51 protein-coding genes (1 of these 51 only partly in view) are annotated in these 57,671 nt (G+C 59.7%); 29 read left to right on the top strand and 22 right to left on the bottom strand.

The genetic code is table 11. From position 1 onward, the window contains the following. From serS to ftsK, 5 genes are all read right to left on the bottom strand, one after another. Nucleotides 1-355 carry the start of a serine--tRNA ligase gene (serS, locus tag B3I26_RS20390; protein WP_296260299.1) on the bottom strand. It extends 926 nt beyond the left edge of the window, so 355 of the gene's 1,281 nt are visible here — the first part of the coding sequence; the start codon lies at nucleotides 353-355; its stop codon lies off the left edge, out of view. A gap of 29 nt (nucleotides 356-384) precedes the next feature. After that, entirely contained in the window at nucleotides 385-759 is a 375-nt protein-coding gene (gene crcB, locus B3I26_RS20385) for a fluoride efflux transporter CrcB (RefSeq protein WP_296260298.1), read from the bottom strand. Further along, the gene (locus B3I26_RS20380) at nucleotides 759-2,081 is read right to left on the bottom strand and encodes a replication-associated recombination protein A (protein WP_296260297.1); all 1,323 of its coding nucleotides are present in this window, start codon (nucleotides 2,079-2,081) and stop codon (nucleotides 759-761) included. The genes crcB and B3I26_RS20380 overlap by 1 nt, the downstream gene beginning before the upstream one ends. 18 nt (nucleotides 2,082-2,099) lie before the next feature. Next, on the bottom strand, nucleotides 2,100-2,723 hold the full coding sequence (gene lolA, locus B3I26_RS20375) for an outer membrane lipoprotein chaperone LolA (protein ID WP_296260296.1): 624 nt from the start codon (nucleotides 2,721-2,723) through the stop codon (nucleotides 2,100-2,102). 76 nt (nucleotides 2,724-2,799) lie between these two features. Continuing rightward, nucleotides 2,800-5,202: a DNA translocase FtsK gene (gene ftsK / locus B3I26_RS20370; protein ID WP_296260295.1), complete on the bottom strand. Its 2,403-nt coding sequence runs from the start codon at nucleotides 5,200-5,202 to the stop codon at nucleotides 2,800-2,802. Nucleotides 5,203-5,655: 453 nt separating this feature from the next. Here ftsK and aat point away from each other — a divergent pair, with 453 nt between their 5' ends. The 3 genes from aat to infA all read left to right on the top strand — a co-directional run bounded on the left by aat (nucleotide 5,656) and on the right by infA (nucleotide 7,419). Beyond that, nucleotides 5,656-6,345: a leucyl/phenylalanyl-tRNA--protein transferase gene (gene aat, locus B3I26_RS20365; protein WP_296260294.1), complete on the top strand. Its 690-nt coding sequence runs from the start codon at nucleotides 5,656-5,658 to the stop codon at nucleotides 6,343-6,345. A 46-nt stretch (nucleotides 6,346-6,391) separates the two neighbouring features. Next, nucleotides 6,392-7,099, top strand: coding sequence for an arginyltransferase (locus B3I26_RS20360; protein WP_296260292.1), 708 nt, complete (start codon nucleotides 6,392-6,394; stop codon nucleotides 7,097-7,099). 101 nt (nucleotides 7,100-7,200) lie between these two features. After that, a complete protein-coding gene (infA, locus tag B3I26_RS20355) occupies nucleotides 7,201-7,419 on the top strand; it encodes a translation initiation factor IF-1 (protein ID WP_002553999.1) in 219 nt (72 codons plus the stop codon). Nucleotides 7,420-7,633: 214 nt separating this feature from the next. Here infA and clpA read toward each other — a convergent pair whose 3' ends face one another. Next, entirely contained in the window at nucleotides 7,634-9,904 is a 2,271-nt protein-coding gene (clpA, locus tag B3I26_RS20350; RefSeq protein ID WP_296260290.1) for an ATP-dependent Clp protease ATP-binding subunit ClpA, read from the bottom strand. Nucleotides 9,905-9,933: 29 nt separating this feature from the next. Beyond that, entirely contained in the window at nucleotides 9,934-10,296 is a 363-nt protein-coding gene (clpS, locus tag B3I26_RS20345) for an ATP-dependent Clp protease adapter ClpS (protein WP_110950555.1), read from the bottom strand. A gap of 221 nt (nucleotides 10,297-10,517) precedes the next feature. On the opposite strand from clpS, the gene B3I26_RS20340 reads away from it, so the two are divergent. The 23 genes from B3I26_RS20340 (at nucleotide 10,518) to nuoN (ending at nucleotide 37,642) form a co-directional block, all read left to right on the top strand. Next, entirely contained in the window at nucleotides 10,518-10,826 is a 309-nt protein-coding gene (locus B3I26_RS20340; protein ID WP_296260287.1) for a cold shock domain-containing protein, read from the top strand. A 572-nt stretch (nucleotides 10,827-11,398) separates the two neighbouring features. After that, entirely contained in the window at nucleotides 11,399-13,624 is a 2,226-nt protein-coding gene (locus B3I26_RS20335; RefSeq protein WP_296260285.1) for an NADP-dependent isocitrate dehydrogenase, read from the top strand. Between the two features lie 283 nt (nucleotides 13,625-13,907). Next, nucleotides 13,908-14,348, top strand: coding sequence for an NUDIX hydrolase (locus B3I26_RS20330; RefSeq protein WP_296260283.1), 441 nt, complete (start codon nucleotides 13,908-13,910; stop codon nucleotides 14,346-14,348). A 70-nt stretch (nucleotides 14,349-14,418) separates the two neighbouring features. Next, nucleotides 14,419-15,549 (top strand): tRNA 2-thiouridine(34) synthase MnmA, encoded by a 1,131-nt coding sequence (gene mnmA, locus B3I26_RS20325; protein ID WP_296260281.1) that lies wholly within the window; start codon nucleotides 14,419-14,421, stop codon nucleotides 15,547-15,549. After that, nucleotides 15,549-16,169, top strand: coding sequence for a high frequency lysogenization protein HflD (hflD, locus tag B3I26_RS20320; RefSeq protein WP_296260280.1), 621 nt, complete (start codon nucleotides 15,549-15,551; stop codon nucleotides 16,167-16,169). The genes mnmA and hflD overlap by 1 nt, the downstream gene beginning before the upstream one ends. Nucleotides 16,170-16,303: 134 nt before the next feature. Beyond that, complete coding sequence (gene purB, locus B3I26_RS20315) at nucleotides 16,304-17,674, top strand: adenylosuccinate lyase (RefSeq protein WP_296260279.1); 1,371 nt, start codon at nucleotides 16,304-16,306, stop codon at nucleotides 17,672-17,674. A gap of 84 nt (nucleotides 17,675-17,758) precedes the next feature. Next, on the top strand, nucleotides 17,759-18,925 hold the full coding sequence (locus B3I26_RS20310; RefSeq protein WP_296260277.1) for a cupin domain-containing protein: 1,167 nt from the start codon (nucleotides 17,759-17,761) through the stop codon (nucleotides 18,923-18,925). Further along, complete coding sequence (locus tag B3I26_RS20305) at nucleotides 18,918-19,343, top strand: GNAT family N-acetyltransferase (RefSeq protein WP_296260276.1); 426 nt, start codon at nucleotides 18,918-18,920, stop codon at nucleotides 19,341-19,343. Before B3I26_RS20310 ends, B3I26_RS20305 begins: the two co-directional genes overlap by 8 nt. 166 nt (nucleotides 19,344-19,509) lie before the next feature. Then, the gene (locus B3I26_RS20300; RefSeq protein ID WP_296260275.1) at nucleotides 19,510-20,298 is read left to right on the top strand and encodes a secretin N-terminal domain-containing protein; all 789 of its coding nucleotides are present in this window, start codon (nucleotides 19,510-19,512) and stop codon (nucleotides 20,296-20,298) included. A gap of 613 nt (nucleotides 20,299-20,911) precedes the next feature. After that, nucleotides 20,912-22,237 carry an isocitrate lyase gene (gene aceA / locus B3I26_RS20295; protein WP_296260274.1) on the top strand — a complete coding sequence of 442 codons (1,326 nt, stop codon included), beginning with the start codon at nucleotides 20,912-20,914 and terminating at the stop codon, nucleotides 22,235-22,237. A gap of 475 nt (nucleotides 22,238-22,712) precedes the next feature. Then, entirely contained in the window at nucleotides 22,713-23,126 is a 414-nt protein-coding gene (locus tag B3I26_RS20290) for an NADH-quinone oxidoreductase subunit A (protein ID WP_062380742.1), read from the top strand. Nucleotides 23,127-23,136: 10 nt separating this feature from the next. After that, nucleotides 23,137-23,811, top strand: a complete 675-nt coding sequence (locus tag B3I26_RS20285; RefSeq protein WP_296260272.1) for a NuoB/complex I 20 kDa subunit family protein — start codon at nucleotides 23,137-23,139, stop codon at nucleotides 23,809-23,811. A 72-nt stretch (nucleotides 23,812-23,883) separates the two neighbouring features. Beyond that, entirely contained in the window at nucleotides 23,884-25,665 is a 1,782-nt protein-coding gene (gene nuoC, locus B3I26_RS20280; protein ID WP_296260270.1) for an NADH-quinone oxidoreductase subunit C/D, read from the top strand. 2 nt (nucleotides 25,666-25,667) lie between these two features. Next, nucleotides 25,668-26,165 (top strand): NADH-quinone oxidoreductase subunit NuoE, encoded by a 498-nt coding sequence (gene nuoE / locus B3I26_RS20275; RefSeq protein WP_093466804.1) that lies wholly within the window; start codon nucleotides 25,668-25,670, stop codon nucleotides 26,163-26,165. After that, entirely contained in the window at nucleotides 26,162-27,520 is a 1,359-nt protein-coding gene (gene nuoF / locus B3I26_RS20270; protein WP_296260269.1) for an NADH-quinone oxidoreductase subunit NuoF, read from the top strand. Before nuoE ends, nuoF begins: the two co-directional genes overlap by 4 nt. A gap of 135 nt (nucleotides 27,521-27,655) precedes the next feature. Next, nucleotides 27,656-30,373, top strand: a complete 2,718-nt coding sequence (nuoG, locus tag B3I26_RS20265) for an NADH-quinone oxidoreductase subunit NuoG (protein WP_296260267.1) — start codon at nucleotides 27,656-27,658, stop codon at nucleotides 30,371-30,373. Then, nucleotides 30,370-31,362 (top strand): NADH-quinone oxidoreductase subunit NuoH, encoded by a 993-nt coding sequence (gene nuoH, locus B3I26_RS20260; protein WP_296260266.1) that lies wholly within the window; start codon nucleotides 30,370-30,372, stop codon nucleotides 31,360-31,362. The genes nuoG and nuoH overlap by 4 nt, the downstream gene beginning before the upstream one ends. Before the next feature lie 11 nt (nucleotides 31,363-31,373). Beyond that, nucleotides 31,374-31,922 carry an NADH-quinone oxidoreductase subunit NuoI gene (nuoI, locus tag B3I26_RS20255; protein ID WP_062380730.1) on the top strand — a complete coding sequence of 183 codons (549 nt, stop codon included), beginning with the start codon at nucleotides 31,374-31,376 and terminating at the stop codon, nucleotides 31,920-31,922. Between the two features lie 9 nt (nucleotides 31,923-31,931). Further along, a complete protein-coding gene (gene nuoJ / locus B3I26_RS20250) occupies nucleotides 31,932-32,432 on the top strand; it encodes an NADH-quinone oxidoreductase subunit J (protein WP_062380728.1) in 501 nt (166 codons plus the stop codon). Nucleotides 32,433-32,436: 4 nt separating this feature from the next. After that, the gene (gene nuoK, locus B3I26_RS20245; protein ID WP_296260264.1) at nucleotides 32,437-32,748 is read left to right on the top strand and encodes an NADH-quinone oxidoreductase subunit NuoK; all 312 of its coding nucleotides are present in this window, start codon (nucleotides 32,437-32,439) and stop codon (nucleotides 32,746-32,748) included. Continuing rightward, complete coding sequence (nuoL, locus tag B3I26_RS20240; RefSeq protein ID WP_296260263.1) at nucleotides 32,745-34,592, top strand: NADH-quinone oxidoreductase subunit L; 1,848 nt, start codon at nucleotides 32,745-32,747, stop codon at nucleotides 34,590-34,592. Before nuoK ends, nuoL begins: the two co-directional genes overlap by 4 nt. 52 nt (nucleotides 34,593-34,644) lie before the next feature. After that, the gene (gene nuoM, locus B3I26_RS20235; protein WP_296260262.1) at nucleotides 34,645-36,177 is read left to right on the top strand and encodes an NADH-quinone oxidoreductase subunit M; all 1,533 of its coding nucleotides are present in this window, start codon (nucleotides 34,645-34,647) and stop codon (nucleotides 36,175-36,177) included. 7 nt (nucleotides 36,178-36,184) lie between these two features. Further along, the gene (gene nuoN / locus B3I26_RS20230) at nucleotides 36,185-37,642 is read left to right on the top strand and encodes an NADH-quinone oxidoreductase subunit NuoN (RefSeq protein ID WP_296260261.1); all 1,458 of its coding nucleotides are present in this window, start codon (nucleotides 36,185-36,187) and stop codon (nucleotides 37,640-37,642) included. 465 nt (nucleotides 37,643-38,107) lie between these two features. Here nuoN and B3I26_RS20225 read toward each other — a convergent pair whose 3' ends face one another. The 6 genes from B3I26_RS20225 to B3I26_RS20200 all read right to left on the bottom strand — a co-directional run bounded on the left by B3I26_RS20225 (nucleotide 38,108) and on the right by B3I26_RS20200 (nucleotide 43,741). Next, nucleotides 38,108-39,172 (bottom strand): AI-2E family transporter, encoded by a 1,065-nt coding sequence (locus B3I26_RS20225; RefSeq protein WP_296260260.1) that lies wholly within the window; start codon nucleotides 39,170-39,172, stop codon nucleotides 38,108-38,110. Between the two features lie 148 nt (nucleotides 39,173-39,320). Then, a complete protein-coding gene (locus B3I26_RS20220) occupies nucleotides 39,321-41,000 on the bottom strand; it encodes a methyl-accepting chemotaxis protein (protein WP_296260259.1) in 1,680 nt (559 codons plus the stop codon). Nucleotides 41,001-41,110: 110 nt separating this feature from the next. Next, on the bottom strand, nucleotides 41,111-42,439 hold the full coding sequence (locus B3I26_RS20215; RefSeq protein WP_296260258.1) for a sensor histidine kinase: 1,329 nt from the start codon (nucleotides 42,437-42,439) through the stop codon (nucleotides 41,111-41,113). Further along, nucleotides 42,436-43,104 (bottom strand): response regulator transcription factor, encoded by a 669-nt coding sequence (locus B3I26_RS20210; RefSeq protein ID WP_296260257.1) that lies wholly within the window; start codon nucleotides 43,102-43,104, stop codon nucleotides 42,436-42,438. The genes B3I26_RS20215 and B3I26_RS20210 overlap by 4 nt, the downstream gene beginning before the upstream one ends. Then, nucleotides 43,104-43,433 (bottom strand): PepSY domain-containing protein, encoded by a 330-nt coding sequence (locus B3I26_RS20205; RefSeq protein ID WP_409522076.1) that lies wholly within the window; start codon nucleotides 43,431-43,433, stop codon nucleotides 43,104-43,106. The genes B3I26_RS20210 and B3I26_RS20205 overlap by 1 nt, the downstream gene beginning before the upstream one ends. Then, the gene (locus tag B3I26_RS20200) at nucleotides 43,433-43,741 is read right to left on the bottom strand and encodes a PepSY domain-containing protein (RefSeq protein WP_296260256.1); all 309 of its coding nucleotides are present in this window, start codon (nucleotides 43,739-43,741) and stop codon (nucleotides 43,433-43,435) included. Before B3I26_RS20200 ends, B3I26_RS20205 begins: the two co-directional genes overlap by 1 nt. 177 nt (nucleotides 43,742-43,918) lie before the next feature. Here B3I26_RS20200 and B3I26_RS20195 point away from each other — a divergent pair, with 177 nt between their 5' ends. Continuing rightward, nucleotides 43,919-45,001 (top strand): patatin-like phospholipase family protein, encoded by a 1,083-nt coding sequence (locus B3I26_RS20195; RefSeq protein WP_296260255.1) that lies wholly within the window; start codon nucleotides 43,919-43,921, stop codon nucleotides 44,999-45,001. Between the two features lie 119 nt (nucleotides 45,002-45,120). Next, complete coding sequence (gene queD, locus B3I26_RS20190) at nucleotides 45,121-45,477, top strand: 6-carboxytetrahydropterin synthase QueD (protein WP_296260253.1); 357 nt, start codon at nucleotides 45,121-45,123, stop codon at nucleotides 45,475-45,477. 373 nt (nucleotides 45,478-45,850) lie between these two features. Here the strand turns inward: queD and pepN are convergent, their stop codons facing one another. From pepN to B3I26_RS20160, 6 genes are read right to left on the bottom strand one after another with little or no spacing between them, the layout of a single operon-like run. After that, entirely contained in the window at nucleotides 45,851-48,514 is a 2,664-nt protein-coding gene (gene pepN / locus B3I26_RS20185; protein WP_296260251.1) for an aminopeptidase N, read from the bottom strand. 52 nt (nucleotides 48,515-48,566) lie between these two features. Beyond that, nucleotides 48,567-49,397, bottom strand: a complete 831-nt coding sequence (locus tag B3I26_RS20180) for a DUF2797 domain-containing protein (protein ID WP_296260249.1) — start codon at nucleotides 49,395-49,397, stop codon at nucleotides 48,567-48,569. After that, nucleotides 49,394-49,654 (bottom strand): YeaC family protein, encoded by a 261-nt coding sequence (locus B3I26_RS20175; protein ID WP_133752037.1) that lies wholly within the window; start codon nucleotides 49,652-49,654, stop codon nucleotides 49,394-49,396. Before B3I26_RS20175 ends, B3I26_RS20180 begins: the two co-directional genes overlap by 4 nt. A gap of 29 nt (nucleotides 49,655-49,683) precedes the next feature. Next, a complete protein-coding gene (locus B3I26_RS20170; RefSeq protein WP_296260247.1) occupies nucleotides 49,684-50,556 on the bottom strand; it encodes a rhomboid family intramembrane serine protease in 873 nt (290 codons plus the stop codon). Then, nucleotides 50,553-51,524 carry a metallophosphoesterase gene (locus B3I26_RS20165; RefSeq protein ID WP_296260245.1) on the bottom strand — a complete coding sequence of 324 codons (972 nt, stop codon included), beginning with the start codon at nucleotides 51,522-51,524 and terminating at the stop codon, nucleotides 50,553-50,555. The genes B3I26_RS20170 and B3I26_RS20165 overlap by 4 nt, the downstream gene beginning before the upstream one ends. After that, complete coding sequence (locus tag B3I26_RS20160) at nucleotides 51,524-52,414, bottom strand: NAD(+) kinase (RefSeq protein ID WP_296260244.1); 891 nt, start codon at nucleotides 52,412-52,414, stop codon at nucleotides 51,524-51,526. Before B3I26_RS20160 ends, B3I26_RS20165 begins: the two co-directional genes overlap by 1 nt. Nucleotides 52,415-52,599: 185 nt before the next feature. Here B3I26_RS20160 and B3I26_RS20155 point away from each other — a divergent pair, with 185 nt between their 5' ends. Continuing rightward, nucleotides 52,600-53,547, top strand: a complete 948-nt coding sequence (locus B3I26_RS20155) for a DUF1853 family protein (protein WP_296260243.1) — start codon at nucleotides 52,600-52,602, stop codon at nucleotides 53,545-53,547. Nucleotides 53,548-53,685: 138 nt separating this feature from the next. Here B3I26_RS20155 and B3I26_RS20150 read toward each other — a convergent pair whose 3' ends face one another. The 3 genes from B3I26_RS20150 to B3I26_RS20140 form a co-directional block, all read right to left on the bottom strand. Continuing rightward, on the bottom strand, nucleotides 53,686-54,891 hold the full coding sequence (locus B3I26_RS20150) for an MFS transporter (RefSeq protein WP_296260242.1): 1,206 nt from the start codon (nucleotides 54,889-54,891) through the stop codon (nucleotides 53,686-53,688). 122 nt (nucleotides 54,892-55,013) lie between these two features. Continuing rightward, complete coding sequence (locus tag B3I26_RS20145; RefSeq protein WP_296260241.1) at nucleotides 55,014-56,354, bottom strand: MFS transporter; 1,341 nt, start codon at nucleotides 56,352-56,354, stop codon at nucleotides 55,014-55,016. 213 nt (nucleotides 56,355-56,567) lie between these two features. Continuing rightward, nucleotides 56,568-57,494 (bottom strand): 1-aminocyclopropane-1-carboxylate deaminase/D-cysteine desulfhydrase, encoded by a 927-nt coding sequence (locus B3I26_RS20140; RefSeq protein WP_296260240.1) that lies wholly within the window; start codon nucleotides 57,492-57,494, stop codon nucleotides 56,568-56,570. Nucleotides 57,495-57,671: the final 177 nt, after the last annotated feature.

Below are 57,671 nucleotides of genomic sequence, written 5' to 3'. Positions count from 1 at the left end.
CTTCTTCGTCAGTGCCGACCGGCACCGATTCATGCGGCAGGTTCGGCATGCTCAGCAGCATGGCGTCCAGCTCGGACTGAATACCGTCCAGCTCTTTCTTGCCAGTGCTCAACTCTTCGGCCATACGATCGATGTCAGCCATCAACGGCGCGATATCTTCGCCGCGTTGCTTGGCCTGACCGATGGATTTGGAACGGGCATTACGCTCGGCCTGAAGCTGCTCGGTGCGGGTCTGCACCGTCTTGCGCTGGTTCTCCAGCGCTTCGATACGGGCTACGTCCAGTGTGAAACCACGGGAAGCCAGGCGATCCGCTACGTCCTGAAGCTGGGTACGTAACAGTTTGGAGTCGAGCATATCGTTGCCTCGTTATTGAATCGGGTTTATTAAATTCGGGTCAAAGACAGGCCCGCCCACGTCGCGAGCAGGCCGCCGAACACACTGATGGCGGCATAGCCGATGGCCAGCGGTGCCTGCCCGCTTTCCAGCAAGCGCAGCGTATCCAGGGAAAACGATGAAAAGGTCGTCAGTCCGCCGACAAAACCGACGATCAGACCGGCACGAATTTCGATGGGCACTTCCGGGCGCAATAAAAACCAGCCGTACAGCAGTCCGATGATCAGGCAGCCAACCAGGTTGACAGCCAGTGTTGCCGTATAGAAATGTTTGGGCCAGTTGGCCGACACCCACGTGCCCGCCGCAAAACGCAATAATGTACCAGCGATCCCCGCTATCGACACCGCAAGAATGGTCTGAATCACTATTTTCTCCGCTGACGGGGACTGGCGCGGTCGAGAGCGGCCAAGTGTTTGAGTTTCTCGCCGATCTTCAGCTCCAAGCCACGGGGGACCGGGTGGTAATACTGACGCGGTTCGAGTTCGTCGGGGAAGTAGTCCTCACCGGCGGCGTAGGCGTCCGGCTCGTCATGGGCGTAGCGGTATTCTTCGCCATAACCCAGCTGCTTCATCAGTTTGGTCGGTGCATTGCGCAAATGCAGCGGGACCTCAAGCGAGCCATGCTCAGTCGCTTCGCGCATCGCCATCTTGAAGCCCATGTACACCGCATTGCTTTTCGGCGCACACGCCAGGTAGACGATGGCCTGGGCTACAGCCAGTTCACCTTCGGGGCTACCCAGTCGCTCCTGCACATCCCAGGCAGACATGCACAGGGGCAGCGCGCGCGGGTCGGCGTTGCCGATGTCCTCGCTGGCCATGCGCACCACACGCCGAGCCAGATACAGAGGGTCGCAGCCACCGTCGATCATGCGCGCGAACCAGTACAAAGCCGCGTCGGGATCCGAGCCGCGAATGGACTTGTGCAGCGCTGAAATCTGGTCGTAGAACGCCTCGCCGCCCTTGTCGAAACGACGGCGGCTGTCACCCAGCAGGCTCTGCAGCAGCTCGGGTTCGATTTCACTGCCGTCCTCGGCCAGGTCCGATGCGTTCTCCAGCAGGTTAAGCATCCGCCGTCCATCGCCATCGGCCGCGGCCAGCAGGGTCTTGAAGGCTTCGTCACCCAATGTGAGATGACGATTGCCCAAGCCACGCTCCTCGGTCAGCGCGCGGTCGACCAATCGACGCAGCGCCGCCTCATCCAGGCTTTTGAGTACGTACACCCGGGCCCGCGACAGCAGCGCGTTGTTCAGCTCGAAGGATGGGTTTTCGGTGGTCGCACCGATGAAGATCAGCGTGCCATCTTCGACGTAAGGCAAGAACGCATCCTGCTGCGATTTGTTGAAACGATGCACTTCGTCAACGAACAGGATGGTACGGCGACCGTATTGACCCGCCTGCTGCTTGGCGATTTCCACTGCCTGGCGGATTTCCTTGACCCCCGCCAGGACGGCCGAAACAGTCTCGAAGTGAGCATCCGAGACTTTCGCCAACAATCGCGCCAGCGTGGTTTTGCCCACGCCGGGCGGCCCCCAGAAAATCATCGAGTGCAGCGCACCCTGCTCCAGCGCTTCACGCAGGGGCTTGCCATGGGCGAGCAGATGCTGCTGACCGACGTACTCATCCAGATTGGTCGCACGCAACCGGGCGGCCAGGGGTTGGGCAATCGGCTCACTGCTGAACAGGTCCATGCTGGACTCTCGAACCTCTTATTCCTGAATGACGTCGGCGCCTTTCGGGATATCGAACTTGAATCTGTTCGCCGCAACAGACTCGTTAGCCTTGACACCGGTGAACAGGATATTGGTGCGCTGACCCACGCTGTCGATCAGTTGCATCTCGTTGATCAAGCCGTTACGGAACGACAGACGCAGACTGTCGAATAACGTGTCCTTGGATTTGGGCTTGAGCACGAAATCGATCACTCCACCCGACTCCCTGGCGCTGATGTCGAAGCTCTCGCTGATTTTCGACACATCACCGGACAGCAGCAAGGCTGGGGTCTGGGTCAGGCGCTGATCGAGGGTCTTGATGGTGACCTGCTCGAGATCCGGGTCCCAAAGAGTGACCTTCTTGCCATCGGAGATCATCGTCTGTTCCTGAGGCACGTTGGTGTGCCAGTAGAACAGACCGGGACGCTGCAACGTCATTTCACCCGAGGTCTCCTGCAACTGCGTGCCGCCGCCATCGAGCGTCAACTGCGAGAAGTTGCCGGTAAGGGTTTTCGAGCTTTCCAGCAATTGAGTCAGGCGCGCTACGTCCTTGCTGTCGGCGTGGGCAGGGACAGCGGAAAAAGCCAGTGCAGATAGCAACAGCACGCGGATAAGACGCATGGGATTCCTCTTAAGATTCGGATAACGCCGAACGGCACCTGTACGGGCGCCGTTCGGGCGTGTAATGGACAAAGTGTCAATCACGCATGGGGGCTGGCGCAATCACTTCCCGCGAGCCATTGGTGTTCATTGAGGTTACGACGCCGGCCATTTCCATGGCCTCGATCATGCGCGCTGCGCGGTTGTAGCCAATCTTGAGCTTACGCTGCACAGCCGAGATCGAAGCACGACGGCTTTCCAGTACGAACTTGACCGCTTCGTCATACAAGGCGTCGCTTTCGCTGTCCTCGCCATCGCCGCCGCTGCCACCTTCGAATCCGCTGCCAGCCTCTTCGACGCCCGCGAGAATGTCATCGTTGTAGTTCGGCGTTCCGCGCAGCTTCCAGGCCTCCACCACGCGGTGAACCTCGTCGTCGGACACGAATGCGCCGTGTACCCGGATCGGCAGGCTGGTACCGGGTGGCATGTAGAGCATGTCCCCGTGGCCAAGCAATTGTTCGGCGCCACCCTGATCGATGATGGTGCGCGAGTCGATCTTGCTCGACACCTGGAACGCCATCCGGGTAGGAATGTTCGCCTTGATCAGACCGGTGATCACGTCAACCGATGGGCGCTGGGTCGCAAGAATCAAATGGATACCCGCCGCACGGGCTTTCTGTGCGATACGGGCGATCAGCTCTTCGACCTTCTTGCCCACGATCATCATCATGTCGGCGAACTCGTCGACCACCACGACGATAGTCGGCAGCTTGGTGAGCAGCGGCGCTTCATCATGAATGCTTTCACGGTGATAAAGCGGGTCGGACAATGGCGTACCGGCTTCCTCGGCCTCTCTGACCTTTTGGTTGAAGCCCGACAGGTTACGAACGCCCATCTTGGCCATCAATTTGTAGCGCCGCTCCATTTCAGCCACCGACCAGCGCAAGGCATTGGCGGCATCCTTCATGTCGGTCACGACCGGACAGAGCAGATGCGGAATGCCTTCGTAGATCGAGAGCTCAAGCATTTTCGGGTCGATCATGATCAGCTTGGCGTCTTCCGGACCGGACTTGAACAGGATCGACAGAATCATTGCGTTCACGCCCACCGACTTACCGGAACCGGTAGTACCGGCCACCAGCAAGTGCGGCATCTTCGCCAGGTCAGTGATCACCGGCTTGCCACCGATGTCATGACCCAATGCCAGGGTCACCGGGGACTTGGCGTCGTCGTATTCAGGGGTCGAAAGAACCTCGGAGAAGCGCACGATCTGCCGGTCTTCATTAGGAATTTCGATACCCACGGTGGTCTTGCCCGGAATCACTTCGACCACACGCACGCTAGTCACCGCAAGGGAACGTGCAAGGTCCTTGGCCAGATTGGCGATGCGGCTGACTTTTACGCCAGCGGCGGGCTGGATTTCGTAGCGCGTGATCACCGGACCCGGATGTATCGAGTCCACCGAAACCTCGACACCAAACTCCTTGAGCTTGATCTCCAGCAGATGCCCTACGGCGGCCAGGGACTCCGGCGAATAATTGAGTTGTTTCTTCTCTGCCGGGTCGAGAATGGAGATCGGCGGCAAGGTGCCTTCCACCGCACTGTCGACGAACAACGGCGCCTGCTTTTCTTTCTGCACACGCTTGCTCGGCTCGGGCGCTTTGGGAGGAGCAGGTGCGATCACTGCCGGGATGTGCTTTTCACGAGCGCTCATGTGCTCGCTCAAGGCCTGCTCACGCTCGATCAGGCGTTCCTTGGCCCTGGCTTGCTCACGACGGTCCGGTACAACCGGGGCGACGACTTCATCGACACGCATATCGACTTCGCGCAGTTGAGCGACCATCTGCTTGCGCTCGTTGCGCTCGGCCCACCAGCGATTGATCGCGCCCTGGAACAGCTCGAAAAGGTCTAGAGTGATCTTGCCGGTGGTGTCCATGACCTTGAACCAGGAGAGGTCGGTGAACACAGTCAGGCCGAACAGGAACAGCGCGATGAACAGCAAAGTGCTGCCCTGCACGTTCAGCGCGCGCTTGGCCAGATCGCCAAGGACCTCGCCCAGCACGCCGCCCGCCGAGCCCGGAAGGCCTGCCGTAGAGTGGAAGTGGATATGCGCCAGCGCGGCACCGGCCAGAATCAGGAACACCAGTCCAATCATGCGCCAGGAAAACAGCCAGCCGCTCCACTGCCACGGTTCGTGGCGCTGACGAAACACCTGATACGCCTTGACACCCAGTAGAATCGGGAAGATGTAGGCAAAATAGCCCAGCACCATGAACAGGATGTCAGCGGAAAAGGCACCGGCGCGACCTGCCGCATTCTGCACTTGCACGGAGCTGCTGGTGTGGCTCCATCCCGGATCGGCCTGGTCATAGGTCAACAGAGCCATCATCAGGTATAGGCACAAAAAGCCGAATGCGATCAGTGCACCTTCCTTCAATCGGTAGTGCAAATGCTGCCGCCAGAGCGGTACGGGGCTGGGTGCTACGGTGGATTTCTTCAAAACGCTTCAATTCCTGCGCGCTAGCGCGAACATCTACTGGTGGTTGACTATGTACGACTGCATCGACGAAATAGTGCCGACCGACGCCTGACTATTGCGAAACGTCAACGAGGTTGGACGCACGCTCGACAGGTGACTTGAAAAGAGGTTAAACAACATCGGGCATTGTACGGATTTGCACGCTGCACGCCACGATAGTCTGGCGCCGACGTTGCAGATCTTCAAGCACCGGTGACAGCGGGCGATTTGATCATGCATTTTCTTTGCTGACAAAGGCTTATGGCCCGATTTTTTACGTTATGCAAAACTGTCCAATGGCCATGATCCTGATGAAATCCGAACATCTGCCACGTATTACCCATGTATGGAATGGTCAATCGCCTGTGACCGCAATCACGACTTGTAGTTGCACAGGTGCCACACTCCCCTCCCCTCTCGCAAAGTCGGAACGCCATGCTTACCTGGTTACCACGCGACACCCTCGTTTTTCCGCCGCTTGAAAAAGCCATGCGCGAACCCAACGGGCTGCTGGCCGGGGGCGGTGACCTGTCTCCGGACCGGCTAATCCAGGCCTACCGCCACGGTTGTTTTCCCTGGTACCAGCAGGGTCAGCCGATTCTCTGGTGGTCACCTGATCCGCGCACAGTGCTGTTTCCTGACGAACTGCACATTTCTCGCAGCCTGGCCAAAGTCATGCGTCAGCAGCGTTATGAGGTCACGTTCGACCAGGATTTCGCCGCCGTCATAAGCGCTTGCGCCGAGCCTCGTGCCTATGCCGATGGCACCTGGATCACCGGTTCCATGCAGGCGGCTTATATAGAGTTGCACGCGCGCGGCCATGCCCACAGCGTTGAGGTCCGCGACAACGGCGAATTGGTAGGCGGCTTGTATGGGCTGGCGATGGGGCAACTGTTTTTCGGCGAATCGATGTTCAGTCGTGCCGACAATGCCTCAAAAGTCGGTTTTGCCACACTGGTCGAACGACTGAACGCATGGGGCTTTGTATTGATCGATTGCCAGATGCCGACCCAACACCTGGAAAGCCTCGGTGCTCGTTCGATCCCCCGACAAACTTTCGCGGCCTATCTGCACAAACACCTGGATCTGACAAATTCCTCCGACTGGTTACCTAGGCGAGTTTGATTCGGCTGGCATACACTCTTATCTATAGTTTTCTCGAGGGTTGATCATGACCGAGCTGGCGCGGCTTAAGTTTTATGCCACTCAACCCCACTCCTGCAGCTACCTGCCCGAAGAGCAAGCCACCACGCTGTTCCTCGACCCCAGCCAGCCAATGGATGTTCAGGTCTATGCCGACCTTTCCGACATGGGGTTCCGTCGCAGTGGCGATCATCTCTATCGCCCGCACTGCCAGAACTGCAGTGCCTGTGTACCTGCCCGTATTCCTGTAGGGCTTTTCGTACCCGATCGACAGCAAAAACGTATTTTCAAACGGAATACCGACATTGAAGTGACGAGCGCCAAACCGCACTTCAGTGAAGAGTATTTCGACCTCTACCAGCGATACATCGAGCAACGTCATGCAGACGGCGACATGTATCCGCCCAGCCGCGATCAGTTCTCGACGTTCCTGGTCCGCGACCTGGCCTTTTCGCGCTTCTACGAGTTCCGTCTTGAAGGACGCCTGCTGGCGGTTGCGGTGACCGACTTGCTACCAAACGGCCTGTCAGCGGTGTATACATTTTATGAGCCTGCCCAGGAGCGCCGCAGCCTGGGCCGCTATGCGATCCTCTGGCAAATCGCCGAAGCGGCTCGCCTGGGACTGCATGCGGTGTATTTGGGTTACTGGATAAAAAACTGCAAAAAGATGAATTACAAGACCCAATATCGCCCCATCGAACTGCTGACCAACCAAAGATGGGTCACTCTTTACTGAATCCCTTGGCTTGACCCTCACTTTTCGGGCACAATGCAGCCCGCTTTTGCCTGGCTGCCGTTTGCACCGGGCCATTCATTGGATACCGAGGGCTTTACTGCATGTCGAAAGAAGACAGCTTCGAAATGGAAGGCACTGTCGTCGACACCCTGCCCAACACCATGTTCCGTGTGGAGTTGGAAAATGGGCACGTCGTAACCGCGCACATCTCCGGCAAGATGCGCAAGAACTACATTCGTATTCTTACCGGCGATAAGGTCCGCGTTGAACTGACGCCCTACGACTTGAGCAAAGGGCGCATCACCTACCGCGCCCGCTAACAGGTCTTAACAAAAACGCCCGGCAAAAACCGGGCGTTTTTGTGTGCGTGTCAATTACAAGCCCGATACCTCGCGCTGTAACAGTACGGCTTGAGCAATCGCGTTCAACCGTTCGTGGCTGCTGTCGGAACAGTCCGGTACGATGAGGCGAATCAGATAGATAAATAGCAAAAAGGCGCCAACAGGCGCCTTTTTGCCGTACTGCAATGAAACGTCAGGCCAATTCTGCCGTGGTCTCGTAGTCGAACGTGATCTCGCCATCCTTGAAGTCGATGTGTACGACACCGCCATGTTCGGACAACTCACCGAAGAGAATTTCCTCCGCCAGTGGGCGCTTGATCTTGTCCTGAATCAGACGCGCCATCGGGCGAGCGCCCATTGCCGCATCGTAACCACCTTCGGCCAGATAACTCCGGGCCGCATCGGTCACCTCGAGCAGCACCCGCTTGTCTTCCAGCTGCGCCTGTAGCTCGGTGAGGAACTTGTCCACCACACTCTTGATGACCTCGTGGCTGAGGCGACCAAACTGAATGATGGTGTCCAGGCGGTTGCGGAATTCCGGCGTGAAGCTCTTCTTGATGACTTCCATGGCATCGGACGAATGATCCTGATGCGTGAAGCCAATCGAAGCGCGCGCTGCAGTTTCTGCACCAGCATTGGTGGTCATGATCACGATCACATTGCGGAAGTCCGCCTTGCGGCCGTTGTTGTCGGTCAAAGTGCCATGGTCCATCACCTGCAGCAGCAGGTTAAAGACTTCAGGATGCGCTTTTTCGATCTCATCGAGCAGCAACACGCAGTGAGGCTGCTTGGTGATGGCTTCGGTCAACAGACCGCCCTGATCGAAACCGACATAGCCAGGTGGCGCACCGATCAGACGCGATACGGTGTGACGCTCCATATACTCGGACATGTCGAAACGCACCAGCTCGATACCCAGCGCCTTGGCCAGCTGACGCGCAGCCTCGGTTTTGCCAACGCCGGTCGGGCCTGCGAACAGGAACGAGCCTACAGGCTTATCCGGCGATTTGAGGCCTGCACGGGACAGCTTGATCGCGGTGGACAACGAATCGATCGCCGCATCCTGGCCAAACACGGTCAGTTTCAGGTCGCGCTCAAGGTTACGCAACAGTTCCTTATCGGAACTGTTGACGTGCTTAGGCGGAATCCGCGCGATTTTCGCCACGATATCTTCAACCTGGGGCACTTCTATACGCTTGACGCGCAGCTCAACTGGCTGCAAACGCTGATAAGCACCCGCCTCGTCAATGACATCGATCGCCTTATCCGGCATATGACGATCATTGATATAGCGTGACGCCAGCTCAGCGGCAGCACGCAACGCCTCATCACTGTATTCGATGCTGTGGTGCTGCTCGAAACGACCTTTCAAGCCACGCAAAATACCGATGGTGTCCTCGACGGACGGCTCGGAGACGTCAACCTTTTGGAAGCGACGGGCCAGCGCACGGTCTTTTTCGAAGATGCCACGGAATTCCTGGAACGTGGTCGAACCGATGCAGCGGATGTCCCCTGACGACAACAGCGGTTTAAGCAGGTTGGAGGCGTCCATCACCCCGCCCGACGCTGCACCCGCACCAATGATGGTATGGATTTCGTCGATGAACAGGATCGCATGTGGACGCTTCTTCAGCTCACCGAGCAACGCCTTGAAGCGCTTCTCGAAGTCGCCGCGGTATTTGGTACCGGCCAGCAGGGCGCCCAGGTCCAGCGAGTAAACGACGCTGCTGGCCAGCAGGTCCGGCACCTGATTGTCGACGATACGCTTGGCCAGACCTTCGGCGATGGCGGTTTTACCGACACCGGCCTCGCCGACCAGCAGCGGGTTGTTCTTGCGACGGCGCGCGAGAATCTGAGCGACACGCTCGACCTCCAACTCACGACCGACCAGAGGATCGATGCGGCCCTGGCGAGCCAGTTCATTCAGGTTGCTGGCATAGGCATCCAGAGGATTGCCCGAAGAAGAAGACTCACCGCCCTCATCATCCTGCATATCTTGCTCACCTTCAGAGTGATCGCCATGCCCAGGCACCTTGGATATGCCATGAGCGATGTAGTTGACGACATCGATACGGGCAACGCTCTGCTGCTTGAGCAGAAACACCGCCTGACTCTCCTGCTCACTGAAAATAGCCACCAGAACATTGGCACCGGTGACTTCACGCTTACCGGAACTCTGCACATGGAACACCGCACGCTGCAGCACGCGCTGAAATCCCAGGGTGGGCTGGGTCTCGCGATCCTCATCGTGTACGGGGATCAGCGGGGTGGTGGAGTCGATGAACTCCTGAAGGTCGTGTTTGAGTTTGTCGAGGTTTGCGCCGCAGGCACGCAGAACAGTGGCGGCAGCCTCATTGTCCAATAGGGCCAGCAAAAGGTGCTCGACGGTCATGAATTCATGACGTTTTGAGCGGGCCTCCTTGAAAGCCAAATTGAGGGTGACTTCGAGCTCACGGTTTAACATAGCTTCACCTCATACCCAAGTGTCCGGCGTTAACCGTCCTTCTCGATCTCACAGAGTAGCGGATGCTGGCTTTCCCTGGCGTATTGGTTGACCTGCATTGCCTTGGTCTCGGCGATGTCGCGGGTAAACAATCCGCAAACTGCCCGTCCCTCTGTATGGACGGCCAGCATGACCTTGGTCGCCAGCTCACGATTCAGGTTGAAGAACACCTCGAGTACTTCGACGACAAAATCCATCGGGGTGTAGTCATCGTTGAACAAAACCACCTTATACATCGGTGGCACCTGCAATGTCGGCTTGGCTTCCTGTACAGCGATGCCCGCCGCTTCGTCCTCATGGGATTGCGGATCATCCTGATTGAATGTTAGTCGAATCTTGCTGATTGCATGCATGGTAAAGAAGGATCGTAAGGGGCGGAATTGAAATAAGTAGTCAGGATCATGCGGGTTTTCAATTGGACTGCCGCTTGACCTTGACTATCGGCTAATCGGTGTTACAAACAATAGAACCCACATTGGGTAAAAAGGGTCCGCGCAGTCAACCAAAATTTTTTAGGTCCGGCGGATGGAGGTGATGATACTCCCATCGGAGTCCTTTGCAGAGGGATGCGACTATGTCAAGCAGTACTGTGCTACGCGGTAAGGTCAAGTGGTTCAACAACGCCAAGGGGTATGGCTTCATCATTACGGACAGCAGGCCTGGAGAAGATCTGTTCGCGCACTACTCATCCATAAAAATGGACGGATACAGAACGCTAAAGGCAGGCCAGGCGGTGAAGTTTGATGTCATTCAAGGTCCCCGTGGGACGCATGCGATAGAGATATACGTAGAAACATTTGCTGACTCTGAAGCGTCAGGTATTGACGCTGCTGCCGCACACAGCCAACAGTCCGTTCGCAGCAAAAGCAAAGTCGACGCCTGAGCCGGACCGTTCAAGCGCGAGCCTCATGAAAACCGGTCAGTTCCTTCCTGAACTGACCGTTTTTTTACGCCGGTTGCTTACCTCGTCCTCGCCTATATGCTGCGATCTTCAAAAGCCCCGCATCTGCAGTCGAATGCTCCTTTAGTCGAAATCCATTCGGCGTTGTATCCGCCCTTCGCTATTCCGAGGGAGCTGCGACAGTCTGCCGCAGGCCACGTAAAACGCGGGCTTCATGGTTTTTCGGAATCGTCTGGGTGACGACCCCGAGGCTGAATCGATCAATGCATATGTCCCGCCTTCACGCTACTGACGTATTAATGGCCAGGAGCGGTGGTATACTTGCCGCCGGTGACCATAGGGTCATTGGGGGCCGAGCCATCTGAAACGAGACTTTCAACCCTCGAAAGGCCGCACTCTCAACCGGAGTGCAGCCGCCTGACGCTCGACTGAAGTAGTCCATTCACGCGACGAAATTCTCGACTTTCGGCTCATCGATACCTTGGGCGAAAGTGCCTACCCTGCGCATCTCGAAATTTTGTGTACGCTCAGCAAAGAAGAGAGTTATCCCGAAAATGTCCAACCGCTCGAAGATCATCTATACCTTCACCGACGAAGCTCCTGCCCTCGCCACCTACTCGCTGCTTCCCATCATCAAAGCATTCACAGCGTCCGCCGATATCACCGTCGAAACCCGCGACATTTCTCTTGCAGCCCGTATCCTGGCCAGCTTCCCCGAGCGCCTGGGTGACAAGAAGGTTTCCGACGATCTGGCCGAGCTGGGCGAACTGGCGACTACCCCGGAAGCGAACATCATCAAGCTGCCTAACATCAGCGCCTCGGTCCCGCAATTGAAAGCGGCGATCAAGGAACTGCAGGCCAAGGGCTACGACATCCCGGACTACCCGGATGAAGTCGTGACCGAAGCCGACCAGGTGGCTCGTGCTGGCTACGACAAGGTAAAAGGCAGTGCCGTTAATCCGGTACTGCGTGAAGGTAACTCTGATCGCCGCGCACCGCTTTCGGTCAAAAACTACGCGCGCAAGCACCCGCACAAGATGGGCGCATGGGCCGCAGACTCCAAGTCCCACGTTGCGCATATGGACAACGGCGACTTCTACGGCAGCGAAAAATCCTCGCTGATCGAAGCTGCAGGCTCAGTGAAGATCGAACTGATTGGCAAGGACGGCAGCACCACGGTCCTCAAGGACAAGACATCGGTGTTGGCCGGTGAAATCATCGATTGCGCCGTGATGAGCAAGAAAGCGTTGCGGGCGTTCGTGGCCAAGGAAATCGAAGACGCAAAAAAACTGGGCGTGCTGTTCTCCGTGCACCTGAAAGCCACCATGATGAAGGTCTCCGACCCGATCATGTTCGGCGAATTCGTCGCCGAGTACTATCAGGACGCGTTGAGCAAGCATGCTGATGTCCTGAAGGAAATCGGCTTCAGCCTGAGCAACGGTATTGGTGATCTGTACGCTCGCATCAAGAGCCTGCCCGTTGACCAACAGGCGCAGATCGAAGCTGACGTCAAAGCCGTTTACGCCACTCGCCCTCCTCTGGCGATGGTCAACTCCGACAAGGGCATCACCAACCTGCACGTGCCGAGCGATGTCATCGTCGACGCATCGATGCCTGCGATGATTCGTGATTCCGGCAAGATGTGGAACAACGACGGCGTCCTGCAGGACACCAAGGCCGTGATCCCGGATCGCTGCTACGCCACTATCTATCAGGCGGTCATCGAAGACTGCAAGCAACACGGCGCCTTCGATCCGACCACTATGGGCAGCGTACCGAACGTTGGCCTGATGGCACAGAAAGCCGAAGAGTACGGTTCGCACAACAAGACCTTCCAGATCGAAACCGACGGCGTAGTCCGCGTCACCGACGACAAGGGCCAGGTGCTGATGGAGCAGAGCGTCGACGCCGGCGATATCTGGCGCATGTGCCAGACCAAGGACGCGCCGATTCAGGATTGGGTCAAGCTGGCAGTCAACCGTTCGCGCCTGAGCAACACCCCGGCCATCTTCTGGCTGGACCCGGAGCGGGCCCACGACGCCGTTATGATCAAGAAGGTCGAGAAGTACCTGAAGGATCACGACACCACAGGCCTGGACATCAGCATCAAATCACCGGTCGATGCCATGAAGGTATCCCTGGAGCGCATTCGCGCTGGCAAGGACACCATCTCGGTGACCGGTAACGTGTTGCGCGACTACCTGACCGACCTGTTCCCGATCATGGAGCTGGGCACGAGCGCCAAGATGCTGTCGATCGTTCCCCTCATGAACGGTGGCGGCCTGTTCGAAACCGGCGCCGGCGGTTCGGCACCCAAACACGTTCAGCAGCTCAACGAAGAAAACTTCCTGCGTTGGGATTCGTTGGGTGAGTTCCTCGCGCTGGCGGCTTCGCTTGAGCATCTGGGTAACACCTACAGCAATCCGAAAGCGCTGGTACTTGCTACAGCCCTGGATAAGGCAACCGGCCAGTTCCTGGACAACAACAAATCGCCATCGCGCAAGGTTGGCGGTATCGATAACCGTGGCAGCCATTTCTACCTGGCCACCTACTGGGCCCAGGCGCTGGCTGCGCAAACCGACGATACCGAACTGCAAGGCAAGTTTACCCAACTGGCCAAAACCCTGGCCGACAACGAAGCGACCATCGTCGCCGAGCTGAACAGCGTACAGGGTAAGCCTCTGGACATCGGCGGTTACTACTTTGCGACGCCGGAACTGGCCAGTAATGCCATGCGCCCTAGCAAGACCCTGAACGAGGCGATCAACTCGCTGAAATAAGGCTTGCCGGATCGACGGCTAATGCCGCCGAACGCAACATGAACGCCCCGGCCCTGTGCCGGGGCTTTCTTTTTAACGTGCACCACTACGGTCGACCTTGCTCCTCAGTGGGAGCTTGCGAAGGTTACGACGGTGGCGAATGCACCCGGTCAGGTGAGAATCCGATGACTGACACACCGCTTTCGCTGGCGTCGTCACCTCCGACGTCTCCTACCAGAAACTGCGTCGGGTTGGCGACTTTGCCGCTAAACACGATCCGCATGCGCACCCACGGAGATTTGCAATGACCTGGCAACCTCACATTACTGTCGCCACCATCATCGAAGACAATGGCCGCTTTCTGTTCGTCGAAGAATCGAAGAACGACAAGCTGGTGCTCAACCAACCCGCCGGGCACCTGGAGCCGAACGAAACCTTGCGCGAAGCGGCCATCCGCGAAACGCTTGAGGAGACCGGCTGGGACGTCAAGCTGACCGGCGTGGTCGGGATTTACCTGTACACCGCCCCGAGCAACGGCGTGACTTACCAGCGGGTGTGTTTCTCCGCGAAAGCGGTCAAGCACCATCCCGAACGCACCCTCGACACCGGCATTGTTGGCGCGCCGTGGTTCACCCGCGACGAACTGGCAGGCCAGGCCGAGCGCTGGCGCAGCCATCTGGTCCTTGAATGCGTCGACGACTACCTCGCAGGCCCCGTACACAGCCTGGATGTCGTGCGCAACTGAATAGCTTTTAGCCTTGGGGCCGACTCCCTGCTAGAATCGCGTCCTTTTCCAGGCTACCCATCGAATACCTATGTCTGATTCAGCCTTTTCCAATCCAGAGAAGAAGCGCGTCATCGTCGGCATGTCCGGCGGCGTGGATTCTTCGGTCTCCGCCCTTCTACTCATGGAGCAGGGTTACCAGGTCGAAGGCCTTTTCATGAAGAACTGGGAAGAAGACGACGGAACCGAATACTGCACCGCCATGGACGACCTCGCGGACGCCCAGGCCGTGTGCGACCGAATCGGTATCAAGCTGCACACGGTTAACTTCGCCGCCGAGTACTGGGATAACGTTTTCGAGCACTTCCTTGAGGAGTACAAGGCCGGGCGCACGCCGAACCCGGACATCCTGTGCAATCGCGAGATCAAGTTCAAAGCCTTCCTCGAATACGCCTTCATGCTCGGTGCCGACCTGATCGCCACCGGCCACTACGTGCGTCGGCGCGATATCGACGACCGTACCGAGCTGCTCAAGGGCCTGGACCCGAACAAGGACCAAAGCTACTTCCTGCACGCTGTTGCGGGTGAGCAGATCGCCAAGACCCTGTTCCCGGTCGGTGAGCTTGAGAAACCCGAAGTCAGGGCAATTGCAGAGAAGTATGAACTGGCGACCGCCAAGAAGAAGGACTCCACCGGGATCTGCTTCATCGGCGAGCGTCGCTTTACCGATTTTCTAAAACAATACCTGCCTGCGCAACCGGGTGAAATAAAGACCACGACGGGTGAAGTCATCGGCCGTCACGCTGGCCTGATGTACCACACCATCGGCCAGCGTCAGGGCTTGGGTATCGGCGGGCTCAAGGACGCCAGCGATGAGCCGTGGTACGTGCTGGAGAAAGATCTGGTGCGTAACGAACTGATCGTCGGTCAGGGCAACGAACACCCATGGCTGTTCTCCCGCGCCTTGCTGGCCTCGGAGATCTACTGGGTGAACCCGGTCGACCTGAGCACGCCACGCATGCTGACCGCCAAGGTTCGCTACCGCCAGGGTGACCAGCGCTGCACGCTGGAGCGCACCGCCACCGGCTACCGTGCCACGTTCGAGGAACCGCAACGCGCGGTGACTCCTGGGCAATCCGTGGTCTTCTACGACGGTGAAGTCTGCCTGGGCGGTGGCGTCATCGAAATTGCCGAACCCTGGCACAGCAAGGACCCTCGTTGATGAGTCCGATTCAAGAGCAACTCATTGCATTGGGCGGCGTGTTTCAGGCCGCCGTGCTGGTCGACCGCATCGCCAAGACCGGCCAGGCCAGTGAAGCAACCGTTGGCTGCCTGCTCGGCGGGTTGCTGGTGATGGACCCCAAAGATACGCTGGACGTGTTCGGCGGCGACGACCTCAATCTGCGCGAAGGCTATCGCGCCCTCGCCAGCGCCCTTGAGCGCGACCCTGGCACTCTGCAGCGCGAGCCGCTGCGCTACGCGCTGGCGATGCTCGGCCTGGAACGTCAGTTGGCCAAGCGCGACGACATGCTCGATACCATCGGCAGGCGCCTGCCGCAGATCAAGTCCCAGGTCGAACACTTCGGCATCGTTCACGAAAACGTGATTGCCGCCAGCGGTGCGTTGTACCAGGAAACCCTGAGCACCCTGCGCCAGCGGATTCAGGTCCACGGCGACATGCGTAACTTGCAGCAACCTAACAACGCCTCGAAAATCCGCGCTTTGCTATTGGCCGGCATTCGTTGCGCGCGGCTTTGGCGACAAGTGGGCGGTCACCGCTGGCAACTGGTCATCAGCCGGCGCAAGTTGTTGAAAGAACTGTATCCGTTGATGCACGGCTGATTGCCAGCCCCCCCAAGAGACAGCAGATTTACCACTCACGACGCGATCCATCTCGAACAGTCGGCCTCGGCCGATCCGAATTTTCATGTATGATACGCGCCCCTTTTCGTTGCCCTACTGTCCGAGAACACCCCATGCAGCTTTCTTCGCTCACTGCGGTTTCCCCTGTAGACGGCCGCTACGCCGGCAAAACCCAGGCCCTGCGTCCCATTTTCAGCGAATACGGTCTGATCCGTTTCCGCGCCCTGGTGGAAGTCCGCTGGCTCCAGCGCCTGGCGGCTCACCCGCAAATCCCGGAAGTTCCGGCCTTTTCCGCCGAAGCCAACGCAATCCTCAACGCACTGGCCGACGACTTTGCGCTTGAGCACGCCGAGCGCGTGAAAGAGATCGAACGCACCACCAACCACGACGTGAAGGCCATCGAATACCTGCTCAAGGAGCAGGCTGCCAAGCTTCCGGAACTGGCTAAGGTCAGCGAATTCATCCACTTCGCCTGCACCAGCGAAGACATCAACAACCTGTCCCACGCGCTGATGCTGCGTGAGGGTCGCGACACCGTGCTGCTGCCGCTGATGCGTCAGATCGCCGAATCCATCCGCGAACTGGCGATCCGCTTCGCAGCCGTCCCGATGCTGTCGCGCACCCACGGCCAGCCTGCTTCGCCGACCACGCTGGGCAAAGAACTGGCTAACGTCGTTTATCGTCTGGAGCGCCAGATCGCCCAGGTCGCCGCCGTACCGCTGCTAGGCAAGATCAACGGCGCTGTCGGCAATTACAATGCGCACCTGTCGGCGTACCCGGACATCGACTGGGAAGCCAATGCCCGCGCCTTCATCGAAGGCGAGCTGGGCTTGGGTTTCAACCCGTACACCACGCAGATCGAGCCGCACGACTACATCGCCGAGCTATTCGACGCGATCGCGCGCTACAACACCATCCTGATCGACTTCGACCGTGACGTCTGGGGTTACATTTCCCTGGGTTACTTCAAGCAGAAGACGGTCGCCGGTGAAATCGGCTCCTCGACCATGCCGCACAAGGTCAACCCGATCGACTTCGAAAATTCCGAAGGCAACCTGGGTATCGCTAACGCACTGTTCCAGCACTTGGCCAGCAAACTGCCGATCTCCCGCTGGCAGCGCGACCTGACCGACTCCACCGTGCTGCGCAACCTGGGGGTGGGCTTCGCTCACAGCGTGATTGCCTACGAAGCGAGCCTCAAGGGAATCGGCAAGCTGGAACTCAATGAGCAAAAGCTCGCTGCCGACCTGGATGCCTGCTGGGAAGTGCTCGCCGAGCCCATCCAGACCGTCATGCGTCGCTACGATATCGAGAATCCATACGAGAAGCTGAAAGAGCTGACCCGGGGCAAGGGCATCGGCCCTGAAGCACTGCAGACTTTCATCGATGGCCTGGATATGCCTGCCGAAGCGCGCGCGGAACTGAAGAAACTTACACCTGCCAACTACATCGGCAGCGCCGTGGCCCAGGCCAAGCGCATCTGATCGAACAGCCTACGCTCTGAACGCCCGGCTGAGCCGGGCGTTTTTATTCCAGTCTGAAAAATACTGTTTTTCAATAGGTTACACATGAATCCTGATATTCCTATGCAGCTGCTTGGTGGCATCACGGCACGCGAATTCCTGCGTGATTACTGGCAGAAAAAACCGCTGCTCATCCGTCAGGCAATCCCTGATTTCGAAAGCCCGATTGATCCTGACGAACTCGCAGGCCTGGCGCTGGAAGAAGAAATCGAATCACGCCTGATCATCGAGAACGGCGTGCGACCCTGGGAGCTGCGTCGTGGGCCATTTGCCGAAGATGAGTTCAGTAAACTGCCGGAGACCGAATGGACGTTACTGGTCCAGGCCGTCGACCAGTTCGTTCCTGAAGTCGCGGAGCTGCTGGATAACTTTCGCTTCCTGCCAAGCTGGCGCATCGACGACGTGATGATCAGCTATGCCGCACCAGGCGGCAGCGTCGGTCCTCACTTCGACAATTACGATGTTTTCCTGCTGCAAGGCCATGGCAAGCGCCACTGGAAAATCGGCCAGATGTGCGACACCGACAGCCCGCTGCTGGAGCATGCGGATTTGCGTATCCTCGCCGACTTCCAGGGCAGCGAGGAGTGGACCCTGGAACCGGGCGACATGCTTTATTTGCCCCCGCGTCTGGCGCACTGGGGCGTGGCCGTGGATGATTGCCTGACTTACTCAGTAGGCTTTCGGGCACCGAGTGCCGCCGAGGTATTGACCCACTTCACCGATTTCCTCAGCCAATTCATGTCTGACGAAGAGCGCTACACAGATGCAGATGTGCAGCCAGTCAGCGATCCACATCAGATTCAGCGTGACGCCCTCGATCGCCTCAAGGCGCTGCTGGCCGAGCACATGGGCGACGAACGCCTGTTGCTGACCTGGTTCGGCCAGTTCATGACCGAACCGCGCTACCCGGAAATGGTGACCGGTCCGGAACTGGACGACGCCGAACTGCTCGACAGCCTGGAACAGGGTGCGATCCTGATTCGCAACCCAAGTGCCCGCTTGGCCTGGTCGGAAGTCGACGAGGACCTGCTATTGTTCGCCAGCGGCCAGAGCCGCCTGTTGCCCGGCCGTCTGCGCGAGCTGTTGAAACTGGTCTGCGCGGCCGATGCACTGCATATCGACAATCTGGGCCAGTGGCTGGCAGATGAAGAGGGTCGCAACCTGCTCTGCGAGCTGGTCAAACAAGGAAGTCTGGGGTTTGCTGATGAATAAGATCCGCGTACGGGTAGCTGACTGGCAGAAAGACAACGTCGATATACGGCGTATTCGCGAAGCCGTGTTCATTGCCGAGCAATCGGTTCCGCCCGAACTGGAATGGGACGCCGAAGACGCAGGCGCGCTGCACTTTCTGGCGTTGGAGGGCGATTATGCGGTAGGTACGGCGCGCCTGCTGCCGGATGGGGAAATCGGCAGGCTCTCGGTGCTCAAGGATTGGCGCGGCCTGAACGTGGGTGACGCGCTGCTGCAGTTCGTGATCGCCGAGGCGGAAAGCCGCGCGCTTAACGAGCAAAAACTCAGCGCCCAGGTGCAGGCTGCAGCGTTCTACGAGCGCTTCGGCTTCACGGTAGTCAGCGAAGAGTTTCTCGAAGCTGGCCTGCCCCATGTGGATATGGTGCGCAGCTCACGCTGAACGTGCGGCCCGCGGTCAAGAGAACGCCCCGTTATTCTCATCAGCTGACTATGCTGAAACGAGAATGCCGGGGCGTTCTGCCGCCCGCGATTCAATTTGGTCATCTCCAGGCCGATAAACTGAAACACTCACGCCTTGATATGCCCCACTTGCGGAGATCACACCGATGTCGTTACGCACCCTGCTCGCTTCCGTGTTGTTAGCCTGCAGCTTCACCGCCGTCGCCGCCACCGAAGTTGTCCCCCTCAACTACCGCACCAGCGACGACCTGATGCCTGCCGTCAAATCGTTCCTGGGCAATGATGGCAGCGTTAACGCCTACGGCAACAAACTGATCGTTAACGCCGAACCGGGCAAGATCAGCGAGCTGCGCGACCTGCTGTCGCAACTCGACACGGCACCCAAGCGTCTGCTGATCAGCGTCGACACCAGCGACAACACCGTCCAGAGTGACCAGGGTTACTCGGTCAACGGCACCGTGCACTCGCAGAATGGCCGCATCAGTGCCGACGGCAAGACCCGGATCATCAATTACGGCACAGCCAGTCGTGATGGCGGCGTGCAGCAGGTGCAGGCCAATGAAGGCACCCCTGCGCTGATACAGGTGGGTCAGAGCATTCCGATCACCAACGTGCAGACCGACTCCTATGGCTACGCGCAGACCAACACCCAATACCGCAATGTCACTCGCGGCTTCTACGTCACAGCGAGTATCACAGGCGAGGTCGTTCATCTGAGCATCAGCACCAACAACGACCGCATGAGCCAGCAACAGGCCGATGCGATTAAGGTGCAGAGCACTGATACGCAGGTCAGCGGGCGGCTGGGGGAATGGATCACCTTGGCAGGCGTGAGCGACCAATCTCGCGCGGACGAACAGGGCGTGACCCGGCGTTATTCGACGCAAGGGCGTGACGACATGATGCTGCGAGTAAAAGTCGATAGCCTGGACTGATTCAGCTTCGCCAAACATTTTGCTGCACCGCCGGGCTTGCTGCAGCCTGGCTTGCTGGCGGTGGCGCTGCAATCGCTGCAATCGCTGCAACCGGCACGCCGGGCGGCGAAACGGGTTTTCTGGATACCCCTCCCCTGACCTGCCGCTTACGCCTCCTCACCAATGCGTTCTTGTAGTGCCCATCTTCGCCACTACATACTTTTCTCCTCCAATGGATGCCAAGTGCCATAGGCGCCTTCACGTCCAGGGCACCTAATAGCCCGAAACTGACTGATGAGTCGCGTTGAACGAAAAATGTAGTGCCAATAAAAAACCACTACAAATTGTTTGACGAGGCAAAAAAGCCAAGGCATGATGGCCTCGCTTGCACTGAAACCAGTTCTCCGGAACGCCTGATTATCATGCTCATACTCTACCGAGTTGAGCATGATCGCGGCTTTTAGCCCAAAAGGCAGCTTAACCGGCTCATATCGTGAGGCGCGAAAAACACTCCATGATTCACCTTGCTTTCCGATTCAGTGAGCAGCCCTAAGTGCGCCCTGGAAAAACCCAAGCGCAATACAGCGACAGCTTCACCTCAAGACCCACAAGACTAAGCGACGAGGTTTACCCCATGGCACTGACACGCGAACAACAAATTGCAGCCATCGAGAAAGATTGGGCCGAGAATCCACGCTGGAAGGGCGTGACCCGCACCTACTCCGCTGCTGACGTCGTCCGCCTGCGTGGCTCGGTTCAGCCTGAACACACTTTCGCCAAACTGGGCGCTGAAAAGCTCTGGAGCCTGGTCACTCAGGGCGCCAAGCCGTCTTTCCGCCCCGATAAGGATTTCGTCAACTGCATGGGCGCATTGACCGGCGGTCAGGCTGTACAGCAGGTCAAGGCGGGTATCCAGGCGATCTACCTGTCTGGTTGGCAGGTGGCGGCAGATAACAACTCGGCAGAGTCGATGTACCCTGACCAGTCGCTGTACCCGGTGGACTCGGTTCCGACCGTGGTCAAGCGCATCAACAACTCATTCCGTCGCGCGGACCAGATCCAGTGGAAAGCTGGCAAGAACCCGGGCGATGAAGGCTACATCGATTACTTCGCGCCAATCGTCGCTGACGCCGAAGCAGGATTTGGCGGCGTGCTGAACGCCTACGAGCTGATGAAAAGCATGATCGAGGCAGGCGCCGCCGGGGTGCACTTCGAAGACCAACTGGCCTCGGTGAAAAAATGCGGCCACATGGGCGGCAAGGTACTCGTGCCGACCCAGGAAGCGGTACAAAAACTGGTCGCAGCGCGGCTGGCCGCTGACGTCGCAGGCGTTCCGACAATCATCCTTGCGCGCACCGACGCCAACGCTGCCGACTTGCTGACGTCCGACTGCGACCCGTACGACAAACCGTTCGTGACCGGCACCCGTACGCCGGAAGGCTTCTATAAAGTGCGCGCCGGACTGGATCAGGCCATTGCTCGCGGCCTGGCCTATGCGCCGTATGCCGATTTGATCTGGTGCGAAACCGCCAAACCGGATCTGGATGAAGCACGCCGTTTTGCCGAAGCGATCAAAAAGGAATACCCGGATCAACTGCTGTCGTACAACTGCTCCCCGTCCTTCAACTGGAAGAAGAATCTGGACGACGCTACCATCGCCAAATTCCAGCGCGAGCTGTCGGCGATGGGCTACAAGCACCAGTTCATCACCCTGGCGGGCATCCACAACATGTGGCACAGCATGTTCAACCTGGCGCACGACTATGCCCGTAACGACATGACAGCCTACGTGAAACTGCAAGAGCAAGAGTTCGCTGACGCAGCCAAGGGTTACACCTTCGTGGCCCACCAGCAGGAAGTCGGCACCGGTTACTTCGACGACATGACCACCGTGATTCAGGGGGGCCAGTCCTCGGTCACCGCATTGACCGGCTCCACCGAAGAAGACCAGTTCCACTGAGTTCTGCCGCTATGCCAAAAGCCGCCCGAGGGCGGCTTTTGCGTTTCGGGAGAATCAATACTCCACCCAATAGCTGATCAGTCGATAGACATGCCAAATCGGCAGGAAAAAGTTAATTAGCCAGGCTTATAATCTTCATTTGACAGCTCGCAGTTACGCCAACTTCGTCACTTTTCTGTGACATCACCAAAATCACGTTTCAAATGATATTAATTATCATTTCTGCTGCGCGTTTTTTATTACTGTTTATAGGAAACATATTTAACGAAACACACCGTAACGCCCGGCCCGCATGGCTGCATGCACCAAAACCGTGACATGGCTCATTAATCCTGTGAATAAATTTGATGTAGAAAATTTACTTGCTCTCCTTTTGCACATAAAATCCCGGAATTGATCGCACTGCGACATATCGTCACTGCTTCTACTTCTTTTCAAGCTCAGAGACCCTCGCTCTCTGTTAAGGATTGCCAGCATGCCCGAATCGACAGGTCTGATTGCCCACAACTGGGGCTTCGCCATTTTCCTTTTGGGCGTCATTGGCCTCTGCGCCTTCATGCTCGGGCTTTCCAGCCTGCTGGGTTCCAAAGCCTGGGGCCGCAGCAAGAACGAACCCTTCGAGTCCGGCATGCTGCCCACCGGTGGCGCGCGCCTGCGGCTCTCCGCAAAATTCTATCTGGTCGCGATGCTTTTCGTGATTTTCGATATTGAAGCCCTCTTTCTGTACGCCTGGTCTGTGTCCGTCCGCGAAAGCGGCTGGACCGGCTTCGCCGAAGCGCTCGTTTTCATAGCAATTCTGTTGGCAGGTCTTGTCTACCTATGGCGGGTAGGGGCGCTCGATTGGGCTCCCGTTGGTCGCCGTAACCGGCAGGCGAAGCTAAAACAATGAGGCTTTGGCAATGCAATACAATCTCACCAGGATCGACCCGGATGCTCCTAACGAGCAGTACCCCATCGGCGAGCGGGAAACCGTTGCCGATCCGTTAGAGGATCAAGTTCACAAAAACATCTTCATGGGCAAGCTCGAGGACGTACTGAACGGTGCAGTCAATTGGGGTCGCAAGAACTCCCTTTGGCCGTACAACTTCGGTCTGTCCTGCTGCTATGTGGAAATGACTACCGCCTTTACGGCGCCCCATGACATCGCGCGTTTCGGTGCCGAGGTAATCCGGGCATCGCCGCGTCAGGCGGATTTCATGGTTATTGCCGGTACCTGCTTCATCAAGATGGCGCCGATCATCCAGCGTCTCTACGAGCAAATGCTTGAGCCTAAATGGGTCATTTCCATGGGTTCGTGCGCCAACTCCGGTGGCATGTATGACATCTATTCCGTAGTACAGGGCGTGGACAAGTTCCTGCCCGTGGATGTTTATGTGCCCGGCTGCCCGCCCCGCCCAGAGGCATTTCTGCAAGGCCTGATGCTGTTGCAGGAATCCATTGGCCAGGAGCGTCGCCCTCTTTCCTGGGTCGTCGGCGATCAAGGCGTTTACCGCGCCGAGATGCCGTCGCAAAAGGAACAGCGCCGCGAACAGCGTATACAGGTCACAAACCTGCGCAGCCCCGACGAAGTCTGATCCAGTTTTCTTTACAAAAAGAAGCCTGAACCTGGGTTCATTCTGTACGTTGACCGATAGCGATCGAGACCTATGACTGCAGACACCGCTCTGTACATCCCGCCTTACAAGGCTGACGACCAAGACGTCGTCGTTGAACTGCACAACCGTTTTGGCGCAGAAGCATTCACCGCTCAATCCACGGTCACAGGCATGCCTGTGCTGTGGGTCGCCCGTGCCAGACTGTTCGAGATTCTCAACTTCCTGCGAAACGTGCCAAAGCCATACTCGATGCTGTACGACCTGCACGGCGTCGACGAACGTCTGCGCACCAAGCGCCGGGGCTTGCCGGACGCCGACTTCACCGTGTTCTATCACCTGCTATCGATAGAGCGTAATAGTGACGTGATGATCAAGGTGGCCCTGTCCGAGGGCGATCTGAGCGTGCCAACCATTACCAGCATCTGGCCGAACGCCAACTGGTACGAACGCGAAGTGTGGGACATGTTCGGGATCGACTTCCCCGGCCACCCGCACCTGAGCCGCATCATGATGCCGCCGACCTGGGAAGGTCACCCGCTGCGCAAGGACTATCCTGCGCGCGCCACCGAATTCGACCCGTACAGCCTGACGCTGGCCAAACAGCAGCTGGAAGAAGAAGCCGCGCGTTTCCGTCCGGAAGACTGGGGCATGAAGCGTTCCGGGACCAATGAGGACTACATGTTCCTCAACCTGGGTCCGAACCACCCTTCCGCTCACGGTGCGTTCCGCATCGTTCTGCAACTGGACGGCGAAGAGATCGTCGACTGCGTGCCTGACATCGGTTACCACCACCGTGGCGCCGAGAAGATGGCCGAGCGTCAGTCCTGGCACAGCTTCATTCCGTACACCGACCGCATCGATTACCTGGGCGGGGTGATGAACAACCTGCCGTACGTGCTTTCGGTCGAGAAGCTGGCGGGCATCAAGGTGCCGCAGAAGGTCGACGTCATCCGCATCATGATGGCCGAGTTCTTCCGCATCACCAGCCACCTGCTGTTCCTGGGTACCTACATTCAGGACGTGGGTGCGATGACCCCGGTGTTCTTCACCTTCACCGACCGGCAGAAAGCCTACACCGTGATCGAAGCCATCACCGGTTTCCGCCTGCACCCGGCCTGGTACCGCATCGGCGGCGTCGCCCACGACTTGCCGCGCGGCTGGGACAAGCTGGTCAAGGACTTCGTCGAATGGCTGCCAAAACGCCTGGACGAGTACACCAAGGCTGCCCTGCAAAACAGCATCCTCAAGGGCCGGACTGTCGGCGTCGCCGCCTACAACACCAAAGAGGCCCTGGAATGGGGGGTCACCGGTGCCGGCCTGCGCTCCACCGGTTGCGACTTCGATCTGCGCAAGGCTCGCCCTTACTCGGGCTATGAGAACTTTGAATTCGAAGTGCCGCTTGCGCACAACGGCGATGCCTATGATCGTTGCATGGTCCGCGTCGAAGAGATGCGCCAGAGCATCAGGATCATCGACCAGTGCATGCGCAACATGCCCGAAGGCCCGTACAAGGCGGATCACCCGCTAACCACGCCGCCGCCCAAAGAGCGCACGCTGCAGCACATCGAAACCTTGATCACGCACTTCCTGCAGGTTTCGTGGGGCCCGGTCATGCCGGCCAACGAATCCTTCCAGATGATCGAAGCGACCAAGGGAATCAACAGTTATTACCTGACGAGCGACGGCGGCACCATGAGCTACCGTACCCGGATTCGCACCCCAAGCTACCCGCACCTGCAGCAGATCCCTTCGGTGATCAAAGGCAGCATGGTCGCGGACTTGATTGCGTACCTGGGTAGTATCGACTTCGTTATGGCCGACGTGGACCGCTAAGCATGAACAGCACGCTTATCCAGACAGACCGTTTCGCCCTGAGCGAATCCGAGCGCTCGGCCATCGAGCACGAAATGCATCACTACGAGGACCCGCGCGCGGCGTCCATCGAAGCCCTGAAGATCGTTCAGAAGGAGCGCGGCTGGGTGCCGGACGGCGCCATTTACGCAATCGGCGAAGTGCTGGGCATCCCTGCCAGCGACGTCGAAGGCGTGGCGACGTTCTACAGCCAGATCTTCCGTCAGCCGGTGGGTCGCCACATCATTCGCGTCTGCAACAGCATGGTCTGCTTCATCGCCGGTCACGAAGACATCGTCGGCGAGATTCAGAGCAAACTGGGCATCGGCCTGGGCCAGACCACTGCCGACGGCCGCTTCACCCTGCTGCCGGCCTGCTGCCTGGGCAACTGCGACAAGGCGCCGGCGGTCATGATCGACGACGATACTTTCGGCAATCTGCAGCCTGCGGGCGTAGCCCAGCTGCTGGAGGGTTACGTATGACCATCACTTCCTTCGGCCCGGCGAACCTGATTCAGCGCACCCCGGAAACCCATCCGCTGACCTGGCGGCTGCGTGACGATGGCGAGCCGATCTGGTTCGACGAATACGTGGCCAAAGATGGCTATGCCGCTGCACGCAAGGCCTTCGCCCAGCAATCGCCCGACGAAATCGTCCAGGCGGTCAAGGACTCGGGCCTCAAAGGCCGCGGCGGTGCAGGCTTCCCCACAGGGGTGAAGTGGGGCCTGATGCCCAAAGACGAATCCATGAACATCCGCTACCTGCTGTGCAACGCGGACGAAATGGAACCCAACACCTGGAAAGACCGCATGCTGATGGAGCAACTGCCCCATCTGCTGGTAGAAGGCATGCTGATCAGCGCCCGTGCGCTGAAAGCCTATCGCGGTTATATCTTCCTGCGTGGCGAGTACGTCACTGCGGCCAAACACCTGAACCGCGCCGTGGCCGAAGCCAAGGCCGCCGGTCTGTTGGGGAAAAATATTCTGGGCACCGGCTTCGACTTCGAGCTGTTCGTCCACACCGGCGCCGGACGTTACATCTGCGGTGAAGAAACCGCACTGATCAACTCCCTGGAAGGCCGCCGCGCCAACCCGCGCTCCAAGCCGCCCTTCCCGGCTGCTGTGGGCGTGTGGGGCAAACCGACCTGCGTAAACAACGTCGAGACCCTGTGCAACGTCCCGGCTATCGTCAACAACGGCAACGACTGGTACAAGTCGCTGGCCCGCGAAGGCAGCGAAGACCAGGGCACCAAGCTGATGGGCTTCTCCGGCAAGGTGAAAAACCCTGGCCTGTGGGAGTTGCCATTCGGCCTGCCCGCGCGTGAGCTGTTCGAGGATTACGCCGGCGGCATGCGCGATGGCTACAAGCTCAAGTGCTGGCAGCCAGGCGGCGCCGGTACCGGCTTCCTGCTCCCTGAGCATCTCGACTGCCAGTTCTACGCCGGAGGCGTGGCCAAGGTCGGCACCCGGATGGGTACAGGCCTGGCCATGGCAGTGGACGACAAGGTGAGCATGGTGTCGATGATGCGCAATCTGGAGGAGTTCTTCGCTCAAGAGTCGTGCGGCTTCTGCACCCCTTGCCGCGATGGCCTGCCGTGGAGCGTGAAGATCCTGCGTGCCATCGAGAGAGGCCAGGGTCAACCCGGCGACATCGAGACGTTGTTGGGCCTGGTCAACTTCCTGGGCCCGGGCAAGACGTTCTGTGCCCACGCACCGGGCGCAGTGGAGCCTCTGGGCAGCGCTATCAAGTACTTCCGGTCCGAGTTCGAGGCAGGCATCGCACCGGTACGTGCGGGCGACCTCAATCAGGTCAAGAGTCCGACGATAGCCGGCGCATAACAAGACAGACCGGACGGTGGTATCGAAGCCGCCGCTCCTTGCTCCGATTGCGCCTGACGGCTGTTTGAATCGGAGCAGCACCGAGATTCCATTAGCCACGCCCGCTGACAACGGGCCAACGAAGAACTTTGAACCATGGCTACTATTCACGTAGACGGCAAAGCGCTCGAAGTCGATGGCGCAGACAACCTGTTACAGGCATGTCTGTCGCTGGGCCTCGATATCCCTTATTTCTGCTGGCATCCAGCCCTTGGCAGCGTTGGCGCGTGTCGCCAGTGCGCGGTCAAGCAGTACACCGACGAAAACGACACCCGCGGTCGTATCGTCATGTCCTGCATGACGCCCGCCACGGACAACACCTGGATTTCCATCGACGACGACGAATCCAAGGCGTTCCGCGCCAGCGTCGTCGAATGGCTGATGACCAACCATCCGCACGACTGCCCGGTCTGCGAAGAAGGCGGTCACTGCCATTTGCAGGACATGACCGTGATGACCGGCCACAACGAGCGCCGGTATCGCTTCACTAAACGCACTCACCAGAATCAGGAGCTGGGGCCGTTCATCGCGCACGAGATGAACCGCTGCATCGCTTGCTACCGCTGTGTGCGCTTCTATAAAGACTACGCTGGCGGCACTGATCTGGGCGTCTTCGGCGCCCACGACAACGTTTACTTCGGTCGCGTTGAAAGCGGCACGCTGGAAAGCGAGTTTTCCGGCAACCTCACCGAGGTCTGCCCGACCGGTGTGTTCACCGACAAGACGCATTCGGAGCGCTACAACCGCAAGTGGGACATGCAGTTCTCACCGAGCATTTGCCACGGCTGCTCCAGCGGTTGCAACATCAGTCCCGGCGAGCGTTATGGCGAGATCCGCCGTATCGAGAACCGTTACAACGGCTCCGTCAACCAGTACTTCCTGTGCGACCGCGGCCGTTTCGGTTATGGCTACGTCAACCGTACCGACCGTCCACGCCAACCGCTGCTGACCCAAGGTAATGCCAAGCTCAGCCTGGACCAGGCGCTGGACAAGGCCGCCGACATGCTGCGCGGTCGCAACATCGTGGGTATCGGCTCGCCGCGCGCCAGCCTGGAAAGCAACTACGCCCTGCGCGAACTGGTCGGTGCCGAGCACTTTTACTCAGGTATCGAAGCCGGTGAACTGGAGCGTCTACGCCTGATTGCCCAGGTCCTCAAGGACAGTCCGCTGCCGATTCCAACCCTGCGTGAAGTCGAAGAGCACGACGCGGTGTTCATCCTCGGCGAAGACGTCACCCAGACCGCTGCGCGCATGGCTTTGGGCCTGCGCCAATCGGTGAAGAACAAGGCCGAAGACATGGCCGCTGCGATGAAAGTCCAGCCTTGGCTCGACGCTGCGGTGAAGAACATCGGTCAGCACGAACTGAACCCGCTGTTCATCGCCAGCCTGGCTGACACCCGTCTGGACGACATCGCCGAAGAATGCGTACACGCCGCTCCTGACGATCTGGCGCGCATCGGGTTCGCCGTGGCAAACGCGATCGACCCAAGCGCTCCGGCCGTGACCGGTCTGGACAGCGAAGCGCTGGAACTGGCGCAGCGCATCGCTACTGCCCTGCTGGAAGCCAAGCGTCCGCTGATCGTCTCCGGCGCGTCGCTGGGTTCCAACTCGCTGATCGAAGCGGCAGCGAACATTGCCAAAGCCTTGAAGCTGCGCGACAAGAACGGTTCGCTGAGCCTGATCGTGCCGGAAGCCAACAGCATGGGCCTGACCCTGTTTGGTGGTGACTCGGTCGATGCCGCGCTGCAGCAAGTGATCTCGGGCAAGGCCGACGCCATCGTCGTGCTGGAAAACGATCTGTTCACCCGCGTTGACGCCGCCACTGTCGATGCTGCGCTGAACGCCGCAAAAGTGGTGATCGTTGCTGATCATCAGAAAACCGCCACCACCGACCGTGCCGACCTAGTGCTGCCTGCCGCCAGCTTCGCTGAAGGCGACGGCACGCTGGTCAGCCAGGAGGGTCGTGCCCAGCGCTTCTTCCAGGTCTACGATCCGACGTACCTGGACGCCAGCATCCAGATCCACGAAGGCTGGCGCTGGTTGCACGCCCTGCGCGCAACGCTGCTGAACCAGCCGGTGGACTGGACGCAACTGGACCACGTCACCGAAGCCTGTGCCGCGCACAACCCGCAACTGGCTGGCATCGTCGGTGCAGCGCCTTCGGCCAGTTTCCGAATCAAGGGTCTGAAACTGGCGCGCGAACCCCTGCGTTACAGCGGCCGTACCGCCATGCGTGCCAACATCAGTGTTCACGAACCGCGCACCTCGCAGGACAAGGACACCGCGTTCTCGTTCTCGATGGAAGGTTACTCGGGCTCTGCTGAACCCCGCTCCCAGGTGCCGTTCGCCTGGTCGCCGGGCTGGAACTCGCCGCAAGCGTGGAACAAGTTCCAGGACGAAGTCGGTGGTCACCTGCGTGCAGGCGATCCGGGCGTGCGCCTGATCGAAAGCAGCGGCGACAAGCTGAGCTGGTTCGCTGCCGTGCCGCGTGCCTTCTCCCCTGCTCAAGGCACCTGGCAGGTCGTGCCGTTCTTCCACCTGTTCGGCAGCGAGGAGAACTCCTCGAAAGCCGCGCCGGTTCAGGAACGCATTCCGCACGCCTATGTCGCACTGGCCAAGTCCGAAGCGGACCGTTTGGGCGTCAACGACGGTGCCCTGCTCAGCCTGAGCGTCGATGGCCAGACCCTGCGTCTGCCATTGCGCATCAACGAAGAGTTGGGGGCGGGTCTGGTGGCCCTGCCATCGGGTCTGGCGGGCATTCCTCCGGCGCTTGCCGGGAAAACCGTCGATGCCCTGCAGGAGGCAGCACAATGAGCACATGGTTTACCCCTGAAGTGATCGACTCGATCATCGCTGTGCTCAAAGCCATCGTGGTGCTGCTCGCCGTAGTGATCTGCGGCGCGCTGCTCAGCTTCATCGAACGTCGCCTGCTGGGCTGGTGGCAGGACCGTTATGGTCCTAACCGCGTCGGCCCGTTCGGTATGTTCCAGATCGCCGCCGACATGCTGAAGATGTTCTTCAAGGAAGACTGGAACCCGCCCTTCGTCGACAAGGTGATCTTCACCCTGGCGCCGGTGGTGGCCATGAGTGCCTTGCTGATCGCCTTCTCGATCATCCCGGTCACACAGACCTGGGTCGTCGCCGACCTGAACATCGGCCTGCTGTTCTTCTTCGCCATGGCCGGTCTGTCGGTCTATGCGGTGCTGTTCGCCGGCTGGTCCTCGAACAACAAGTACGCCCTGCTGGGCAGCTTGCGTGCCTCGGCGCAGACCGTGTCGTACGAGGTGTTCCTGGGTCTGTCGCTGATGGGCATCGTGGTGCAGGTCGGTTCGTTCAACATGGGCGACATCGTCAACTACCAGGCCGAACATCTGTGGTTCATCATTCCGCAGTTTTTCGGTTTCTGTACGTTCTTCATCGCAGGCGTCGCGGTGACTCACCGTCACCCGTTCGACCAACCGGAAGCGGAACAGGAACTGGCCGATGGTTACCACATTGAATACGCCGGCATGAAATGGGGCATGTTCTTCGTCGGTGAGTACATCGGCATCATCCTGATCTCGGCGCTGCTGGTAACCCTGTTCTTCGGTGGCTGGCACGGCCCGTTCAACATCCTGCCGCAACTGTCGTTCATGTGGTTCGCCCTGAAAACTTCGTTCTTCATCATGCTGTTCGTCCTGCTGCGTGCATCGATCCCTCGTCCACGTTATGACCAGGTGATGGATTTCAGCTGGAAGTTCTGCCTGCCACTGACCCTGATCAATTTGCTAGTGACCGCTGCGGTCGTCTTGGCGGCTCAGTGAGGATTTGACCCATGTTCAAATATATTGGCGACATCGTTAAGGGTACCGGTACCCAGTTACGCAGCCTGATCATGGTCTTCGGCCATGGCTTCCGTAAGCGTGACACCCTGCAATACCCCGAAGAGGCGGTTTACCTGCCACCGCGTTACCGTGGCCGTATCGTGCTGACTCGCGACCCCGACGGCGAGGAGCGCTGCGTGGCTTGCAACCTGTGCGCCGTGGCCTGTCCGGTCGGTTGCATCTCGCTGCAGAAAGCCGAGACCGAGGACGGCCGCTGGTACCCGGACTTCTTCCGCATCAACTTCTCGCGTTGCATCTTTTGTGGCCTCTGTGAAGAAGCCTGCCCGACCACCGCGATCCAGCTCACGCCGGATTTCGAAATGGCCGAGTTCAAGCGTCAGGATCTGGTGTACGAGAAGGAAGATCTGCTGATCTCCGGTCCCGGCAAGAACCCTGACTACAACTTCTACCGCGTTGCGGGGATGGCGATCGCTGGCAAGCCGAAAGGCGCTGCACAGAACGAAGCCGAGCCGATCAACGTCAAGAGCTTGCTGCCTTAAGGAAGAAAGATGGAATTCGCTTTCTATTTCGCATCCGGCATTGCTGTTGTAGCCACCCTGCGGGTGATTACCAACACGAACCCGGTGCATGCCCTGCTCTACCTGATCATTTCGCTGATCGCCGTGGCCATGACTTTCTTCAGCCTCGGCGCACCGTTCGCCGGTGCTCTGGAAGTGATCGCCTACGCTGGCGCCATCATGGTGCTGTTCGTGTTCGTGGTGATGATGCTGAACCTGGGCCCGGCCTCGGTTCAGCAGGAACGCGCCTGGCTCAAGCCCGGAATCTGGCTGGGTCCGATCCTGCTGGGCGGCTTGCTGCTGGCCGAACTGCTGTACGTGCTGTTCGCCAATTCCACCGGTGCCGGTATCGGTCACACTACGGTGGACGCCAAGGCAGTCGGCATCAGCCTGTTCGGCCCTTATCTGCTGGTTGTCGAACTCGCGTCGATGCTGCTGCTTGCGGCAGCGGTGACAGCGTTCCACGTCGGCCGCAACGAGGCGAAGGAGTAAATCCATGAACTCAGCAATCCCTCTCGAGCATGGGCTGGCAGTCGCCGGCATCCTGTTCTGCCTCGGCCTGGCGGGCCTGTTGGTACGCCGCAACATTCTGTTCGTGTTGATGAGCCTGGAAATAATGATGAACTCTGCCGCTTTGGCTTTCGTCGTGGCGGGTAGCCGCTGGGCGCAGCCTGACGGCCAGATCATGTTCATTCTGGTGATCAGCCTTGCCGCAGCCGAGGCCAGCATTGGCCTGGCGATCCTGCTGCAACTGTATCGCCGCTTCCACACTCTCGATATCGACGCTGCCAGCGAGATGCGCGGATGAACCTACTCTTTCTGACTTTCGTATTCCCTCTGATCGGCTTTGTGCTGCTGTCGTTTTCCCGCGGCAAATGGTCGGAAAACCTGTCTGCCCTGATCGGTGTCGGCTCCATTGGCTTGTCAGCCATCGTGGCTGCATATGTGATCTGGCAATTCAACGTCGAGCCACCGCAAGGCGGTCATCTGACCATGGTGCTGTGGCGCTGGATGGCGGTCGATGGCTTCGAGCCGAACCTGGCCCTGTATGTCGATGGTCTGTCCATCACCATGCTTGGCGTCGTGGTCGGCGTGGGCTTTTTGATTCACCTGTTCGCGTCCTGGTATATGCGCGGTGACGAGGGCTACTCGCGGTTCTTTTCCTACACCAACCTGTTCATCGCCAGCATGTTGTTCCTGATCTTGGGCGACAACCTGCTGTTCATCTACTTCGGTTGGGAAGGCGTGGGCCTGTGCTCGTACCTGTTGATCGGTTTCTATTACAGCAACCGCAACAATGGCAACGCCGCACTGAAAGCCTTCATCGTGACCCGCATCGGCGACGTGTTCATGGCCATCGGCCTGTTCATCCTGTTCCACCAGCTGGGCACGCTGAACATTCAGGAACTGCTGGTGCGTGCGCCACAGCACTTCAAGGTCGGCGACTTCTGGATTGTTCTGGCAACCCTGATGCTGCTGGGTGGCGCTGTCGGTAAATCCGCGCAACTGCCGCTGCAAACCTGGCTGGCGGACGCGATGGCCGGTCCTACCCCGGTTTCGGCACTGATCCACGCCGCGACCATGGTAACCGCAGGCGTTTACCTGATCGCCCGTACTCACGGCTTGTTCATCCTGGCGCCGGACATCCTGCACCTGGTCGGCATCGTCGGGGGTACCACGCTGGTGCTGGCAGGTTTTGCAGCCTTGGTGCAGACCGACATCAAGCGCATCCTTGCCTACTCGACCATGAGCCAGATCGGCTACATGTTCCTGGCGCTGGGTGTGGGTGCTTGGGACGGCGCGATCTTCCACCTGATGACCCACGCCTTCTTCAAGGCCCTGCTGTTCCTTGCGTCCGGTGCGGTAATCGTTGCCTGCCACCACGAGCAGAACATCTTCAAGATGGGCGGCCTTTGGAAGAAGCTGCCACTGGCCTACGCCAGTTTCATCGTCGGCGGCGCGGCCCTGTCTGCATTGCCTCTGGTCACTGCGGGCTTCTACTCCAAGGATGAGATCCTCTGGGAAGCGTTCGCCAGCGGCCATGACTACTTGCTCTACGCAGGTCTGGTCGGTGCCTTCATGACTTCGCTGTACACCTTCCGCCTGATCTTCATCGCCTTTCATGGCCAAGCGAAGACCGAAGCTCACGCCGGGCATGGGATTTCTCACTGGCTGCCGCTGGGCGTGCTGATCGTGCTGTCGACGTTCATTGGCGCCTGGATTCATCCACCGCTGGCTGGTGTGCTGCCAGAAAGCGCCGGTCATGCCGGTGGCGAAGCCAAGCACAGCCTGGAAATCGCTTCGGGCGCCATCGCCCTGGCCGGTATCCTGCTGGCCGCGCTGCTGTTCCTCGGCAAGCGTCGCCTGGTCACGGCCATCGCCAACAGCGGTCCGGGTCGTTTCCTGTCCGCCTGGTGGTTCGCGGCATGGGGCTTCGACTGGCTTTACGACATGCTGTTCGTCAAACCTTACCTGGCTATCTGCCGTCTCCTGCGTGGCGACCCGCTCGACCACACGATCGGTCTGATCCCGCGCCTGGTCAAAGCCGGTAACGGCCTGATGAGCCGTACTGAAACCGGTCAGCTGCGCTGGTACGCCGCTTCGATCGCCGCAGGTGCCGTACTGGTACTCGGCGCGATTGTGCTGGTCTGATGAGTCGATCTGACATGAACCTTGCGACTTTGCGAAAGGAATTGAGCCCGTCATGATTCTGCCTTGGCTAATCCTGATCCCCTTTATCGGCGGCCTGCTGTGCTGGCAAGGTGAGCGCTTCGGCCCTACCCTGCCGCGCTGGATTGCGCTGTTGACCATGTCTCTCGAGACGATTCTCGGCCTGTGGCTGTGGAGCACCGGTACGTTTACCTATGCCCCTGCCCCGGGCGCCGACCCGGCCTGGGCGCTTGAATTCAAGCTGCAATGGATTCAACGCTTCGGCATCAGCGTTCACCTGGCGCTCGATGGCCTGTCGCTGCTGATGATTCTGCTGACCGGCCTGCTGGGTGTGCTCTCGGTACTGTGTTCCTGGAAAGAGATCCAGCGTAACGTCGGATTCTTCCACCTGAACCTGATGTGGATCCTGGGTGGTGTGGTTGGCGTGTTCCTCGCCATCGACCTGTTCATGTTCTTCTTCTTCTGGGAAATGATGCTGGTGCCGATGTACTTCCTCATCGCGCTCTGGGGTCACAGCTCGGCAGACGGCAAGAAAACCCGTATCTACGCAGCGACCAAGTTCTTCATCTTCACTCAGGCCAGCGGCCTGATCATGCTGGTGGCGATCCTCGGTCTGGTGCTGGTGCATTTCAACCAGACTGGCGTGATCACCTTCGCTTACGCCGACCTGTTGAAGACCAAGCTGTCCCACGGCACCGAGTACATGCTGATGCTCGGGTTCTTCATCGCTTTCGCAGTGAAGCTGCCGATCGTGCCACTGCACTCCTGGTTGCCTGACGCTCATGCTCAGGCACCGACCGCAGGCTCCGTGGACCTGGCAGGTATCCTGCTCAAGACCGCCGCCTATGGTCTGTTGCGTTTCGCCCTGCCGCTGTTCCCGAACGCTTCGGCGGAGTTCGCGCCGATCGCCATGATCCTCGGCCTGATCGGGATCTTCTACGGTGCCTTCCTGGCGTTCGCCCAGACCGACATCAAGCGCCTGATCGCCTTCTCCAGCGTGTCGCACATGGGCTTCGTGCTGATCGGTATCTACTCCGGCAGCCAACAGGCCTTGCAAGGTGTGGTGGTGCAGATGCTCGCCCACGGTCTGTCGGCTGCAGCGTTGTTTATCCTCAGCGGCCAGCTTTACGAGCGCACTCACACCCGTGACATGCGTGAGATGGGGGGACTGTGGAACAAGATCGCTTACCTGCCGGCCATCAGCCTGTTCTTCGCAGCCGCTTCCCTGGGTCTGCCGGGTACCGGTAACTTCGTCGGCGAATTCCTGATCCTGCTCGGCACCTTCATCCACGCACCCTGGATCACTGCCATCGCCACTTCCGGCCTGGTGTTCGGTTCGGTCTACTCGCTGATCATGATCCACCGCGTCTACTTCGGCCCTGCAAAGACCGAGGAGATTCTCAAGGGCATGGATGGACGGGAATTGATCATGGTGCTGGGCCTGGCTGTGCTGCTGGTCCTGCTGGGCGTTTACCCGCAGCCAATCCTCGACACTTCCTCGGCGACCATGCATGGCGTGCAGCAATGGCTCGGCACCGCCTTCACTCAACTCGCTTCGGCCCGGTAAGAGCGCTATGGACCTGACGATTCAACACTTTATTGCGCTGGCGCCGCTGCTGATTACCAGCCTCACCGTTGTAGTGGTGATGCTGGGGATCGCATGGCGTCGCAACCACTCGCAATCGTTCCTGCTGACCGTGGCAGGACTCAACCTGGCTCTGCTGTCGATTTATCCGGCCCTCAAGGTCGCGCCGCTGGTGGTCACCCCCCTGCTGCAGATCGACAACTTTTCTTGCCTGTACATGGCGATCATCCTGGTCTCGACCCTGGCCTGTGTCACCCTGGCACATGCCTATCTGGGTGAAGACAAGGTTGGCTACCCGGGCAACCGCGAAGAGCTTTACCTGCTGATCCTGATGGCCGCCGCCGGTGGTATGGTGCTGGTCGCCTCGCAACACCTGGCCAGCCTGTTCATCGGTCTGGAGTTGCTGTCGGTGCCGGTCTACGGCCTGGTGGCTTACGCCTTCTTCAACAAACGCTCGCTGGAAGCCGGCATCAAGTACATGGTGCTGTCGGCGGCAGGTTCTGCCTTCCTGCTGTTCGGCATGGCGCTGCTGTACGCCGACGCCGGCAGCCTGGGCTTCAGCGAAATCGGCAAGGCCATCGCCGCCACCGGCCTGCCGAGCCCGATCGCCAGCCTAGGTCTGGGCATGATGCTGGTGGGCCTGGGCTTCAAGCTGTCGCTGGTGCCCTTCCACCTCTGGACCCCGGACGTGTACGAAGGCGCCCCTGCCCCCGTGGCGGCGTTCCTCGCCACCGCCAGCAAGGTTGCGGTGTTCGGTGTGCTGGTTCGCCTGTTCCAGATCTCGCCTGCGGCTACCAGCGGTGTGCTGACCGATGTCATTTCGGTGATTGCCGTAGCGTCGATCATCATCGGTAACCTGCTGGCGCTGACTCAGAACAACCTCAAGCGTCTGCTGGGTTATTCGTCCATCGCTCACTTTGGTTACATGATGATCGCGATGGTTGCCAGCAAGGGCATGGCGGTCGAAGCCATCAGTGTTTATCTGGTGACCTATGTGCTGACCAGCCTCGGCGCGTTCGGTGTGATCACGCTGATGTCTTCGCCCTACAGCGGCCGCGACGCCGATGCGATGTTCGAATACCGTGGTCTGTTCTGGCGTCGTCCTTACCTGACGGCGGTCCTGACAGTGATGATGCTGTCGCTGGCCGGTATCCCGCTCACCACCGGTTTCATTGGCAAGTTCTACATCATCGCGACCGGCGTTGAAGCGCACCTGTGGTGGCTGACCGGCTCGCTGGTCGTGGGTAGCGCCATCGGGGTTTTCTACTACCTGCGCGTCATGGTGACGCTGTATCTGCAGGATTCGAAGATCCAGCGTCACGATGCGCCGGTCAATTGGGCGCAACGTGCAGGGGGTGTGATGCTGCTGGGCATTACCCTGCTGGCGTTCTTCCTCGGCGTTTACCCGCAACCGCTGCTGAGTCTGGTGCAGCACGCCGGGTTGTGATGATTTAGGTGAGATGTGAAAAGCCCTGCTCTTGAGCGGGGCTTTTTTATGGACTATCGCGGTAGAAGAGCAACTGCCAGTGCCATAGCCAGAGCTTGTCGGTTAACGCAATGCCTGTAGCAGTCCGGCGTGTCTGGAGTGACGCATTCAAGATCTGGAAGCTCCCAAGGATCCAGCGTCATCCTGCTACATGCGCTTCGGATATTGATCATTCACACGATAGGCCAGACACCGCAGAACGCGACTTGGGTGCAGGCGAGGCGCAGTGGGCCGACCAGCCTGGATGTCGCGAGAGCCGCCCCCGGCCATGGTTGGCCGATGGCGGCGAACCCACAGAGCATCGCCGGAGTGAGGGAACCCGACGCATTCGCGCCAAACAGGGAGCAAGCACTTTGGCTACTTTAACGGATGAGCACACCGACCTAAACGGCGAAAACAGTCCCGCCGCGAAAGCGGAACCCAAACCTACCCTGGCAATCTCACCGTCTTTTTGGCACTGGTAAACAGCCCCCACGTCGACATGAACAGCGCCGCAATCATCGGCCCGATCACAAACCCGTTCAGCCCGAATACCGCCATCCCGCCCAGTGTGGAAATTAGAATCAGATAATCCGGCATGCGCGTGTCCTTACCCACCAGAATCGGGCGCAGGACGTTATCTACCAGGCCAATCACGAACACCCCGAACAACCCCAGCACCACACCCTGCCAGATCATGCCGCTGAGCAGGAAGTAAACCGCCACCGGTCCCCAGACGATTCCCGCTCCCACTGCTGGCAACAGCGACAAAAACGCCATAGCCACCGCCCACAGCAGCGCACTTGGAATATCCAGTGCCCAGAAAATGAACCCACCCAGCGCACCCTGCGTGATCGCCACCACCACGTTGCCCTTGACCGTAGCCCGAACCACACGCGTGAATTTCAGTTGCAGACGGCGTTTCTGCGGTTCGGCCAGCGGTATGGCGATACGGATTCGCCGGGTCAGGTCCTGACCGTCGCGCAAGAAGAAAAACAGCAGGTACAGCATGATGAAGAAACTCACCACGAAATCGAAGGTGCCCTGACCGAAGCTGAATGCCTGCGTCGCCAGGTATTGGCTGCCTTGCATCGCCGCCTTGGAAATCTTGTCTTGCAGCCCGTTAAAGTCGCCCATGCCCAGACGGTCCAGCCAGTGCTGCGTCGCGTTCGGCAGCAAGGCTTTGAACTCGGCCAGGTACTTGGGAATATCCAGCTGGCCGCTTTCAACGTTCTTATAAAGCGCCGCGCCTTCCTGAACCATCAGCATGCTGATGATGATCACCGGCAGGATCGCGATCAGCAAACAGATCGCCAGTGTGCACAGTGAAGCCAGATTACGCTGCCAGCCCAGGCGCGCCAGCAGTCGACGTTGCAGCGGCGCGAAGATGATGCCAAGCACCACCGCCCAGAACACCGCGCCATAGAACGGCAGCAGAATCCAGATGAACGCGAGGGTCACCAGCACCAGTAGCAACATCAGGGTTTTGTTTTGTAGCGACGTGTCGTTCATGTCCTTCCATCTCATTGAGCCGCGCTGAACGCACGGCCTGATGATTAGTCAGCCAATCGTTACAGGAGTGCCTGTAGCACTGTCGAAACATGGCTGGCGCACAGGAAGAAACATCGCGGCGGGGCCCTCGCCACCCGCCACGAAGGAGTCAGATGCGGAACTGCCCCACCAATTGAGCAAGACGTTGATTGAGGTCAGTCAGGCTGCGCGAAGTATTGGCGCTGTGTCGAGTCTCGTCGGCGACGCTTTCCACCGCCACGGCGATCTGATGCACGCTGCGGTTGATTTCTTCGGCCACGGACGTCTGCTCTTCGGCTGCACTGGCAATCTGCGCGTTCATCGAATTGATGGTGCCGATCAATTGGCCGATGGTATCCAGCGAGGCCCCTGCCTCGTTGGCACGCGCCGAGGTACCATCGCCCGCCTCGCTGGAACGCCGCATTGCGGCCACTGCCCCTTGGGTGCCCTGCTGCAGGCGATCAATCATGCCCTGGATTTCCTGGGTGCTCTGCTGCGTGCGGCTGGCAAGCGCGCGAACTTCATCGGCCACGACAGCGAAACCGCGCCCCGCTTCCCCCGCTCGCGCTGCTTCGATGGCCGCATTGAGGGCCAACAGGTTGGTCTGTTCGGCGATGGAACGAATTACTCCCAGCACACCCACGATGGATGTCACATCGTTCTGCAGGCTGTCCAGCGACGTACCGCTGTGGCGGATGTCGTTCACCAACGCGTGGATCTGCTGGATGCTGCCATCGACCACGCGCTTGGCAGCCTGGCCTTCCTGGTCGGTTTGTTGCGCGGCGACCGAGGCGCCTTGGGCGCTCTTGGCAACTTCCTGCGCCGCCGCCGACATTTGATTGATCGCAGTGGCCACCTGATCGGTCTCGTGGCGCTGACGCTCCATAGCCTGCTCGGAGCGTTGCGCCTGATCCGTGACTTCACCGACGAGCCCCGTCAGCTGCGAGGTCATTTCGGCAATCTGCCGCACCAGACCCTGAATCTTGTCGACAAAGCGGTTGAACGAGCCCGCCAGTTCGCCGAGTTCGTCATGCGAGGTCACTGCCAACCGCCGGGTCAGGTCGCCCTCTCCGGCGGCGATGTCGTCAAGATTGGCTTTCATCAGGCGCAGTGGTCGCAGGATGCTGCCAGCGGTCCAGGCGCCAATCACGCCGATGATGACCAACACCAGCACCGCGATGCCGATGATCGTGGTCAGCAACTCTTCCGTACGGTCGACGACGCCCTGACGCACTTCGGCGACCTTGGCATCGATGTTGTCGATATTCACCGACGAGCCGAAGGCCATGTCCCACTTGGGCAGGTATTCGGTATAGCCGAGTTTGGGCACCAGCTCACTGGTTCCGGGCAGCGGCGAGGAGTATTCCAGAAAATGGGTGCCCGCTTTCGCGACGTCCACCAGGCCGCTGTTGACGTAAACGCCGTTAGGGTCCCGGGCATCCTTGAAGCTTTTGCCGATGCCATCCGGGCTATCCCCCTTGAACAGGCGAACGGCCTGGGAGTCGTAGCCGAAGAAATAACCGTCTTTGGCGTACTTGACCTGCGAGAGCAACTTGATGACTTGCGCACGCGCTTCCAGGTCCCCTGGCGCGGAGGCGTCGTACAGCGGCTTGATGGTCCCCATCGCCACTGCGACGTAGCTCTGCAGGGTCGTCTTGGCTTCAGCCAATAAATGCTGACGGGTTTCCTCGACTTCGCGGTCGGCCTGGTGGCGCAACATGAAGACGGTACTGACGCTGATAATCAGGGCGAACAGCAGTACCGGAAGGACCGCAAGGGCGAGGACTTTGGCTTTCAGATTTACCCGCATAGGTATCGTGACCTTTTTTATTGTGTGCGTTACGCCGTAGGGCTCCCTATCGGTTAACGGCGCAGCACAGCAAAAGTTGAGGTCGCGACGGCAGTCAATCGGCCAATGAATTAGCGTGGCGCGGCCTGGCGCTCCGGCAGGTCGATACGCACCTGCAAACCGCCGCAGGGGCTGTGCAGCAGTTGAATCCGACCGCCCCACGCCTGAACGATATCCTTGACGATGCCAAGCCCCAGCCCATGACCGGTCACCTGCTCGTCAAGGCGGTTGCCACGACCCAGCACCTCGGCGCGCTGTGCGTCGGGAATGCCGGGGCCGTCATCATCGATCTGCAGGCAGTACCTCCCTGACGCCTCGATGACCGTCAGGCGCACCAGGCTATCGGCCCATTTGCAGGCGTTGTCCAGCAGGTTACCCAGCAGCTCCAGGGTGTCTTCCCGGTCCCAGGGCAAAACCAACCCCGGCACGACGTGATAGGTCAAATCCAGATGCTCGCCATGGATCATGCGCACGGTTGATAACAGGGCCGGCAGTTCGACGTCGCAATCAAAACGCACGCCCGGCAATGCTTCACCGGACAATCGCGCGCGGTTGAGCTCACGCTCCAGGCGTTGCTGGATCTGCTGCAACTGATCGCGCAGTTTGGATCGTACCTGCGGGTGCTGCTCAAGCTGTTGGCCTTCGGTGAGGCTTATCAAAACCGCCAAAGGTGTCTTCAGGGCATGGCCCAGGTTGCCCAGGGCATTGCGCGAACGTTTAAGGCTGTCTTCGGTATGCGCCAGCAGGTGATTGATCTGTGCGACCAGTGGCTCAAGCTCCAACGGCACTTGTTCATCGAGCTGCGAACGCTGGCCCTGTTGCAGCTGGAGTATCTGCTCGCGCGCCCGGTCCAGCGGGCGCAAGGCGCGGCGTACGGTGATGCGCTGCAATAGAAGGATAAGGATCAACGCCGCCAGCCCCAGGCCCAGGCCGATACGCTGCACCCGGGCGAAGCTGGCCTGCACCGGCGTGTAATCCTGAGCGACCGTGATGGAAACCGTCTGCCCGAACTTGCGGTATTCGGCATGCAGGAGCAACAGGGACTGCTTGCTCTTTTCCAGCTCCAGATCCGCGTGCAGGCCGGTGTCGTCGGGCTGTGGCAATTCAAGGTCCCACAACGACCGCGACCGCCAATGGCCGCCATCGAAATCGATACGAAAATAACGCCCCGAGTATGGCCGTTGATAGCCTGGGGCCAATCGCTGCTCGTCCAGCTGCAGGCCGTCGGGACCACGGACGATGGCGATCAACAGCAATTCGGCGTCGTTGCGCAGCCCGGACTCCAGATAGCGCTGCAGCCCGACCTCGAACAGCCACAGACTGACCTGCGCCAGCACCAGCCCGACGATCAGCAACACACTGATCAGGCCCAGGCTCAGCCTTCGCTGGATCGACCTCACCCGCCGCTCCCGCCGAACCGATAGCCTTGGCCGCGTCGCGTCTGGACCACGGCGCGGCCCAGCTTTCGCCGCAAATGATTGACGTGCACTTCGATCACATTGGAGTCGCGCTCGTTTTCACCATCATACAAATGCTCGGCCAGATGGCTCTTGGAGAGAATCTGCTCGGGGTGCAGCATGAAATAGCGCAGCAGACGAAACTCGGCGGCAGTGAGCTGAATGTCTTCGCCGTCACGGTTCACGCATTGACGGCCCTCATCCAGATGCAGTCCCGCCACCTCCAGCCTCGGCTGATTGGCCAGCCCGCGAGCCCGGCGTAGCAGCGCCTGAATCCGCAGTTGCAGTTCTTCGGGGTGAAAGGGTTTGGTCAGGTAATCATCGGCACCGGCCTTGAGCCCCTCGATCCGTTCGGCCCAGGAGCCGCGGGCGGTCAGGATCAGCACCGGCGTCGACAGACCTGCGGTGCGCCATTGCTGCAGGACATCGAGCCCCGGCAGACCGGGCAACCCCAGGTCGAGCACGATCAGATCGTAGGGTTCGCTCGCCCCTTGATGGATCGCGTCACGCCCGTCCGCCAGCCAATCCACGGCATAACCCTGGCGACTGAGCGCGCTAATCAGTTCGTCGGCCAGAGGCACGTTGTCTTCAACCAGTAACAGGCGCATCAATCATCTTCCTTGTCTTCGAGCAGACGACTGGTGCGGGCGTCGAATTTCAGCTCGCGCACCACGTGGTCCGAGGTCAATAGCTCGATTTCGTAGACCAGCACCTCGTGCTTTTCCTCCAGCTCTGCTTCGAGCAGTTTCGAGCCCGGATAACGCCCCAACGCCTGCTCGATGAACTGCTCAAGCGGCAGAATCACGCCCTGCTGGCGCAGCCTGAGCGCTTCATCCTGATTCAGGTCCCGCGCCGTACACACCGTGCACGCCATGACGACGCAGGTGGTCAGCAGGCAGTAAGCGAAACGTTCAGAGGGACGTTTACCGGCGGTCATCAGGTATCCTGATGATCTTTGAGGATCTGGCCATTGGTGGCATCGAACTCGACGTCCCACTCGACGCCTTTGGCATCGCGCAGTTCGACCTGATAAACGTATTTGCCATATTCCTGTTCCAGTTCAGTTTCGGTCACCGTTGCGCCCGGGTGCTTGGCCAGCGCCGCGGCATTAAGCTTTTCGAAAGACTGAATAATACCCGCATCTCGCAGCCTGAGCGCCTCATCCGGTCCCAGATCCTTGGCCTGTGCGTAACCGGCAGTGAGTACGAAGGCGCTGGCAGCGATGAGGGCAGTAAAGGTTTTCATGGTGACTCTCCGTTGTGGTCGTCTCGTTGACGGAAGTCACCCTAACCAATCGACCTTAATTGAAGCTGAAACGAGCCTCAACGCTCGCGGCCCCATGGCCTCATGTTTGGCGGGGACCGCACTTTCCCATCGCTCGCCAGTGGATATAATCCGCCTTCGTTCACCCCAGGAGCCTCTATGAGCGCCATTCACATCAAGACGCCCGCGCTGACGATCAAGGCCGGCAAACGTGCAATGGCCCGGATCCGCGAGCAAGGCTTGGCTGCGGCAGACGTCGGCATCATTCCCGGTGCCGCGGGCGGTCCCAAGGCGCTGGGCATCCAGGGTCTGGACCTGGCCCTGTTCGGAGAATGGCTGCCGCGCTTCGAGCGCCAACGCTCGCTGATCGGCGCGTCCATCGGCTCCTGGCGGTTTGCCAGTGCTTGCCTGCCCGACCCCGTGGCCGGCATCGAACGGCTGGGCATGCTCTACAACGAGCAACGTTTCGCCAGAGGCGTGACCATGGCCGAGGTCAGCAGCAGCTGCGTGAAGATGCTCGATGACCTGTTACAGGACCGCGATGCCAGCGTGTTGAGCAACCCGCATTACCGTCTCAACATCATGATCGTCAAAAGCCATGGGCTGCTGGCGCTGGACCATCGCGGCAGCCTGGGGCTGGGCCTGGGCTCGGTGATTGCCAACAACCTGCTGGGGCGTGCACGGTTGTCGCGGCATTTCGAGCGCCTGATCATGCACGACTCGCGATTGGCCCCGCCGCTTCTGGAATTGACGGACTTTCCGTCCCGCAGCCTGCACCTCGATACTTCCAACTTGCGTCAGGCGCTGCTGGCCTCGGGGTCGATTCCGATGGTGATGCAAGGCGTGATGCACATTCCAGGTGTCGGGCCGGGTACGTTTCGCGACGGTGGACTGCTGGACTATCACCTGGACCTGCCCTACAGCGGCAGCGACATCGTGTTGTATCCGCATTTCACCGACAAAATCATCCCCGGCTGGTTCGATAAGACCCTGCCGTGGCGGCGCGGCGATCTCGGTCGTTTGCAGGATGTCGTGCTGCTGGCGCCGTCTCGCGAATACCTGGCGAGCCTGCCCTTTGGCAAGCTGCCGGACCGCAACGACTTCAAGCGTTTAGTCGGCAACGATCAGCAGCGTCAGCGGTATTGGCGAACCGCCATGGAACAGAGCCGACGGTTGGGCGATGAGTTTATCGATCTGGTGGACAGTGGACGTTTAGCCGCAAGGCTTGAAGCGCTGGCTTGAAACGGACTGACTTAACCTGGTGATCAGGCCTCGCCTGTCCCTGGGCAAACCATTGCTGGTAAACTCGCCACCTGCATTTTTCGCTCAGGCGACCGCCCCTCTTCAAGGCTCTCAATACCGTGGAAATCTTCAAGGAATTTACATTCGAATCCGCCCATCGCCTCCCCCATGTACCGCAAGGCCACAAGTGCGGGCGTCTGCACGGGCACTCCTTCCGGGTCGCGATTTATCTGCAAGGCGAACCCGATCCGCATACCGGCTGGATTCGCGACTTCTCAGAGATCAAAACCCTCTTCAAGCCGCTCTACGAGCGTCTGGACCATAACTACCTCAACGACATTCCGGGCCTTGAAAACCCGACCAGCGAAGTGTTGGTGAAGTGGATCTGGAACGAGTTAAAACCGCTGCTGCCAGAGCTGTCAGCTATTCGCATTCATGAAACCTGCACCAGTGGCTGCGTATATCGCGGCGACTGATAGGCTGCGCATCGAACGCGTCTTTGCGCGAGGCGTGCATCCCTGCTTTTGCTCTTCTTGCACGCAAGCCCAAGCAATACAAATCGCGATGTGGGTGCGGACCGAAGGCAGGTGGCGCTTCGTTGCCTGAGCGCGGGTGCTCGGATGAAGGGGGTGCTCGATCAGGAATAAGCACTTGGTTACTTGGGGCTGGGGCGGTATTACGGCGTGTGCAAGTAACTCGACGGCGTGGAAGCAGTTCGGGCGTTAAAACGGATAATAATTCGCGCCGACACGGATAACCGATGCACCACAATCGCGCTGTATTAAAACCCACGACAGAAAAAGGGCCACCCGAATACTCCGGGCGGCCCTCCTCCTCAAACGCCTGAGATCAAGCCAGGCTTTTGCTCACCACCTCAAACACATCCGGGGACAACTGCCCCGACGCCCGAATGCGTTCCAGCTCGCCCTTCATCAACGCCTGACGTTTGTCGTCATACTTGCGCCAGCGAGTCAGCGGTGCCAACTGGCGGGAAGCGATCTGCGGGTTAAACCCGTTCAACTCGATCACCAGATCCGCCAGGAAGCGATACCCCGAACCGTCCGCCGCGTGGAAGTTAATCAGGTTCTGCCCCGCAAACGCGCCGATCAACGCGCGCACCTTGTTCGGATTCTTCATCGTGAACGCCGGATGTTGCATCAGCGCTTTCACCCGCTCCAGCCCGCCCGGCAACGTACTGCCAGCCTGAACGCTGAACCACTGATCCATGACCAGGGCGTTGTCCTTGAAGTTCTCGGCGAACACTGCCAGCGCTTTGGCTTTCTCGTCTTCGAACGGCGAGTTGACCAGCACCGCCAGCGCGGTCAGACGCTCGGTCATGTTGTCGGTGTTGTCGAACTGCTCGATGGCAGCGTTCAACACCTGCGGTTTGCCGGTCAACATCAGGTAGGACAGTGCAATGTTCTGCAACGCGCGGCGCGCAAAGTGCTCGGACTCGGCCACGTACGCGGTCTTCTTCGACAGCTCGCGGTTGGTCTGATAACGCTTCCACAGCACGTCATTCAGGCTGTTGGCCAATTGCAGACGCGCGAACTCGCGGGCGGCGTGAATAGCATCGACATCGGCCACTTCGCTGATTTCGATGAGATAGGCCTCGCCCGGCAGCGAGAGCATTTCCGCAACCATGGCCTGATCCAGACGCTCGTCGGCCAATACCGCGGCCAGCGCCGTTACAAGACGCTGATCCAGCACCAGCGGCTCGCCTTGCTGATGCTGAGCGATCAGCTCCTGCAACACCTGAACCGACAATTGCTGACCGGCATCCCAGCGATTGAAGCCATCGCTGTCGTGCTGCATCAGGAACATCAATTGATCGCGGTTGTATGGAAAGCTCAGCTTCACCGGCGCCGAGAAGCCACGCAGCAAAGAGGGCAGCGGTTGCTCGGCAATGTCTACGAAGGTGAATGTCTGCTCGGCTTCGGTCACCGCGATCACCCGCGATGTCCCCGATGCCGAGGACTCGCCCGACAGACGCAGGGCGATTTCCTGACCTTGCTTGTCCAGCAGGCCAAGCGACACCGGAATGACGAACGGCTTTTTCTCATCCCCTGGCTGCCCCGGGGTGCTCGGCGCACTCTGGCGGAAGGTCAGGCTATAGGTTTTGCCCGCTGCATCGTAAGCCTCGGTCACCGCCAGACGTGGAGTGCCGGCTTGCGAATACCAGCGCTTGAACTGGGTCAGGTCAATGCCATTGGCATCTTCCATGGCCTTGACGAAGTCGTCGCAGGTTACGGCCTGACCGTCGTGGCGTTCGAAATACAGATCGCTGCCTTTGCGGAAACCCTCGGCGCCCAGCAGGGTGTGGATCATGCCGACGACTTCCGAGCCCTTTTCGTACACGGTCAGGGTGTAGAAGTTGGAAATCTCGATGAAACTGTCCGGGCGCACGGCGTGCGCCATGGGACCGGCGTCTTCGGCGAACTGATGAGTGCGCAGATAGGCGACGTCCTGGATACGCTTGACCGTGGCCGAATTCATGTCGGCCGAGAAGCCGGAATCACGGAATACGGTAAAGCCTTCCTTGAGCGACAGCTGGAACCAGTCTCGGCAGGTCACGCGGTTGCCCGACCAGTTGTGGAAGTACTCGTGGGCAACGATGGCCTCGACCCGCTGGTGCGCGGCGTCGGTCGCAGTTTCGGCGCGAGCCAGCACGGCGCTGGAGTTGAAGATGTTCAGGCCCTTGTTTTCCATGGCGCCCATGTTGAAGTCATTGACCGCCACGATCATGAAGATGTCCAGATCGTACTCGCGACCATAGACCTCTTCGTCCCAGCGCATGGACTTCTTCAGGCTGTCCATGGCGTGTTGGCATTTGTCGATGTTTTCTGGCTCGACGAAGATGCGCAAGGTCACCTTGCGCTCGGTCATGGTGACGAAGGTGTCTTCGACGCACCACAGATCACCGGCCACCAGTGCGAACAGGTAGGCGGGCTTCTTGAACGGGTCTTTCCAGGTCACCCAGTGGCGATCATCGCCTTCCGGGCCGAGGTCGATCAGGTTGCCGTTGGACAGCAGAATCGGGAAGTCCTGCTGGCTGGCAATGACCGTAGTCGTGAACGTGCTCATCACGTCCGGGCGATCGAGATAATAGGTGATCTTGCGAAAGCCTTCGGCCTCGCACTGGGTGCAGAACATGCCGCTGGACTTGTAGAGCCCTTCCAGCGCGGTGTTGGTTTCCGGGTGGATCTTCACGCTGGTGTCCAGGGTGAACGTCTCGGAGGCCGGCTGGACGGTGAGGCTATCTGGGGTCAACTCGTAGTCGCCCGGTGCCAGATCGACGTCAGCCAGCTTGACCGACTGCAGTTCCAGCAACTGGCCATCCAGCACCAATGGCGGCAGGCCTGCACCGCGCTCAGGATTGCGACGCATGACCAGTTGCGCGTGGACCAGGGTGTGATCGTCGAACAATTCAAAGGTCAGGTGCGTCTCGTCAATAAGGTACTCAGGCGCCTGATAATCCTTCAGGTAGATCATTTTCGGCTGTTCGGTGCGCATGGTTCTGTCCTTATGCGTGTGAGCTGCTAGCTACTGAATACACGGGTACTGGCTAGTGATGCACAGCGAGCTGATACGCCGTGTATTTGCGGATGTTGATCACGCCGGTGTCGAAGATCAGGTATTGACCCTTGATGCCCAGCAACGTGCCCTCGGCGATGGGGTTCTTGTCCAGATTGAAGCTGACGATCTTGGTCGGATACGCCTCGACCGGATAGTTGATCTGGACCAGATCGACATCGTTGAGCAGTTGAATGGCCTGCAAACCGAAACGCGCTTGCAGTCCGGCCAAGCCCTCGGCGCAGGACTCGAACAGTTGCTGACGAATGGCAGCCAGGTCAACCGTAGGGGCATCGCCCTTGAGCAGCGCGCGCCAGTTGGTACGGTCAGCGACCTGGCTGCGAAACAGATCTTCGACGAAACCGGACTGCTGGCGCGTCGCTACGCGCACGATTGGCAGCGCCTGGCTGGCGCCCTGATCCAGCCAACGGGTGGGTAACTGGGTAGAGCGCGTGATACCGACTTTCACGCCCGACGAATTGGCCAGGTAGACCACGTGGTCGGTCATGCAGAATTGCTCGCCCCATGACGGATCTCGGCAGGTGCCATGCTCGTGATGGCACCTCTCCGGGCTCATGATGCAGATGTCACACTGCGCCAGCTTCTGCATGCAGGGGTAGCAGTAGCCCTGGCTGAAGCTGGTCTTGGTACGGCGGCCGCAATGGTTGCAGTGAATCGCGCCCAGGTACTCAAGGCGTACAGTCTTGCCGATCAGCGGATTGACCGGGATTTGCGAATCGCCCAGGCGAAATGCATATTCGACCCGCGTGGCATCAAGCCGCGTGGACATCTTGTTGACGGAGCCGCGAGCGATCTCGATCAATGGATGGCATCCGATTTGAACAGGATGTTGGGTACTGGCTCCGATTTGGAAGCGCACTCCTGCGGGCCCATGTAGCCAATGCGTTGTTCCTCGGGCACGTTACGCACTTCCCAGGCAATCAGCGCCTGCAGCGACAGTTCGCGTTGCTCCTGAGTCAACTTGCGCCCATCAGACCATTTGCCGATTTCCACGGCCAGTTTCAGGCTCTCGTAGATGTCCGGGGTGATGTTTTCAATCATTTCGACAAAAGAGGACATTGGGCTCTCCCAGAATTAAGCGGGCAATTTTAATGTTTACGGCGCGCTATTGCACCGCCCACAAGACCTGTCACACAGCCGATGATCAGGCCGCCGACGTGAGCGCCATTGGCGATTTCGCCGAAACCCAGCAGGCTGATCAGACCGGTCATGCAAAGCACCAGCCAGCCCAGCATCATCACCAGTACGCCGCGTGGCAGACGGTAAATGGGGTTGGGCGCCAGCAACTGGAAGATCCAGCAATGACCGAGCAAACCATAGAGCACCCCGGACAGGCCGCCGAACAGGCTCGGGCCGCTCCAGAAATACTGCCCATAGTTGGAAAATGCGCTGATTGCCAGGGTCAAACCCAGTAATTGCCAACTGCCCTGGCGCACTTCGATACGCCGCCCCAGCTCCCAGAACCACAAGGCGTTCATCACCAGATGCAGCACACCGAAGTGGATCAGCATCGGCGAAATCACGCGCCACCACTGTCCCGCTGCCAGAGTCGTCTCGACCGGGGTGAACATGACGTAATCGCCATTGACCCGGAAATCGTTGAAAGTCAGCCAGCTCAACGCATCGAAATTATCGCCCAGCAGGGTCACGCCCGCGACGATCGCACACAGCAACAGGACGATGCTGGTCACCGGACTGCTGCGCACCTGCACCAGGGGGCTGGGACGCGTCGCGGCGACCACTTCGCGGCCCGGGGGCAGTTGCACGGTGGGGTCACCCTGAGGGTATTGCTGATACAGCTTGCGGATGTCATCGGCCAATTGTGGCGCGTCCGGCACCCACAGCACTTGCTCGCCCGCTTCTTCGCTGACCCGATGCGGCACGTTGAGCCGTTGCAACAATTCAACGAAACCACTGAGGTTGGTGCTCAGCGGCAGGCGCAATACGGCAACCGGGTTCATCGGGCAGTCTCCGGTCGAGTGACCTCGACCCAGACAAACTTGTCCGGGTCTATTCGGGTTTCCTGGTCGAGCCGGTAGGCCACCAGCTTGCCGTACAGCACGGCGCTGTAATCCAGGCAGGCAAGGTTGGGGCGGATCGCAGCGGGGATGCCACTGCGCCAATAATGGCCGACGAACAGCAGCGGCTCATCGGCGCCGTAGCGCAGCAAGGCGTTTTTCTCGCTGTCGGACAGTGGCCGTTTGGCCACTGGCTCAGGCAAGGCGTCAGGCTGGAAGACGACGTCGCCGTAGGTCTGCGGATTGTCTTCCCAGAATTTGGTGCGGAACGACGCCCGCGTCAGCCCGTCGCCGCCGGTCAGCGTCATGCCGTGAGGCAGGCGCATGTCGGTGCCGCGCAGCAGCCTGTCGAACACGGCACTGGCGAAACTGCCGTGCACCGCCGAGGCCTGGACGAAATGCTGGTCGATCCGGCCATCGCCATGGGCGCTGCGCAGGGCTTTGATGAGGCTGGCGTCCCAACAAGCATGCACCAGCCGGAAGCGCTCGGCGTCGATGAACAGCGGCAGCTCATAGAACCACTTGAGGAAGTCGTTCCAGTCCCCGGGATGCTGCTCGAACTGCGCCAGGGTTTCGCCCAAAAGCCGCGCATGGCGTGGGGTGTGCTCGCGCACGAACTGCTTGCCGCTATCTGGCGTTGCTGGCGTGCTCCAGCCCAGGGCATTGAACTCATGATTGCCCATGAGGCAGAACGCCTGCCCGGCCACGACCATGTCGTGAACGATGTGCAGCGCCTCGCGAATGCGCGGGCCACGGTCAATGATGTCGCCTAAAAACAGGGCGATGCGTTCAGGGTGGCGCCACACGCCGGCCTCAAAGCGATAACCAAGGGTGTCGAGCAAGTGCTCAAGGGTCTGGGCACACCCGTGCACGTCACCGATCAGATCGTAGCTACGCGCAGGATCGAGCATCAGTCGCCCCTACCGCCAAGCCGACTGCCCCAACCGAGTTTGGTCCGGCAGACTTCGTAATAGTTGTGGTCAAGCGGGTGAATCAAACGCAGCTTCTGCGGTTTCTTTTTCACGGTCACGGTGTCACCCGGCGCGCAGGTGAAGTGGTTTTGTCCATCGCAGGAGACCTGTGGGTAAATCGTCATGTCCTTTGAGACAACGATTTTCAGCTCACTGTTGCCATCGACGACAATCGGCCGACCGGACAACGTGTGCGGGTACATCGGCACGATGACGATGGCGTCAAGCTTTGGGTGCATGATCGGGCCGCCTGCCGAAAGCGCATAAGCGGTAGAACCGGTGGGCGTGGCGACAATCAGGCCGTCGGCCTTCTGGCTGCAGACGAACTGGCCATCGATGTAAATTTCGAATTCGATCATGCGCGTGGATTTGCCGGGGTGCAGCACCACGTCGTTGAGCGCATCGCCCTGACCGATGGCTTCGCCGTGGCGACGGACTTCGGCCTGCAGCAGGAAGCGGTTTTCCACCAGATAGTGGCCGTCCAGCACCTCGGCGACCTTCACTTCCAGCTCGTCGGGGCGAATGTCGGTGAGAAAGCCCAGGCTGCCACGGTTGATCCCCAGCACCGGCACGTTGTGCTTGGCCAGCGCGCGGGCGGCACCCAACAGGCTGCCATCGCCGCCGACGACGATGACCATATCGCAGACTTCCCCCAGCATCTTGCGCGAAGAGGTCTGCATGCCGTGGCCAGGCAACACTTCGGCAATGGTGTCTTCGAGGATCACATGCAGATGCCGCGATATCAGGAATTTCTTGAGTCGGCGAACGGTCTCGAGCGCTTGAGTACTGCCAAGGCGACCAATGATGCCGATGTTACGAAATTGCTCCATGGGGCTCCCGCAGGGTTGATGCATGTAAAGAACGCGATTATGGGCGAAGGGGTCGATAGCGGCAAATTGCGTGCACTCGCGCCTCGGCAAGCAGACCCTGCCGCCCCCCCAGATCGCGATCAACGGCAGGCGGACAGCTGCAGCGGATTTGCCTTCGCGTCTGGCCGCCCTGCTATCCTCAGCCAATGACTCTATTTCCAACCCTCAGCGCCCTGCCCCGTGAACTGCACACGCCCGCCGTGCGCGACCTGGCATGGGCGATTCTTTCGCCGCCGATGCTGGCGCTGAGCGCGTGGCCGCAACGCCATCCCTTAAGCGGCAGCGACTGGGTGCATCACCCCCAGGCCCTGGAAAACGTGCTGCGCGATCTGGACCGTGACAGCCGCACGCTGGACCAATGGCTTGCCCGCAACTCGACCCGGCGCCTGGGTCTTTATTACGAACGTCTCTGGCAGTTCGCGATCGACCAGGCACCGGGGGTTAAGATGCTCGCTGCCAATCTGCCGATCCGTATCGACGGTCACACATTGGGTGAACTGGACCTGCTGCTGCAAGACGGCGATGGCGTGCACCACGTGGAACTGGCGATCAAGTTCTACCTCGGCCCGCAGGACGCTGACGGCCAGGACCCGGCAAACTGGCTGGGTCCGGGCAGCCATGACCGGCTGGACCTAAAACTGGCTCACCTCACTGAGCATCAATTGCCGATCTCGGCGCGCAAGGAAAGCCGTCTGGCGCTGGCGGCGCTGGGCATCGAATCTGTACAGGCCAAGTTATGGCTGGGCGGTTACCTGCTCTATCCCTGGCCCGGCCCCGCAGAATCTCCACAGGGCGTGAATCACGACCACCTGCGCGGGCGCTGGGTCCATCAAAAGGACTGGCCAGCCTTCGGCGCACACTGTCCCGAAGGCCGCTGGCAAGTGCTGCCGCGCCACGCCTGGCTGGGGCCGGCACGCTATGAACAGCCTCTGCGACACGATGAGTTCAGCGCGTGGCTGACGCAGCTCGAGCCGTCGGCACAGGCACAACTGCTGGTGCGACTGAGCCAAAGCGAAGAAGGGCATTGGCAGGAAGAAGAACGTGTATTTCTGGTCTCGGACCTGTGGCCGGCCTTCGCCGAATCCACGGGCTAACACGCTCACAGCCAACGTTTGTAACGATCCACGGAATCGAAAGCGCTGCGGTATCCGCAGCATGAAAGATGCGCAGTTGCCGACCCTGGCCGATGCCCAGGCTGACAGTCACAGGCTCGATCAATCCTGCCGCCGGTGTCAACCTTTGGTTGCTGGAAGCAGTACCGCCAGGATCCCCAACAGCGGCAGGAACGAGCACAGCGTATAGACATAGACGATGCCGTGAAGGTCTGCCAGGTGCCCCAACAAGGCTGCGCCGATCCCGCCGAAGCCGAACATCAGACCGAAAAAGATCCCGGCGATCATGCCCACGTTGCCCGGTACCAGTTCCTGGGCATAGACCACAATCGCGGAAAACGCCGAAGCCAGGATAAAGCCGATGATCACGCTGAGCACGCTGGTCCAGAACAGGTCGGCGTAAGGCAGCGCCAGGGTGAACGGCGCCGCACCCAGGATCGAGAACCAGATAACCGCCTTGCGCCCGATCCTGTCGCCGATTGGACCACCGAAGAAAGTCCCCGCCGCCACCGCACCAAGGAAAAGAAACAGGTGCAGCTGGGAGCTGGCAACCGAAATAGCGAAGCGCTCGATCAGGTAGAAGGTGAAGTAACTGGTGATGCTGGTCATGTAGAAAAACTTGGAAAACACCAGAAACGCCAGCACCGACAGTGCAACGATGACACGGGTCTTCGACAGGCCGTGGGTTGCGGCGTGGCCAGCCTTGAGCTTGAACAGGCTCAGGTGCGATGTGTACCAACGGCTGATGGCGTACAGCAGGCCGACGGAAAACAGCGCGAACAACCCGAAATACGCGACATGGCCCTGGCCGAACGGAATGATGATCGCCGCCGCGAGCAATGGGCCGAATGCCGACCCCGTGTTGCCACCGACCTGGAAGGTCGATTGCGCCAGCCCGTAACGCCCGCCCGAAGCCAGCCGGGCGATGCGTGAGGCTTCAGGGTGGAAGGTCGAGGAGCCGACGCCAATCAGCGCCGACGCCAGCAGAATCATCGGAAAACTGCTTACCGTGGACAGCATCAGGATACCGATCAGGGTGCAAATCGAACCCAGCGGCAGCACTCGCGGATTGGGATGGCGATCGGTGTAATAACCCACCCAGGGCTGCAACAGCGAAGCGGTGATCTGGAACGTCAGGGTAATCAGGCCGACCTGAGTGAAGGTCAGGCCGTAGTTGGCCTTGAGCATCGGGTAGATCGACGGCAATACCGACTGGATAAGGTCGTTGATCAGGTGCGCCAGGGCCACTGCACCGATGATGCGCATGACTAACGGGCTGGATTGCGCGGTGGCAGAAGTCGCAGTCGAAGCGCTGGTGGCGGCCATTTGAGTTCATCCATCGAACGATTCATGTGCCGGGCGCATTTAAGTGCAGAAGACATCTGCGGCACATTGGGGTCGCCAATGTGCCATTTTTTGGGGCGCGGACGCCACGTTTTGTTGCGCAATCAGGCGGCGGACTGCATTGCCGAATGCCGCCCCAATGAGCCATCCGCTTCATGCAACGACACCTTCGAGGTCTCCGGCAACGCCAGCCCGCCCACCAGGCCCAGCACCGCGACCACGATCAGGTAGAACGCAGGTGCCAGGTTGCTGCCGGTCATGCCGATCAGCCAGGTCGCCATCAGCGGCGCGGTACCGCCGAAGAGGGTGTAGGCGATGTTGTAGGTAATCGCCGAGGCGGTGTAACGGGTACGTGTAGGAAAGGTTTCGGACAACAACGCCGCAGTGACCACGTTACACAACACCGCCCCGGTGGCCAGCAGCATCACGCCGACAATCGAACCTGCGAACGAGCCGGAGCTGGCCATCAGGAACGATGGATACACCATCACCGCCAGCAGGACACAAGCTGTTGCCACGGTCGCCCGCCGCCCGACCTTATCGGAAAACGCCCCGGCCACCGGGCACAGCGCAGACGCGAACAGCAACGCGATCAGCGATACCAGCAGGGCCGTCGCCCGACTCAAGCCACCGGCCACCTGCAGGTACGTCGCGAAGTACGTGGTGAACATGTAAAACGACAGCGCCGTCAGCGAGATGAACGCGCCCAGTGCGCAAATGGCACCGCCATGGTTGCGCAGGGTTTCCTTGAGTGGCGAGTGGGCGACTGCGTGCTCCTCGGCGACCGCCTGGAACGCCGGGGTTTCGTCCAGCTTCCAGCGCAGATACAGCCCGACCAGCCCGAGCGGCGCGGCGATTAGAAACGGCAGGCGCCAGCCCCAACTGTTCATGGCCTCGGTGGTCAGCGCAACCTCCAGCGTGTAGGCACAGATAGCCGCCGAGGCAAACGCGGCAAAGGTCGACACCGGCACGAAGCTGCCATACCAGGCGCGCTTGCCCCGTGGCGCGTGTTCCATCAGGTAGGCGCAGGCCCCGGCGTATTCGCCGCCGGCGGAGAAACCCTGGGCGCAACGAATGATGGTCAGCAGGACCGGCGCGGTCACGCCGATGGCTGCATAAGTGGGCAGCAACCCGATGACGGTGGTCGCCCCGGCCATCAGCAGGAGGGTGAAGGCCAGCGTGCGCTTGCGTCCGATCCTGTCACCGAGCATGCCGAAGAACACCCCACCCAAGGGGCGAAAGGCGAAGGCCACCGCGAACACCGCGAAGGTCTTGAGCAACGCTACGCTGGCATCGCCGCTGGGAAAGAATTGCTGGGCGATGGTGGTGGCGAGAAATCCATAAACGGCGAAATCGAACCATTCGACGAAGTTGCCAATGCTGGCCGCGACCACGACTTTTCTCAAAGTGGCAGGATCGACCTGCTCGATGGCTGGAGAGATCATGTTGAACCTCGGCGCGCTCGAAAGATTCGATTATCGGTACAGAAGCTGAGGCGCCTGACTCCAGAAGTGTCGTCAACGTGCCCAGAACCGACCTGTCGAGGTGTCTAATCCGCAGGATTCGTGCCAGGGGTAATCCCGATGAATGCACGCGGTAGCGGCACGGCTTGCCAACGATAGCGTTTTTAAGGACGCCACCGCCGGCAGGCCATGCTGCTACAGCGGCCTTGGTAAACGGTGCATCGCACGCTGACCTTGCAGGCCGCCGGTGTGCACGAAGAGCAGCCGCGAGCCTTTGGCAAACCTGCCGGCCTCGACAGCCTGTCGCAGCGCCAGCAACGCCTTGCCGGTATAAAGCGGCTCCAGGGGGACGCCGCTCTCCTCTTCGCACTCGGTGATGAACGCCAGCAGTCGGGCATCGGTTTTGGCGAAGCCGCCACGGCTGGCGTCGATGAGTTCGTATCGCCTCTCAGCGCCGGCGCCCAGGATATCGCGTACGTTCTCGGCCGCCCCATGTCCCTCAGGCACCGCCATCGCCCCATACACCTTGCGCCGCCCCGCTTCGGCCAGCACCAACCCGGCCAGTGTGGTGCCGGTGCCGCAGGCCAGCCACCAGCCGTGATAGTCGTCCCAACCCATTTCAGCGAGTCGGGCGCAGGCCTGATCCACGATCTCGCCACACCCCAACGCGCCGTCCAGCCCGCCGCCACCCTCGGGCACCGGATACAGGTGGGGATAACGCTCACGCCACGGCAGCCAGAACCCGATTTCATGCCGCGCGCGATAACCGGCGTACCCCAGCCAGTGCAGTTGCATGCCGAATGCCTCCAGGTCCTGCACGGTTGGGGTTTGCGCAGGATGACCACGCAACAGCCCGACCGTGGAAAAGCTAAAGCGCCTGCCCGCCGCCGCCAGCGCATGAAGGTGATTGGAATGCGCGCCACCCGGGCTGATCACGCCTTCTGCACCCGCTTTTTTGGCGGCGGCAAGATGATGGGTGAGCTTGAACCATTTATTGCCGCTGATCAGCGGGTCGATCAGGTCCAGGCGCAGGACAGCGACCTCGACGCCGGCAGCGTCGAGCCAGTGCAGGTGGAGGGGTTGGAGCGGGGCTTGGGGCAGTAAAGCCAAACGGGAGATCATAACAATCGGTCGATTTGCGCACGGTGCCAAAGTCTAGCATCGTCGCATATGGCCGGAAGCCGTAGGACCCTGGCTTGCCAGCGATCTGCCGGGAACCGACAGTCAAACCGGGCACCTCGTTGCAACAGACAGACCGCGTGCAATGGGTTTGCTGCTGCTTCGCAGCAGATCGTCAGC

This window comes from Pseudomonas sp. UBA5706 (genome assembly GCF_002419965.1).
Taxonomy (GTDB): domain Bacteria; phylum Pseudomonadota; class Gammaproteobacteria; order Pseudomonadales; family Pseudomonadaceae; genus Aquipseudomonas.
Note: the sequence above shows the minus strand (reverse complement) of the source record. Positions and strands in the feature narration are given on the sequence as shown.

Coding starts and splice junctions, on each gene's coding strand:
- nuoN (WP_296260261.1), top strand. CDS start 36,185: ATGGACCTGACGATTCAACACTTTATTGCGCTGGCGCCGCTGCTGATT.
- nuoI (WP_062380730.1), top strand. CDS start 31,374: ATGTTCAAATATATTGGCGACATCGTTAAGGGTACCGGTACCCAGTTA.
- clpS (WP_110950555.1), bottom strand. CDS start 10,296: ATGCATGCAATCAGCAAGATTCGACTAACATTCAATCAGGATGATCCG.
- B3I26_RS20220 (WP_296260259.1), bottom strand. CDS start 41,000: ATGCGGGTAAATCTGAAAGCCAAAGTCCTCGCCCTTGCGGTCCTTCCG.
- B3I26_RS20290 (WP_062380742.1), top strand. CDS start 22,713: ATGCCCGAATCGACAGGTCTGATTGCCCACAACTGGGGCTTCGCCATT.
- B3I26_RS20170 (WP_296260247.1), bottom strand. CDS start 50,556: ATGAACCCGGTTGCCGTATTGCGCCTGCCGCTGAGCACCAACCTCAGT.
- nuoE (WP_093466804.1), top strand. CDS start 25,668: ATGAACAGCACGCTTATCCAGACAGACCGTTTCGCCCTGAGCGAATCC.
- nuoH (WP_296260266.1), top strand. CDS start 30,370: ATGAGCACATGGTTTACCCCTGAAGTGATCGACTCGATCATCGCTGTG.
- aat (WP_296260294.1), top strand. CDS start 5,656: ATGCTTACCTGGTTACCACGCGACACCCTCGTTTTTCCGCCGCTTGAA.
- mnmA (WP_296260281.1), top strand. CDS start 14,419: ATGTCTGATTCAGCCTTTTCCAATCCAGAGAAGAAGCGCGTCATCGTC.
- B3I26_RS20300 (WP_296260275.1), top strand. CDS start 19,510: ATGTCGTTACGCACCCTGCTCGCTTCCGTGTTGTTAGCCTGCAGCTTC.
- B3I26_RS20330 (WP_296260283.1), top strand. CDS start 13,908: ATGACCTGGCAACCTCACATTACTGTCGCCACCATCATCGAAGACAAT.
- B3I26_RS20175 (WP_133752037.1), bottom strand. CDS start 49,654: ATGTCCTCTTTTGTCGAAATGATTGAAAACATCACCCCGGACATCTAC.
- clpA (WP_296260290.1), bottom strand. CDS start 9,904: ATGTTAAACCGTGAGCTCGAAGTCACCCTCAATTTGGCTTTCAAGGAG.
- B3I26_RS20360 (WP_296260292.1), top strand. CDS start 6,392: ATGACCGAGCTGGCGCGGCTTAAGTTTTATGCCACTCAACCCCACTCC.
- B3I26_RS20210 (WP_296260257.1), bottom strand. CDS start 43,104: ATGCGCCTGTTACTGGTTGAAGACAACGTGCCTCTGGCCGACGAACTG.
- B3I26_RS20160 (WP_296260244.1), bottom strand. CDS start 52,414: ATGGAGCAATTTCGTAACATCGGCATCATTGGTCGCCTTGGCAGTACT.
- lolA (WP_296260296.1), bottom strand. CDS start 2,723: ATGCGTCTTATCCGCGTGCTGTTGCTATCTGCACTGGCTTTTTCCGCT.
- nuoF (WP_296260269.1), top strand. CDS start 26,162: ATGACCATCACTTCCTTCGGCCCGGCGAACCTGATTCAGCGCACCCCG.
- nuoJ (WP_062380728.1), top strand. CDS start 31,932: ATGGAATTCGCTTTCTATTTCGCATCCGGCATTGCTGTTGTAGCCACC.
- B3I26_RS20340 (WP_296260287.1), top strand. CDS start 10,518: ATGTCAAGCAGTACTGTGCTACGCGGTAAGGTCAAGTGGTTCAACAAC.
- B3I26_RS20225 (WP_296260260.1), bottom strand. CDS start 39,172: ATGAACGACACGTCGCTACAAAACAAAACCCTGATGTTGCTACTGGTG.
- nuoL (WP_296260263.1), top strand. CDS start 32,745: ATGAACCTACTCTTTCTGACTTTCGTATTCCCTCTGATCGGCTTTGTG.
- B3I26_RS20305 (WP_296260276.1), top strand. CDS start 18,918: ATGAATAAGATCCGCGTACGGGTAGCTGACTGGCAGAAAGACAACGTC.
- B3I26_RS20335 (WP_296260285.1), top strand. CDS start 11,399: ATGTCCAACCGCTCGAAGATCATCTATACCTTCACCGACGAAGCTCCT.
- nuoG (WP_296260267.1), top strand. CDS start 27,656: ATGGCTACTATTCACGTAGACGGCAAAGCGCTCGAAGTCGATGGCGCA.
- B3I26_RS20155 (WP_296260243.1), top strand. CDS start 52,600: ATGACTCTATTTCCAACCCTCAGCGCCCTGCCCCGTGAACTGCACACG.
- infA (WP_002553999.1), top strand. CDS start 7,201: ATGTCGAAAGAAGACAGCTTCGAAATGGAAGGCACTGTCGTCGACACC.
- B3I26_RS20380 (WP_296260297.1), bottom strand. CDS start 2,081: ATGGACCTGTTCAGCAGTGAGCCGATTGCCCAACCCCTGGCCGCCCGG.
- nuoK (WP_296260264.1), top strand. CDS start 32,437: ATGAACTCAGCAATCCCTCTCGAGCATGGGCTGGCAGTCGCCGGCATC.
- B3I26_RS20140 (WP_296260240.1), bottom strand. CDS start 57,494: ATGATCTCCCGTTTGGCTTTACTGCCCCAAGCCCCGCTCCAACCCCTC.
- pepN (WP_296260251.1), bottom strand. CDS start 48,514: ATGCGCACCGAACAGCCGAAAATGATCTACCTGAAGGATTATCAGGCG.
- B3I26_RS20195 (WP_296260255.1), top strand. CDS start 43,919: ATGAGCGCCATTCACATCAAGACGCCCGCGCTGACGATCAAGGCCGGC.
- purB (WP_296260279.1), top strand. CDS start 16,304: ATGCAGCTTTCTTCGCTCACTGCGGTTTCCCCTGTAGACGGCCGCTAC.
- B3I26_RS20165 (WP_296260245.1), bottom strand. CDS start 51,524: ATGCTCGATCCTGCGCGTAGCTACGATCTGATCGGTGACGTGCACGGG.
- aceA (WP_296260274.1), top strand. CDS start 20,912: ATGGCACTGACACGCGAACAACAAATTGCAGCCATCGAGAAAGATTGG.
- B3I26_RS20200 (WP_296260256.1), bottom strand. CDS start 43,741: ATGAAAACCTTTACTGCCCTCATCGCTGCCAGCGCCTTCGTACTCACT.
- B3I26_RS20145 (WP_296260241.1), bottom strand. CDS start 56,354: ATGATCTCTCCAGCCATCGAGCAGGTCGATCCTGCCACTTTGAGAAAA.
- B3I26_RS20150 (WP_296260242.1), bottom strand. CDS start 54,891: ATGGCCGCCACCAGCGCTTCGACTGCGACTTCTGCCACCGCGCAATCC.
- nuoM (WP_296260262.1), top strand. CDS start 34,645: ATGATTCTGCCTTGGCTAATCCTGATCCCCTTTATCGGCGGCCTGCTG.
- B3I26_RS20310 (WP_296260277.1), top strand. CDS start 17,759: ATGAATCCTGATATTCCTATGCAGCTGCTTGGTGGCATCACGGCACGC.
- nuoC (WP_296260270.1), top strand. CDS start 23,884: ATGACTGCAGACACCGCTCTGTACATCCCGCCTTACAAGGCTGACGAC.
- hflD (WP_296260280.1), top strand. CDS start 15,549: ATGAGTCCGATTCAAGAGCAACTCATTGCATTGGGCGGCGTGTTTCAG.
- B3I26_RS20285 (WP_296260272.1), top strand. CDS start 23,137: ATGCAATACAATCTCACCAGGATCGACCCGGATGCTCCTAACGAGCAG.
- B3I26_RS20205 (WP_409522076.1), bottom strand. CDS start 43,433: ATGACCGCCGGTAAACGTCCCTCTGAACGTTTCGCTTACTGCCTGCTG.